At 68.8% G+C, this 54,779-nt stretch carries 56 protein-coding genes (2 of these 56 running past the window's edge); 21 read left to right on the top strand and 35 right to left on the bottom strand.

Annotated features, from left to right (window positions below; genetic code table 11):
* Both EZ242_RS01855 and EZ242_RS01850 read right to left on the bottom strand, forming a co-directional pair.
* A protein-coding gene (locus EZ242_RS01855; protein ID WP_135283401.1) for an FAD binding domain-containing protein crosses the window boundary here: on the bottom strand, positions 1-780 show its 5' portion. It extends 243 nt beyond the left edge of the window; only the first 780 of its 1,023 coding nucleotides appear in the window; it begins with the start codon at positions 778-780; its stop codon lies off the left edge, out of view.
* Positions 777-1,352 (bottom strand): (2Fe-2S)-binding protein, encoded by a 576-nt coding sequence (locus EZ242_RS01850; RefSeq protein ID WP_205960577.1) that lies wholly within the window; start codon positions 1,350-1,352, stop codon positions 777-779. The genes EZ242_RS01855 and EZ242_RS01850 overlap by 4 nt, the downstream gene beginning before the upstream one ends.
* Before the next feature lie 318 nt (positions 1,353-1,670).
* Between EZ242_RS01850 and EZ242_RS01845 the strand changes: the two genes are divergently transcribed.
* The gene (locus tag EZ242_RS01845; protein ID WP_135283399.1) at positions 1,671-2,801 is read left to right on the top strand and encodes a low temperature requirement protein A; all 1,131 of its coding nucleotides are present in this window, start codon (positions 1,671-1,673) and stop codon (positions 2,799-2,801) included.
* 115 nt (positions 2,802-2,916) lie between these two features.
* Here the strand turns inward: EZ242_RS01845 and EZ242_RS01840 are convergent, their stop codons facing one another.
* Both EZ242_RS01840 and EZ242_RS01835 read right to left on the bottom strand, forming a co-directional pair.
* Complete coding sequence (locus tag EZ242_RS01840) at positions 2,917-3,534, bottom strand: NADPH-dependent F420 reductase (protein WP_135283398.1); 618 nt, start codon at positions 3,532-3,534, stop codon at positions 2,917-2,919.
* Between the two features lie 5 nt (positions 3,535-3,539).
* Complete coding sequence (locus EZ242_RS01835; RefSeq protein ID WP_135283397.1) at positions 3,540-4,751, bottom strand: FAD-dependent monooxygenase; 1,212 nt, start codon at positions 4,749-4,751, stop codon at positions 3,540-3,542.
* Between the two features lie 193 nt (positions 4,752-4,944).
* Here EZ242_RS01835 and EZ242_RS01830 point away from each other — a divergent pair, with 193 nt between their 5' ends.
* Complete coding sequence (locus tag EZ242_RS01830) at positions 4,945-5,202, top strand: hypothetical protein (protein WP_135283396.1); 258 nt, start codon at positions 4,945-4,947, stop codon at positions 5,200-5,202.
* A 220-nt stretch (positions 5,203-5,422) separates the two neighbouring features.
* Here the strand turns inward: EZ242_RS01830 and EZ242_RS01825 are convergent, their stop codons facing one another.
* The 3 genes from EZ242_RS01825 to EZ242_RS22615 all read right to left on the bottom strand — a co-directional run bounded on the left by EZ242_RS01825 (position 5,423) and on the right by EZ242_RS22615 (position 7,588).
* Positions 5,423-6,334, bottom strand: a complete 912-nt coding sequence (locus EZ242_RS01825; protein ID WP_240786948.1) for an SDR family NAD(P)-dependent oxidoreductase — start codon at positions 6,332-6,334, stop codon at positions 5,423-5,425.
* A gap of 21 nt (positions 6,335-6,355) precedes the next feature.
* Positions 6,356-7,201: a helix-turn-helix domain-containing protein gene (locus EZ242_RS01820; RefSeq protein WP_135283395.1), complete on the bottom strand. Its 846-nt coding sequence runs from the start codon at positions 7,199-7,201 to the stop codon at positions 6,356-6,358.
* A 126-nt stretch (positions 7,202-7,327) separates the two neighbouring features.
* Entirely contained in the window at positions 7,328-7,588 is a 261-nt protein-coding gene (locus tag EZ242_RS22615) for an energy transducer TonB (RefSeq protein WP_420821225.1), read from the bottom strand.
* On the opposite strand from EZ242_RS22615, the gene EZ242_RS22300 reads away from it, so the two are divergent.
* From EZ242_RS22300 to EZ242_RS01805, 3 genes are all read left to right on the top strand, one after another.
* Complete coding sequence (locus tag EZ242_RS22300; RefSeq protein ID WP_240786947.1) at positions 7,469-7,723, top strand: hypothetical protein; 255 nt, start codon at positions 7,469-7,471, stop codon at positions 7,721-7,723. The two genes, EZ242_RS22615 and EZ242_RS22300, sit on opposite strands and share 120 nt — an antisense overlap.
* Before the next feature lie 189 nt (positions 7,724-7,912).
* On the top strand, positions 7,913-8,347 hold the full coding sequence (locus EZ242_RS01810; RefSeq protein ID WP_135283393.1) for a hypothetical protein: 435 nt from the start codon (positions 7,913-7,915) through the stop codon (positions 8,345-8,347).
* Between the two features lie 343 nt (positions 8,348-8,690).
* Positions 8,691-9,299 (top strand): DNA-3-methyladenine glycosylase I, encoded by a 609-nt coding sequence (locus tag EZ242_RS01805; RefSeq protein WP_135283392.1) that lies wholly within the window; start codon positions 8,691-8,693, stop codon positions 9,297-9,299.
* Here the strand turns inward: EZ242_RS01805 and EZ242_RS01800 are convergent.
* The 4 genes from EZ242_RS01800 to EZ242_RS01785 are packed head-to-tail and all read right to left on the bottom strand — an operon-like array spanning position 9,286 to position 12,722.
* Positions 9,286-9,837 (bottom strand): VOC family protein, encoded by a 552-nt coding sequence (locus EZ242_RS01800; RefSeq protein ID WP_135283391.1) that lies wholly within the window; start codon positions 9,835-9,837, stop codon positions 9,286-9,288. The genes EZ242_RS01805 and EZ242_RS01800 overlap by 14 nt on opposite strands.
* Positions 9,828-10,838 (bottom strand): zinc-dependent alcohol dehydrogenase family protein, encoded by a 1,011-nt coding sequence (locus EZ242_RS01795; RefSeq protein ID WP_135283390.1) that lies wholly within the window; start codon positions 10,836-10,838, stop codon positions 9,828-9,830. Before EZ242_RS01795 ends, EZ242_RS01800 begins: the two co-directional genes overlap by 10 nt.
* A 7-nt stretch (positions 10,839-10,845) precedes the next feature.
* On the bottom strand, positions 10,846-11,820 hold the full coding sequence (locus tag EZ242_RS01790) for a Bug family tripartite tricarboxylate transporter substrate binding protein (RefSeq protein ID WP_135283389.1): 975 nt from the start codon (positions 11,818-11,820) through the stop codon (positions 10,846-10,848).
* A gap of 41 nt (positions 11,821-11,861) precedes the next feature.
* Positions 11,862-12,722 (bottom strand): fumarylacetoacetate hydrolase family protein, encoded by an 861-nt coding sequence (locus EZ242_RS01785; RefSeq protein ID WP_135283388.1) that lies wholly within the window; start codon positions 12,720-12,722, stop codon positions 11,862-11,864.
* Positions 12,723-12,830: 108 nt separating this feature from the next.
* On the opposite strand from EZ242_RS01785, the gene EZ242_RS01780 reads away from it, so the two are divergent.
* From EZ242_RS01780 to EZ242_RS01770, 3 genes are all read left to right on the top strand, one after another.
* Positions 12,831-13,532, top strand: a complete 702-nt coding sequence (locus EZ242_RS01780; protein WP_240786946.1) for a GntR family transcriptional regulator — start codon at positions 12,831-12,833, stop codon at positions 13,530-13,532.
* 16 nt (positions 13,533-13,548) lie between these two features.
* On the top strand, positions 13,549-14,130 hold the full coding sequence (locus EZ242_RS01775; RefSeq protein WP_135283386.1) for an amino acid synthesis family protein: 582 nt from the start codon (positions 13,549-13,551) through the stop codon (positions 14,128-14,130).
* A 184-nt stretch (positions 14,131-14,314) separates the two neighbouring features.
* Positions 14,315-15,208 (top strand): LysR family transcriptional regulator, encoded by an 894-nt coding sequence (locus tag EZ242_RS01770; RefSeq protein ID WP_135283385.1) that lies wholly within the window; start codon positions 14,315-14,317, stop codon positions 15,206-15,208.
* Positions 15,209-15,224: 16 nt separating this feature from the next.
* Here EZ242_RS01770 and EZ242_RS01765 read toward each other — a convergent pair whose 3' ends face one another.
* The 4 genes from EZ242_RS01765 to EZ242_RS01750 form a co-directional block, all read right to left on the bottom strand.
* Entirely contained in the window at positions 15,225-16,457 is a 1,233-nt protein-coding gene (locus tag EZ242_RS01765) for a pyridoxal-phosphate-dependent aminotransferase family protein (RefSeq protein WP_135283384.1), read from the bottom strand.
* Positions 16,451-17,872, bottom strand: a complete 1,422-nt coding sequence (locus EZ242_RS01760) for an FAD-dependent oxidoreductase (protein ID WP_135283383.1) — start codon at positions 17,870-17,872, stop codon at positions 16,451-16,453. The genes EZ242_RS01765 and EZ242_RS01760 overlap by 7 nt, the downstream gene beginning before the upstream one ends.
* A gap of 9 nt (positions 17,873-17,881) precedes the next feature.
* Positions 17,882-18,856: a tripartite tricarboxylate transporter substrate-binding protein gene (locus EZ242_RS01755; RefSeq protein ID WP_135283382.1), complete on the bottom strand. Its 975-nt coding sequence runs from the start codon at positions 18,854-18,856 to the stop codon at positions 17,882-17,884.
* 252 nt (positions 18,857-19,108) lie between these two features.
* Positions 19,109-19,906 (bottom strand): IclR family transcriptional regulator, encoded by a 798-nt coding sequence (locus tag EZ242_RS01750; RefSeq protein WP_135283381.1) that lies wholly within the window; start codon positions 19,904-19,906, stop codon positions 19,109-19,111.
* A 57-nt stretch (positions 19,907-19,963) separates the two neighbouring features.
* Here EZ242_RS01750 and EZ242_RS01745 point away from each other — a divergent pair, with 57 nt between their 5' ends.
* The 3 genes from EZ242_RS01745 to EZ242_RS01735 all read left to right on the top strand — a co-directional run bounded on the left by EZ242_RS01745 (position 19,964) and on the right by EZ242_RS01735 (position 22,458).
* Positions 19,964-20,713, top strand: coding sequence for an SDR family NAD(P)-dependent oxidoreductase (locus tag EZ242_RS01745; RefSeq protein WP_135283380.1), 750 nt, complete (start codon positions 19,964-19,966; stop codon positions 20,711-20,713).
* Positions 20,714-20,770: 57 nt separating this feature from the next.
* A complete protein-coding gene (locus tag EZ242_RS01740; RefSeq protein WP_135283379.1) occupies positions 20,771-21,757 on the top strand; it encodes a tripartite tricarboxylate transporter substrate binding protein in 987 nt (328 codons plus the stop codon).
* A gap of 143 nt (positions 21,758-21,900) precedes the next feature.
* Positions 21,901-22,458: a VOC family protein gene (locus tag EZ242_RS01735; RefSeq protein WP_135283378.1), complete on the top strand. Its 558-nt coding sequence runs from the start codon at positions 21,901-21,903 to the stop codon at positions 22,456-22,458.
* Between the two features lie 3 nt (positions 22,459-22,461).
* On the opposite strand, the gene EZ242_RS01730 is transcribed toward EZ242_RS01735, so the two are convergent.
* On the bottom strand, positions 22,462-24,288 hold the full coding sequence (locus EZ242_RS01730) for a fused MFS/spermidine synthase (protein WP_240786945.1): 1,827 nt from the start codon (positions 24,286-24,288) through the stop codon (positions 22,462-22,464).
* Complete coding sequence (locus EZ242_RS22295; protein WP_240786944.1) at positions 24,237-24,494, bottom strand: hypothetical protein; 258 nt, start codon at positions 24,492-24,494, stop codon at positions 24,237-24,239. Before EZ242_RS22295 ends, EZ242_RS01730 begins: the two co-directional genes overlap by 52 nt.
* 281 nt (positions 24,495-24,775) lie before the next feature.
* Here EZ242_RS22295 and EZ242_RS01725 point away from each other — a divergent pair, with 281 nt between their 5' ends.
* Entirely contained in the window at positions 24,776-25,198 is a 423-nt protein-coding gene (locus EZ242_RS01725) for a CopG family transcriptional regulator (RefSeq protein ID WP_135283377.1), read from the top strand.
* 25 nt (positions 25,199-25,223) lie between these two features.
* Positions 25,224-26,294 (top strand): extracellular catalytic domain type 1 short-chain-length polyhydroxyalkanoate depolymerase, encoded by a 1,071-nt coding sequence (locus tag EZ242_RS01720; protein ID WP_135283376.1) that lies wholly within the window; start codon positions 25,224-25,226, stop codon positions 26,292-26,294.
* A gap of 27 nt (positions 26,295-26,321) precedes the next feature.
* Here the strand turns inward: EZ242_RS01720 and EZ242_RS01715 are convergent, their stop codons facing one another.
* Positions 26,322-26,531, bottom strand: coding sequence for a hypothetical protein (locus tag EZ242_RS01715; RefSeq protein ID WP_135283375.1), 210 nt, complete (start codon positions 26,529-26,531; stop codon positions 26,322-26,324).
* 215 nt (positions 26,532-26,746) lie between these two features.
* Between EZ242_RS01715 and EZ242_RS01710 the strand changes: the two genes are divergently transcribed.
* Together EZ242_RS01710 and EZ242_RS01705 are read left to right on the top strand one after the other, a co-directional pair.
* Complete coding sequence (locus EZ242_RS01710) at positions 26,747-26,953, top strand: hypothetical protein (RefSeq protein WP_135283374.1); 207 nt, start codon at positions 26,747-26,749, stop codon at positions 26,951-26,953.
* Positions 26,954-27,054: 101 nt separating this feature from the next.
* Entirely contained in the window at positions 27,055-27,291 is a 237-nt protein-coding gene (locus EZ242_RS01705; RefSeq protein WP_135283373.1) for a hypothetical protein, read from the top strand.
* A 22-nt stretch (positions 27,292-27,313) separates the two neighbouring features.
* Here the strand turns inward: EZ242_RS01705 and EZ242_RS01700 are convergent, their stop codons facing one another.
* The 3 genes from EZ242_RS01700 to EZ242_RS01690 all read right to left on the bottom strand — a co-directional run bounded on the left by EZ242_RS01700 (position 27,314) and on the right by EZ242_RS01690 (position 32,301).
* Positions 27,314-27,589, bottom strand: coding sequence for a hypothetical protein (locus EZ242_RS01700; protein WP_135283372.1), 276 nt, complete (start codon positions 27,587-27,589; stop codon positions 27,314-27,316).
* A 128-nt stretch (positions 27,590-27,717) separates the two neighbouring features.
* The gene (locus tag EZ242_RS01695; RefSeq protein WP_135283371.1) at positions 27,718-29,955 is read right to left on the bottom strand and encodes an NADP-dependent isocitrate dehydrogenase; all 2,238 of its coding nucleotides are present in this window, start codon (positions 29,953-29,955) and stop codon (positions 27,718-27,720) included.
* A gap of 84 nt (positions 29,956-30,039) precedes the next feature.
* Positions 30,040-32,301: a hybrid sensor histidine kinase/response regulator gene (locus EZ242_RS01690; protein WP_167784605.1), complete on the bottom strand. Its 2,262-nt coding sequence runs from the start codon at positions 32,299-32,301 to the stop codon at positions 30,040-30,042.
* A 213-nt stretch (positions 32,302-32,514) separates the two neighbouring features.
* Here EZ242_RS01690 and EZ242_RS01685 point away from each other — a divergent pair, with 213 nt between their 5' ends.
* Together EZ242_RS01685 and EZ242_RS01680 are read left to right on the top strand one after the other, a co-directional pair.
* Positions 32,515-33,873 carry a tannase/feruloyl esterase family alpha/beta hydrolase gene (locus EZ242_RS01685; RefSeq protein ID WP_135283369.1) on the top strand — a complete coding sequence of 453 codons (1,359 nt, stop codon included), beginning with the start codon at positions 32,515-32,517 and terminating at the stop codon, positions 33,871-33,873.
* A gap of 19 nt (positions 33,874-33,892) precedes the next feature.
* Positions 33,893-34,747, top strand: a complete 855-nt coding sequence (locus EZ242_RS01680; RefSeq protein ID WP_135283368.1) for a DUF1206 domain-containing protein — start codon at positions 33,893-33,895, stop codon at positions 34,745-34,747.
* 16 nt (positions 34,748-34,763) lie between these two features.
* Here EZ242_RS01680 and EZ242_RS01675 read toward each other — a convergent pair whose 3' ends face one another.
* The 5 genes from EZ242_RS01675 to EZ242_RS01655 all read right to left on the bottom strand — a co-directional run bounded on the left by EZ242_RS01675 (position 34,764) and on the right by EZ242_RS01655 (position 39,048).
* The gene (locus EZ242_RS01675; RefSeq protein WP_135283367.1) at positions 34,764-35,744 is read right to left on the bottom strand and encodes a formylglycine-generating enzyme family protein; all 981 of its coding nucleotides are present in this window, start codon (positions 35,742-35,744) and stop codon (positions 34,764-34,766) included.
* A gap of 37 nt (positions 35,745-35,781) precedes the next feature.
* The gene (locus EZ242_RS01670) at positions 35,782-37,035 is read right to left on the bottom strand and encodes a CaiB/BaiF CoA transferase family protein (RefSeq protein ID WP_135283958.1); all 1,254 of its coding nucleotides are present in this window, start codon (positions 37,033-37,035) and stop codon (positions 35,782-35,784) included.
* A 17-nt stretch (positions 37,036-37,052) separates the two neighbouring features.
* Positions 37,053-38,045 carry a Bug family tripartite tricarboxylate transporter substrate binding protein gene (locus EZ242_RS01665; RefSeq protein ID WP_135283366.1) on the bottom strand — a complete coding sequence of 331 codons (993 nt, stop codon included), beginning with the start codon at positions 38,043-38,045 and terminating at the stop codon, positions 37,053-37,055.
* 66 nt (positions 38,046-38,111) lie between these two features.
* Complete coding sequence (locus EZ242_RS01660) at positions 38,112-38,552, bottom strand: MaoC family dehydratase (protein WP_135283365.1); 441 nt, start codon at positions 38,550-38,552, stop codon at positions 38,112-38,114.
* Positions 38,553-38,574: 22 nt separating this feature from the next.
* Positions 38,575-39,048 carry a MaoC family dehydratase gene (locus tag EZ242_RS01655; RefSeq protein WP_135283364.1) on the bottom strand — a complete coding sequence of 158 codons (474 nt, stop codon included), beginning with the start codon at positions 39,046-39,048 and terminating at the stop codon, positions 38,575-38,577.
* 142 nt (positions 39,049-39,190) lie between these two features.
* Here EZ242_RS01655 and EZ242_RS01650 point away from each other — a divergent pair, with 142 nt between their 5' ends.
* A complete protein-coding gene (locus EZ242_RS01650) occupies positions 39,191-39,955 on the top strand; it encodes an IclR family transcriptional regulator domain-containing protein (protein ID WP_135283363.1) in 765 nt (254 codons plus the stop codon).
* Positions 39,956-40,025: 70 nt separating this feature from the next.
* Here EZ242_RS01650 and cphA read toward each other — a convergent pair whose 3' ends face one another.
* Complete coding sequence (gene cphA / locus EZ242_RS01645; RefSeq protein WP_135283362.1) at positions 40,026-42,602, bottom strand: cyanophycin synthetase; 2,577 nt, start codon at positions 42,600-42,602, stop codon at positions 40,026-40,028.
* Between the two features lie 5 nt (positions 42,603-42,607).
* A complete protein-coding gene (locus tag EZ242_RS01640) occupies positions 42,608-44,791 on the bottom strand; it encodes a cyanophycin synthetase (RefSeq protein WP_135283361.1) in 2,184 nt (727 codons plus the stop codon).
* A gap of 74 nt (positions 44,792-44,865) precedes the next feature.
* On the opposite strand from EZ242_RS01640, the gene EZ242_RS01635 reads away from it, so the two are divergent.
* On the top strand, positions 44,866-47,109 hold the full coding sequence (locus EZ242_RS01635) for a cyanophycin metabolism-associated ABC transporter (RefSeq protein ID WP_135283360.1): 2,244 nt from the start codon (positions 44,866-44,868) through the stop codon (positions 47,107-47,109).
* Positions 47,110-47,111: 2 nt separating this feature from the next.
* Positions 47,112-47,570: a cyanophycin metabolism-associated DUF1854 family protein gene (locus EZ242_RS01630; RefSeq protein WP_240786943.1), complete on the top strand. Its 459-nt coding sequence runs from the start codon at positions 47,112-47,114 to the stop codon at positions 47,568-47,570.
* Here the strand turns inward: EZ242_RS01630 and EZ242_RS01625 are convergent.
* From EZ242_RS01625 to EZ242_RS01600, 6 genes are all read right to left on the bottom strand, one after another.
* Entirely contained in the window at positions 47,567-48,526 is a 960-nt protein-coding gene (locus EZ242_RS01625; protein ID WP_135283358.1) for a flavin reductase, read from the bottom strand. The genes EZ242_RS01630 and EZ242_RS01625 overlap by 4 nt on opposite strands.
* A complete protein-coding gene (locus tag EZ242_RS01620; protein WP_135283357.1) occupies positions 48,523-48,891 on the bottom strand; it encodes a VOC family protein in 369 nt (122 codons plus the stop codon). Before EZ242_RS01620 ends, EZ242_RS01625 begins: the two co-directional genes overlap by 4 nt.
* Positions 48,892-48,898: 7 nt before the next feature.
* On the bottom strand, positions 48,899-49,699 hold the full coding sequence (locus EZ242_RS01615; RefSeq protein WP_135283356.1) for an SDR family NAD(P)-dependent oxidoreductase: 801 nt from the start codon (positions 49,697-49,699) through the stop codon (positions 48,899-48,901).
* Positions 49,700-49,727: 28 nt separating this feature from the next.
* Entirely contained in the window at positions 49,728-50,795 is a 1,068-nt protein-coding gene (locus EZ242_RS01610) for an LLM class flavin-dependent oxidoreductase (RefSeq protein WP_135283355.1), read from the bottom strand.
* 408 nt (positions 50,796-51,203) lie between these two features.
* Positions 51,204-52,199, bottom strand: coding sequence for a Bug family tripartite tricarboxylate transporter substrate binding protein (locus EZ242_RS01605; RefSeq protein WP_135283354.1), 996 nt, complete (start codon positions 52,197-52,199; stop codon positions 51,204-51,206).
* A gap of 64 nt (positions 52,200-52,263) precedes the next feature.
* Positions 52,264-53,337 carry an LLM class flavin-dependent oxidoreductase gene (locus EZ242_RS01600; RefSeq protein ID WP_135283353.1) on the bottom strand — a complete coding sequence of 358 codons (1,074 nt, stop codon included), beginning with the start codon at positions 53,335-53,337 and terminating at the stop codon, positions 52,264-52,266.
* Positions 53,338-53,446: 109 nt separating this feature from the next.
* Between EZ242_RS01600 and EZ242_RS01595 the strand changes: the two genes are divergently transcribed.
* Positions 53,447-54,391 (top strand): LysR family transcriptional regulator, encoded by a 945-nt coding sequence (locus EZ242_RS01595; RefSeq protein WP_135283352.1) that lies wholly within the window; start codon positions 53,447-53,449, stop codon positions 54,389-54,391.
* A gap of 121 nt (positions 54,392-54,512) precedes the next feature.
* On the opposite strand, the gene EZ242_RS01590 is transcribed toward EZ242_RS01595, so the two are convergent.
* A protein-coding gene (locus EZ242_RS01590; protein ID WP_135283351.1) for an SMP-30/gluconolactonase/LRE family protein crosses the window boundary here: on the bottom strand, positions 54,513-54,779 show its 3' portion. The gene runs 621 nt beyond the window's last position; 267 of the gene's 888 nt are visible here — the last part of the coding sequence; the start codon falls outside the window, past its right edge — the gene reads right to left on this strand; it ends in the stop codon at positions 54,513-54,515.

The raw sequence follows: 54,779 nt of genomic DNA, 5'->3' as shown, positions 1-54,779 counted from the left end.
GGCCAGCCGCGCGGCGCGGATGATGCCGCCGTCCAGGTCCAGTGCCGCCGCCACCGAAACCAGCGCGAAGGCATAGGACAGCCGCTCGCGCAGCTTGAGGTAGACGCTGTGGGCCCGGAATCCGTCCGCCGGCGGCAGCGTGAGCGCGACGATCAGCTCGTCATGCGCCAGCGTGGTGTCGAGGTCCGGGCGGTCACCGGGCAGGCGGTGGAAATCGGCGAACGGGATCGTGCGTTCGCCGCGCGGGGACACAACCTGCACCGTCGCTTCCAGCGCGGCGAGCGCCACGCACATGTCGGAGGGATGGGTGGCCACGCAATGCGCGCTGGCACCCAGGATGGCATGCTGCCGCGCGAGGCTCCCCATTGCCGAACAGCCGGAACCCGGCTGGCGCTTGTTGCAGGGTGTGGCAATGTCGTAGAAGTAGCAGCAGCGCGTGCGTTGCAGCAGGTTGCCACCGTTGGTGGCCATGTTGCGGATCTGCGCGGTGGCGCCGGCCAGGATGGCCGTGGCCAGCAGGGGGTACCGCTCGCGCACCAGCGGGTGCCAGGCCGTGGCCGCGTTGCGGGCCAGCGCGCCCAGCCGAACGCCACCGTCGGACGTGGGCTCGATCGCGTCGAGCCCGAGCCGGTTGATGTCGAGCAGCCGCGCAGGCCGCAGCACGCTCACCTTCATCAGGTCGATGAGATTGGTGCCACCGGCGATGAAGCTTGTACCCTCGCCGGCCAGCCAGAGCGCCCCGGGAACGTCTTCTACCGTGACAAACGTGAACGGGTTCATGCCGGCTCCTCCCCTGCCCGGGCGCCGCGTGCATTCACCGTCGTCCCCGCGATCCAGGCGCTGCGCGCCACCTCGCTGGCGTGCGGTCCGGGTCCGAGCACCACCTGCGCCACCGCCTGGGCGATCTGCGCATAGGCGCCGCAGCGGCACAGATTGCCCGACATCAGCTCCCGAACGTCATCCAGCGACTTCGCGTGTCCCTCGCTCGCCAATCCGACGGCCGAGCACAGTTGCCCCGGCGTGCAGTAGCCGCACTGGAAGGCATCGTGCTGCATGAAGGCCTCCTGCAGCGGATGCAGCTGGTCGCCGTGGGCGAGGCCCTCCACCGTGGTCACCTCGCGGCCGTCGTGCATGACGGCGAGGCTCAGGCAGGAAAGCACGCGTACGCCGTCGACGAGTACTGTGCAGGCGCCACACTGTCCGTGGTCGCAGCCTTTCTTGGTGCCCGTGAGGTCGAGGTGGTCGCGCAAGAGGTCCAGTAGCGCAGTCCAGCTCTCGACTTCGAGCTCGTGCGGCGTACCGTTGACGCGCAGCCGGATGGCGTGGCGGGAAGGCGGGGCAGGTGGCGGCATGGGCAGCCTCCGGAAAGCAGAGCGGGGGAGCATTCTGCAAGCCGGCACAAGACAGGCGTGTCGGACGGCGCCTCTGGTGCCGGCATGGAAGGTGCGGCCTGCGCAGCGCCCGGTGTGCTGGATCCCACCGCGCTCGGGCATGCGTAGAGGTCTGCTGCCCAGCGCGGGCTGATCCAGGCAGGCCGCTCGATCCGACGAGCATGGCAAGCTTGTTTTTCTTGGTAAGCGCTTGCGGCGAACTTGGGCCCCGCAGGATGGTCAAGGGCATGGGAAGGCCCGACAAGCGCACGACCAACCTTCAGAGGCTACGATCGGCCCGTGAAGGACCTGAGATATTTCGATCGGCACAGGCAAGCAACCTGGCTGGAGAAGTTCTTTGACCTGATTTTCGTCGTCGCCGTGAGCCGCGCCGGCGAGATCCTGAACGACGCGCACGACGGCCACGTCGGGGCGGAGCAGTTCCTGCACTTCGTGCTCGTGTTCCTGCCGCTGTGGTGGATCTGGGCGGGCCACACGATCTACGCCAATCGCTTCGACACCGACAGCCGCCAGCACCGCCTGTCGACCCTGCTGATCATGTTCCTGCTGATCGTGATCTCGGCGCAGATCTCGACCGGCGCGCAGGACCACGACGCGCTGACCGTGGCGTGCTACTGCGGGGCGCGGCTGATCATCGCCCTCATGTATCTCGTTTCCAAGCGCAAGCACCACGACCGGGGGGGCATCACGACGACGGTGAGCGCTGTCTTCGCCGTTGGCGCCGCGATCAGCCTTTCATCCGTCCTTCTGGAGCCGCCTTGGAGCTACCTGGTCTTCTATGGGGGGATCGTGTTCGACATGGCGGCCCTGGTGCTGCTGAACCAGCGGTTGCAGGTCGTGCCGGCGCACACGCCGCACCTGATCGAGAGGATCGGCCTGCTGACCATCATCATGCTGGGCGAATCCGTGATCAGCATCACCGCGGCATTGGCGGGCATCACCTGGGGCCCGTCCAACGTCGTCGCCGCCGTCAGCGGATTCGTCATGGTGTCGGCCATCTGGTGGATCTACTTCGACAGCTTCCACCTGCTGGAACAGCGCAAGCTCACCACCGGGCATTCGATCCTCTACTCGCACTTTTTCGTGTTGATCGGCCTGGCGATCCTCGCCTCGCTGATCCGGCATGCGATCCTGGGCGACCTCGACCGGGACGACTTCCGTCAACTGGCCGCCATCGGCACAGTGCTGTTCTTCCTGGGCAAGCAGTACGGCTACTACATGGAGGTCCCGGAGCTGCGGACGTACCTCGTGACCAATACCGCCGCCGTTTTCGCCCTGACAACACTCGTGCTGATGTTGCCGCTCGAACCCGAGGCCATTCTGGTGGGGATGACGGCCACGATGATCTGCTATGTGCTGCTCAACCTGCGCTACCGCCACCTGGTGGGCGGCGAGGAAGTGCCGACATGAGCCGCTCCAAGCGCAGCACCTCCAGCATGCTGTGGCCAGGACAAACGCCTACCTTCGCCGATACAGGACTGCCCAAAGTGGCCGGAACAGCAACGTACGACCAGTTGAGTTGGCGTCAGGGCAGAAGAGTGAAGCCCGATTCAAAGCGCGTTTTCCCCGATGATGCCAGCACCATCTGCAGAAACCCGATTGCCTCCAGTTGCCTCGAGCGCTGAAGAGGGCCGACATCGACTGCGCGAAGTCCCGCCGCTCTGAGCATATCCGCGAGTGCAATCTTCCCCTCGGCGTCGTCTCCGGCGAACAAGACTGTGGTCGCCGTCGTGCCATTCGTGCGGGCAATGAGCGTGTCCGCGAGATTCGCGTTGAACGCCTTCAGGACGGCGACGTCCCCAGGAAGCTGCTTCGCAAGTTCAAGAGCGGTGGAGGTGCCCACCAGAGCCTCTGGTTGCTCGTACGTGGTGAAATCGATGGTGTTGGCAATGTCGATGACAACCTTGCCGCCGAGCCTGTCCCGATAGTGCTTCAATATGTTTGGGTAGGCGCCATACGGGACTGCGAGGACGACAAGATCCCCGGTCAGATCGTCGCCGAGAGCCGCATACCTGGCATCGGGGTGATCCTTGGTGGGCTTGGCGCTGCGATTGACTATTTGAATATCCGCTCCCGCGAGCGCTGCGATGTTCGCAATGGCCAAACCCATCTTGCCGCTGCCAATGATGCTGATCGATGTCATATGGATCAAAGCCTCTTGAATCGTTCGAGTGCGTTCTCAGCCACCTTGAGCGCGTCGTAGTCGAAAACTGCCGCTCTGCGGAAGTCGCGTCCTGAAGCGATGTCGAGGTCGCGCTTCTTGGTGTTGGTGAATTGCAATTGCGAATCGAACATTGCGCCGGCCCTGCGCGAACCCACCTGCAGGATCGTCGCACGCTGCATGCGAACGGCGGTGTAGCGCCTGAAGGCTTCCGGGATGTCACGGACACTGTTGGCCTGCTTGAGGAAGAAGGCCAGCGTGATGCAGTCCTCGAACGCCTGGTTCACCCCTTGGCCCTGGTGCGGAACCATGGTGTGCGCCGCGTCGCCCAGCAGGGCGATGGGCCCTCGCGACCAATTGGTGAGGGGCTCGATGTCGAACAGACCCCACCAGAAGGTCTCCTTGATCGCCGAGATGAACCGATGGACTCTGGGATCCCAGGCTTGACGGCTGAATTCAGTTTTGATTTCGTCCACGTCTGCAGGCCCGGACCAAGGTCCCTTCAGCGGTCTGTCACTGGGCACGCAAGCGACATAGTTGTACAGCTTGTGTTGCTGCAATGGATAGGTCATCAGGTGCCGGTCATTACCCATCCACGTCTGGCTGATCCTGTTCCAGTCCCTGGGGAGGTCGGACGCATCGATCACACCCCGGTATGCCATGAATCCGGAGTAGGCGAACTGGGTGGGTTGCCCGACGGCCTTGCGCACCACCGAGCGGATCCCATCGGCGCCTATGACGGCATCGAAGTCTTCCTGCTTGCCGTTCTCGAAGTGGACGCGGACACCTGCATCCAGCATTTCGATCGACTTTGCGCGATGGTGGAGCCGGATCGCCTCCGGATCCACCGCTTGCACCAGGATGTCGATCATGTCGGGCCTGTACATGCCAATGTTCTGGTACTGCTTCGCTGTGTCTTCCCAGGCTGCCTCGGTGACCAGGTTGCCCATGGCGTCCAGATAGACGCCGCTTCCATCCGGAATCGCTCCCGCGCGCTGCATCGGCTCGAGCAGCCCCAACTTGTCGAGGACACGAGAGGCATTGGGTGCAATGGTGACCCCCGCGCCCACCTCATCGTGCTTGTGTGATTGCTCGAACACGGTGGCTTGGATCCCCGCGATCTTCTTCAGTGCAATCGCCGCGGAGAGCCCACCTAAGCCTCCACCAATAATGCCAACCCTTGTCGACTTGCCTAGCATTCGGGCTCCTTCACTGATTCATGCAGTCCGGCAATCTCGCCGGCGGGGGCTGTCCAGCGACTCATCGCCGAACACCTGCGCGGGGTCGGCCTTGACCGGCCGCCCAAAAGCCATTCTAGGAGTCGCGCACGCACCGAGAAACCGGCTCTGGACAGACACAGAGTTCCGTTTTCTGGACGATCGTCGTCCTGTCATGAACTGGAACGACTCCAAGGCCCCCGCCTCTCCCATTCAGATGCGGGAGATCGACGCGGACGAACCGGTCGTGTTCCTGCTTGCAAGCGCGGCCCCAGTCGACGGGCGGTCGGACGCAGAACGCGTCAACACCTTCGCAGTCGCACCGACGTCCGACCATGTTCAACGTACCCTCTTCCTGGGCGGATGCCCCTGGCCGGAAGCAGCCGTCACGCTGCAAGCCGGAAAGACTTCAGCCCAACACCCAGGTTCCTGAAAGGATCTTTCGGGTCGCCCTGCGGGTCCTCGCACACGGGCTAGAGGCACGCCGCCAGTTCCGCCAACTTTGCCACTGTGTTCATGTTGCGGGCGGTGCCCTGCTCTGCGGCAGGAATGATGAGCCTTGGTGGTTGCAAACGACGCTCTGCCTGGAACAAGGGTCGCCTACTCGGCCACCGTCTGTGACTCGCGCAATTCAGGCGCTGCAGTTCGCCGCCTCATGAGCCATCGAGCTCGAAGGGCGGGACCGTGCGGCCGTCGATGTCCGTGAAGCCATACTCCACGGCCAAATCCCCCACGCGAAGGACGCGGCCTGTCTTTTCGAGGACCCGCGAATCGGCCGCCAGCGCGGCGATGGCACGGCCTACGTAACGGGTCGATTCGGTACCCGCCAATTCGGGACGCTCTCGCCAGCTCGCCTCATCGGTGTGGTGGCCTGCGAGGACGAACTCGGTGCGCATCCAACCCGGCGACACGGCCACCGAGGCCACGTTGTGCGGCTTGAGTTCCTGCGCCATGCCGAAGGCGAGCCTCGTCATGGAGGCTTTCGCCAGGTCATAGAACAGATTGCCAGCGAGATAGCGATCGCGGTCCCAGAAGGTGGTGGTGACGATGAGTCCCTTCCGCTGGCGCACCAAGATGGGAGCCGCCAGGCGGCTGGCCAGCAGGTGATTGCGCACCCCACGGTCGAACATCGCATCCCAGAGTTCCATCGGCCGCTGCCAGAAGGGCGCTTGGAAGATGCCGTCGAATTTCTCGTGCCCGCCCCACGCGTTATTGACCAGAAGGTCCAGGCGGCCCTGCTCTCGTTCAACCTGCCGGAACAGGGCCAGCACCTGCTCCTCGCTGGTGTGGTCGCACCGGACTGCGATGCCGTGACCGCCGGCACGCGTCACCTCTTCAGCCGTCTCGTCGATGCTACCTGGCACCTGCTTCATCCCCGAGAGGCTCACGATCTCGCCATAGCTTTGCGCCGGCGCGCCGCGCGTGCTGCGTCCGGTAACGTAGACCGTGGCGCCGGCTGCGCCCAGCTCGATGGCGACTCCGCGCCCGGCCCCGCGACTCGCGCCAGTGACCAGGGCCACGCAGTTCCTCAATGCGGCCATGCCTTGCTCCTTTTTCGAATGCATGTGCCCGATGGTGGCCGCGCTCTAGACAGGTGTCTTGGAGAAACCCGAAACGAAACGGTGCAAGAACTGGCCAGGGGTCAGCCCGCAGAGCGCGCGAAACTCGTTGACCAGGTGCGACTGGTCGTAGAACCCGGTCTCCAGGGCAATGTCGGTCCATCGCTTCGGACCTTGCAGGCGCAGCAGCCTCAGGCATTCGTGCACCCGCATGAGCCGGCGCCAAGCGGCCGGCGACAGGCCGAGCTGGGAGCGGAAGATCTGCTGCAGGCGGCGCTCACTGATGCCGACCGCGGCGGCCACGGCGCGCACCGACCGTGCATGACCGCCCGAACGAAGCCAGGCCGCCGCGCCCATGGCTTTGCGGCGCTCCTCGCCGTCGGTATCGCTAGCCATGCCCTGCAAGGCCGCGCACAGGACGCGCGCGCGCTCGTTGTCTCCGCTCCATTCCTGCACGAGGCCGTACAGGCCGCGATGGCCCGCACGTACCAAATCGTCCCAGGCGACCGCCTTCTCGGCGAGTTCGTGGGCCGGTATGCCGAAAAGCATCAGCGCCGCGCCAGGCTGCAGCGTGACGGACAGGCCCGACATGTGTCCGGTCATGGACAACAAAACGGGGCGTGCACTCGGGCCGACAAGCTGCGCCCCGCCGGAGCTGAAATCAAGGATGAGGCGCAGTGCGCCATCAGGCACGACGCGTTCGCTGACCACTGCTCCGGCGGGCAGGCGCTCGTCGTAGGCGATCAGATGCGCCACCAGCCCGCGCAGCGCCGCCGGTACTGCAAGCTCGCGCATGGTGCCGGCCGGTACCGTCGTCTCCGGCGCGTACAGCGGGTCGCCGTCGAGTCGCAGGAAGAGCCGCTCATGGTGCATCGCGGGGAGGATAGCAAGGCGCTCGCTCCCGTGGAAGGAGACGCACGGCCCAAGCGAGCAACCGTGTCCAGGCAGGATGGCTGCTTCTGGCCGAAAGCAGACCTACTCGGACGGCGACGGCCCTGGTTAGTCCTGCAGTATGAACTTGTAAGGCACGAGCACCCAGGAGTCCATCGGGTCGGCTGTGGCGCTCAGCGCCGGGCGGAAGCTCGAACCCTCCGCAGCCGCAACTGCCGACCGGTCCAACTCGGCGATGCCGGAGCTCCTTTGCACGTGGACCTCGCTTGGCTGACCGCTCGCGAGAACACGAATGCGCACATGAACTGTGCCCTCCTGTTCGCGGCGTCGAGCGGCAGCTGGGTATTCAGGAGCCGGGGCGAGGAGCATCTTGGCGGGTTGCGCAAGGTCCGTGGCGCCCGCCGGTCCAACCAGGAGGCACGCAGCGAGCATCGTCACGGCAATGCCCATCCCGACGCATTGAGGCAGAGGCGTTTGCACGACATTCTTCATGCGCTGATGTAGCAAAAAATCGCTGAGTATAGGCAGGCACTCCGAAACTCGATGACTGCTCATGGCCGGAAGCAGCCGTCAATCAGGCATCCCTTGCCGTACTGGCCGGGCCGCTTCGGTTTTCCACACTGTTCTGGAATCTAGTCTGAGGTGATGCTCTCTTCATCACGGAATCGCAGTGATCCGTGGATTGGAGCATGGATGAAAAAGTTACTGCCTCTCGCACTCGTTCTCTTCAGCGCTGCCACGCACGCGGGCGCCTACTCGGACGATCTTGCCAAGTGCCTTGTCAGGTCGACTTCGTCAAACGATCGAAATGATCTTGTGCGCTGGATGTTCGCTGTCTCGTCGGTCCACCCCGCACTTTCCACCAGCACACGCGTTGGCACGGAGGCATTGGAGGAAGCGAACAGAAAAACAGCTGTCTTGCTCAACCGGCTCCTGACGCAGGATTGCCTCCAGCAAGCGCGGCACGCACGAAGATACGAGGGCGACGTGGCGATCTTCAACAGCTTCAAGGCGCTCGGGGAAGTAGCGTCGCTCGAACTGTTCAGGCATCCGGCGGTGAACTCCGCACTCACCAGCTTCACGCGGCACATCGACTCGAAGAAGATCGATGACCTGACGCTCCGATGAGCCCGAAGCACGAAGCAAACCCGATGCATGACCCCTTGGACGCTTGGGACGACGATTCACCGGGCGTTTTGCACCAAGCCGCTGCGGCCTGTAGCCGCGAGGAGCTCGAGGGCATCCTCCGGGCCCGACGCGAACGGGGTCGCGGCATCGACGAACGGTGGACGGGCGGCGCGACAGCTGCAGGCGGCGCTACGGCGGCAGCGCGGCGCCAGCGCTGCGTTGGCAAGTCGCGGATCCGCCGAGGCGGCGCCAGTGGCGCCCGCCGCGCGCGGGGCAGACGGCTGCTTCTGGCCCCAAGGCGGACGCCGGGCAGCATGTCCCGGGGTTGCGGCATCATCCCGGCATGAGCATCACGGTCCCGGGTCCTGACGGACTTCCTCGCTGCGGCTGGTGTGCCGGCGCGTCACCCGACTACCTCGCCTATCACGACCACGAATGGGGTTTTCCCGTGGCGGACGATGCTCGCCTGTTCGAGAAGGTGAGCCTCGAAGGGTTCCAGTCGGGACTGAGCTGGCGGACGATCCTCGACAAGCGAGAGCACTTCCGCGAAGCGTTCAGGCGCTTTGACTTCCGCGCCGTCGCGCGCTTCGATGAAGCGGACGTCGCGCGCCTGCTTGCCGATGCAGGCATCGTGCGCCACCGCGGCAAGATCGAAGCGGTGATCAACAACGCGCGGCGTGCATGCGACATGGTCCAGGAGACGGGCACGCTGGCCGCGTACTTTTGGCGCTTCGAGCCCGCTGCGCATGAACTCGACGCGCATCGCTCCGTGTCGGTCTCCCGGGCGTCCCTTGACCTGTCCAAGGACTTGAAGAGGCGTGGCTGGAAGTTCGTCGGGCCGACCACGATGCATGCCCTGATCCAGGCGATGGGGCTGGTGAACGACCACGCTGACGGGTGCGTGGCCAGAGCGCAGGTGGAGGAGGCGCGCAAGCGGTTCAAGCGCCCTTGATCGGCCGGCTCCGTTCGAAATCGCGTGCCCAGTCGGCCACGGGGCGGAATCCCGGGTCGGCCCGGCACCTCGCTTCCGTCTCGGCCCACAGCGCCTCGTCGGTCTTCTCCAGATCGAGCGGGTATCCATGCGGCTGCGGCACGTACCAGGGCGTATCCAGGTAGACCTCGACGGTGTTGCCCTCGATGTCCGCGAAGTAGATGGACAGGGCGTTCCCATGGTTCATGCCGCGCATCTGCGTGGCGCCTGCATCCAGCGCGCGCGCGCGCACCTGGCGCAGGTGATCGATCTCGGTCACCTTGAAGGACAGCTGCATCACGGTGCTGGGGACGTCGGCCGGGCGTCCACTCGCCAGCACGAGCTGGTGATGCTGGTCGGGTGTTCCACTCAGGAAATGCAGCTTCACCTTGAAGTTGCGGCCTTCGCCCTGGTCCGTCACCCGCAGGCCGAAGACCTCCGTGTAGAAGCGGGTCATCGCATCGATGTCCCGCACATAGACGCCAAAGTGCGAAAGCTGGGGAGTACAGGTCAGTTGCATGGCATGCCGTGTGGATGGAGGATGATCTTGCCGAGCGTGTCCGGTGCGTCCAGGAGGCGGTGAGCCTCGCTGGCCTGCTCCAGCGGCAGCACGGTGCTGGAAGGCGCCTGCACGCGGCCTGCCGCCATGGCCTCGATGCTTGCGGTCATCAAGGCCCGGCGCAGGACAGGGTCGGCGTCGAAGGTGTGCATGGAGAAGACGCGCACGCCGAGGCTCTTGCCGAGGTGGTGGCGCAGGCGCGCGAACACATCGCCGGCGGGAGGGCCGCCGACGATGTTGTAGGAGACGGCGGTGCCCAGCGGCGCGAGACAGTCCAGGCACTGCATGAAGAGCGCCGCACCGATCGGGTCGATGGCCAGGTCGACCCCGTGCCCCTCGGTGGCCGCAAGCACCCGGTCGGCCAGGTCGCCCGACGACGGGTCCAGTGCGTGCCGCGCCCCATTGGCGATGGCGAACTCGCGCTTGGCCTGCGTGCTCGCGGTGGCGATCACGCGCATGCCGCAGGCCGTCGCCAACTGCGTCATCGCGCTGGCGACGCCGCCGGCGGCTCCGGTGAGCAGCACGGACCGGGCCCGCTGGGGCCCGCCGCAGTGGAACAGCAGGGCCTGTGCGAGCTGGAAGTTGGGCAGGCTCACTGCGTCGTCGAAGCCGATGGAATCCGGCAATGCGTACAAGGCCGCTGCCGGCGCGCAGGCGTACTGCGCATAGCAGCCACCGCGCTGCGGCAGCTCGCGGGCGCTGAGCAGCACCCGCTCACCCAGGCGCACCCCGCTCACGCCATCGCCGAGCGCATCGACCACGCCAGCCATTTCGTTTCCCGGTATGGCCGGCAGCGGCGGCATCCATTTGTAGCGCCCGGTGCGGATCAGGGCGTCGGGCCGACCGACGCCGATGGCCATGGCCTTGATCCGCACCTGGCCTGGGCCAGGCTGCGGCAGCGGCAACTCACGCAGCCGGAGGACTTCGGGCCCCCCCGGCTCGTCCAGCAGGACGGCCTGCATCGTGCGTTCAACCCATGCGCGGGATGCCCGCGTCGGCCACCACCTGCTTCCACTTCTGGAGCTCGGCGACCATCATGGCGCGCATCTCCTGCGGCGTGCTTCCGCGCGCTTCGCCGCCCATGTCTTCCAGTCGGCTCTTGACGGCGGGCACCTGCAAGGCCTTGAGCGTTTCGGCATTCAGCCGCGCAATGACGGCCGGGGGCGTTCCGGCAGGCACCATCCAGCCGGCCCAGGAACGCACGTCGTAACCCGCGACACCTTGCTCGGCGACGGTGGGCACGTCCGGCATGGCGCCCCAGCGCTCCGGCCCGGTCACGGCCAGCACTCGAACCTTCCCCGCTTTCGCATGGCCCAGGACGGCCGTCGGCGGCGCGATGACGAGCGGGATGTTATTGCCCAGAAGCGCCGGGATGGAGGCGGCATCGCCGCGGAAAGGCACGTGCATCATCCGCACGCCGGCCATCTTTGCCAGCAGCTCGCCCACGAGGTGGTGCGTCGAGCCCACGCCAGCGGTCCCGTAGCCGATGGTGCCCGGCGCGCCGCGCGCGGCCGACAACACGTCACCCAGGTTGCGAAACTTCGAGTCCGCCGGCACGGCGAGCAGGAAGGGAAAGAAGGTGATGGTGGAGACCGGATCGAAGCTGGCGATGGTGTCGTAGGGCAGCTTGTCGTACAGCGCACCAGCCACCACGTGGCCTCCGGTGGCGAGCAGGATCGTGTTGCCGTCCGGCGCCGCGCGCGCGACAGCCGCCGAGCCGAGCGTTCCGCCCGCCCCGGTCACCGCCTCCACGACGAACGGCTGCCCGAGCGCCTTGGACATCTCCGTGCCGACGAGGCGGGCGATGGTGTCGGCGTTGCCGCCGGCAGGAAAGCCCTGCACGGCCCGGATCGGGCGGTCGGGCCAGGACTGGGCGAATGCAGCCGGCAGGGCACCGGCCAGGAGCGCGCCGAAGCCGCCCGCCATGAAGTCACGTCGATCCATGTCTTGTCTCCTTCTGTTGTGAATTGCCGGGGCTCAGCTTCTCAGCCCTGCGCCTCGATGGGATTGCGCAGGATGCCAATCCGCTCGATCTCGACCTCGACCACATCGCCCGGCTTCATGAAGCGCGGTGGCTTGCGGCTCCAGCCCACGCCCGCGGGCGTGCCGGTGACGATCACGTCCCCGGGCACCAGCGTGAAGATGGTCGAGGCGTAGGCGATCAGCCGGGCGGTGGAGAAGATCATGTGCCCCGTGTGGCTGTCCTGCACCACCTCGCCATTCAGACGCGTGGCCAGCTTCAGCGGCTGTCCGGGCTCGATCTCGTCGGCTGTGACGAGCCAGGGGCCGAAGGCGCCGGTGCCCTCGAAATTCTTGCCCGAGGCGATCTGCTTGGCGTGGAACTGCCACTCGCGCACGCTCGCGTCGTTGTAGATGGAGTAGCCCGCGACGTGCTCGTAGGCACGGTCCTCCGGAATGTCGCGCCCGGCCTTGCCGATGACCACGGCGAGTTCGCCCTCCCAGTCCAGGGATTCGGACACCCGCGGCCGGATGATGGCCTGTCCGTGCGCCACCTGCGAGCGCCACACGCGCAGGAAGATCGGCGGCTCCGCGGAGAGCTCTCGCTGCATCCCGGCCGCCAGCACCTCCTGGTGGTGGTCCATGTAGTTGCGCACCGCGCAGACGATCTTTTCCGGGCGCGGGATGACCGGCAGCAGTTGCACGTCGGCCAGCGCCAGCTGGTCCCGGGCGTCGGCGACGAGCTGGTCGCGCCGGCCGAACTCGGCACTTCCCAGGAAGCTCGCCAGGTCGGCGCAGCCGGTGCGCTCTGCCAGCGCAGTGATGCGATCACCCTGGACCGCGCCCCAGCCCTCGCGGCCGTCGTGTAGGTAGGAAACAAGCTTCATGTGCCTCTCTCGTGGGTTTGAGCGATGACGGTACGTTTTATGCACAAAACGCCAAATAGGCACAAACCCGGGTGCCGCAGTTCGTGGATGCGGCACAATCCGCGGAACGTGAAAGCCCCTGCCCTTCCAGCGTCTCCCGAGCCGGTTTCCGAGCACGTCTATCGCGAGCTGCGCAAGGCCATCGTGCGCTGCGACTTCGAGCCCGGCACCCGCCTGCGGGTGGAGGAGCTCACGCGCCGCCTCGGGGTCAGCAGCAGCCCGGTGCGCGAGGCGTTGAACCGGCTGGCCGAGCAGGGGATCGTCAGCACCCTCGAAAACCGCGGCTTTCGCGTCGCGCGGCTCACGTCCGACGGCGTGGCCGACCTGGTGCGCGTGCGCCTGCTGGTCGAATGCGAGGCGCTGAGCGACTCGATCGCGCACGGTGACGACAGCTGGGAAGCGGGAGTGGTTGCGGCCGCGCATTCGCTGGCGCTGGTGGAGCGACGGCTCGGCGACGGCCCCCGCGCCCTGGACGACGACTGGTCCGCGCGGCACCGCGCCTTCCACCTGAGCCTGTACGCGGCGTGCACCTCCGAGATCCTGCGCGACCTGGTCGACGTACTGTTCGACCGCGCCGAACACTACCGCCGCTGGACGGCCAAGTACCGGCAGGCGCCACGCCGCAAGCATGACGAGCACCAGAAGCTCATGGCCGCGGCCCTCGCGCGCGACACGGAAAAAGCCGTGGAGCTGCTGCGCCGGCACATCGCGCGCACCGGCGACCTGGTGGGTGCCGTGCTGGACGGCGGGCCGCCCGAATGGATTCAGTGACCGAGGAAAACACGCAATGGAGCACCGGATCCGCAAGTCCTTCTTCTGCCAGGAGATCATCCACCACGACGGGGGCAAGCCCGCCGCCCAGCCCTTGCGCCTCGGCGTTGCGGCGGTGGTGATGGAGAACCCCTTCGCGGGGCGCTTCGAATCCGACCTGATGCCGTTCATGAACTCGCTCAAGCCGCTGGCAATGGACCTGGCGCAGCAGCTGCTGGCGAACCTGGGGACGGACAAGTCCGACATCCAGGTGTTCGGCAAGGGCTCCATGGTGGGCACCGACGGCGAACTCGAGCACGCAGCCGCCTGGCACGCGCCCGGCGGCGCGGGCATCAAGGAGGTGCTGGGCGCCAAGGGCTTCGTGAGCGCCGGAAAGATGGTGGCCGCGCTGGGGTCGCAGCTGCAGATCCCGCTCGTCTACGTGAATTCACCGTGGGTGCGCAGCCACTACAACACGACGGCGCTGTGCATCCACGACGCGCCGCGGCCGCGCGAGCTGGTGTTCGCGCTCGCGATGGGAACGGGCGCCCGCATCCATGCGCGCTTGCAGGGCGTCACGCGCGAGCAGGTCGAAGCCGGTCAGGGGCCCTCGTTCTAGGAACGCGGGGGCAGCACCTGCGCAATCGGCGTGACATGGCCCCAGGCCCGACGGCGAGCACGACCAGGATGCGCGCCGGCTCACGGATGACGGGCGGTGTTCGGGCGACGCGGCCCGACGGGTCTGCTGCCATGGGGCCGGGCGGGTCGATGCGGCCGGTCGCCATGCGGGAGCGTGGCCGCCCATGAACCTGCGGCAGATGGAAGTGTTCCGCGCCGTCATGCTCACCGGCGGGGTGGGTGGCGCCGCCGAGCTGCTGCACGTGTCGCAGCCCGCCATCAGCAAGGTCTTGGCCCAGGCGCAGCGACAGCTCGGATTCGCGCTGTTCTCGCGCATCAAGGGGCGGCTGGTTCCCACGCCCGAGGCTCAGGCACTGCGCACGGAGATCGAGGCCCTGTGGCGGGGCGTGGAGCGCGTGCGCGACGTCTCGCGCAGCCTTGCCTCGCCACGCAGCGGAACGCTCAGCGTCGCCGTCTCGGCGAGCCTCGCCGCGTACCTGGTGCCGCGCACGCTGGCCCTGCTTGCCGAGCGCTACCCGGGCCTGCAAAGCCGCATGGAGATCCTGATCGCGCCCATCATGGTGGACGCACTCCTGGACCATTCGGCCGAAGTGGGCGTCGCGCTGCTTCCCAACGAGCACCCTAACCTTGTGCAGGTGCGAAGCTACCAGTGCGGCTTCTCCTGTGTCGTCCCCCCGGAGCACCCACTCGCCGCCAGGCGCAGCGTCTCCCCGCGCGATCTGCTCGGGGAGCGCGTGATCGGCTCACCCCCGGACACGCCGTATGGGCAGGCGCTGCAGCGCGCCTACGGCAAGGCGGCGGCGGCGCTGCAGGTGCATTTCCATGTGCGATCGGCCACGTCGGCGTGCTGGCAGGCACAGGCCGGCGGTGGCATTGCGGTCGTGGACCGCGCCGCCGTGGCCGGACCGACGTTCCAGCAGCTCGCGATCCGGCCGTTCCGCACCCGCGAGCGGCTGCCGGTGGCCGTCGTGCGCAATCGCTACCGGCCGCCGTCGCAGCTGCAGGAGGCCTTCTGCGAGACCTTCGACACGGTGTGGAAGCAGGCGATGCGCGACTGAGCGGCGCGGTCCGGCGCTACGTGCCGGAACACGGTAGCGCGCCGGGCTGCGGGTGCGCCGCAAAATGCGCCATCGCCGCGATCACGCCCGACCCCGCCAGCCGCACGCCCGCGAGCTTCAGGCCCATCTCGCACCCGCAGAGCGCCGCCATCAGCGTCAGGTCGTTGCAGTCGCCCAGGTGGCCGATGCGGAACATGCGCCCCTTGAGCCTCCCCAGCCCCGTGCCGAGCGACAGGTCGAAGCGCTGGTGGATCAGATGGCGAACCTGGTCCGCGTCGACGCCTGGCGGGGTGACCACGCCGGTCAGCACCGGCGACTGGCTCGCCGCTTCCGTGCACTGCAGCTCCAGGCCCCACGCCTCGACAGCCGCCCGCACGCCCTCGGCCCAGCGGCGGTGGCGGGCAAACACGCCCTCCAGGCCCCCGGTGCGCCGGTCGAGCAGCATGTCGCAGGCTTCGGCCAGGCCGTACAGCAGGTTGGTCGTGGGTGTGTACGGGAAGTAGCCCGAAGCGTTGAGTTCGAGCATCTCGTCCCAGGCCCAGAAGGACCTGGGAAGCTGCGCCACCCTGCTGGCTTGCAGCGCCCGCGGCGACAGTGCGTTGAAGCTGATGCCCGGGGGCAGCATCAGCCCCTTCTGTGAACCCGAGATGCTCACGTCGACACCCCAGGCATCGTGCCGGTAGTCGGCCGCCGCGAGCCCCGAGATGGTGTCGACCAGCAACAGGGCCGGGTGCCGGGCAGCATCGAGTGCGCGGCGTACCGCCTCAATGTCGCTGGTGGCGCCCGTGGAGGTTTCGTTGTGCACCACGCAGACCGCCTTGATCGCGTGGCCGGTGTCCGCCTTCAGCCGCTCTTCGATCAGCGTCGCCTGCACGCCCTTGCGCCAGCCCTCGCCGCCCGGCAGTGCGAGCAATTCGGCTTCCAGGCCGAGTCGAGTCGCGAGCTTGTGCCACAGCGAGGCGAAGTGCCCGGTCTCGTACATCAGCACCCGATCGCCGCGGCTCAGCGTGTTCACGAGCGCCGCTTCCCAGGCGCCGGTCCCCGAGGCCGGGTAGATCACCACCGGATGCTCGGTCTGGAACACCTGCTGCATGCCGGCCAGCACCCGCTTGCCGAGGGCGCCGAACTCCGGGCCACGGTGGTCGATGGTGGGCAGGCTGATGGCCCGCAGGATCCGGTCGGGCACCGGCGATGGCCCGGGGATCTGCAGGAAGTGGCGGCCGCTGGGGTGGAAGTCGAGGGTCAGCACGTCGATGTCGCTTCCGCCCGGGTCATTTCGCGGGCGAGTTCGGCCTGCGGCAGGTAGGCGCCCTGCTCGCGCAAGGTTTCGACCAGCTGGCGCGTGTCCAGGTCGTTCGCCGGCTGTCCGGTCGCCAGGGACTGCGCGGCTGCCGTGCCCACGGCCTGCCCCATCATGTAGGCCGCCGACTGCGCCCGGATGGAGCCATGCACCTTGGTGTCGCTGGAATGGCACCGGCCCGCCACCCACAGGTTCTGCGCACCCCGCGGCACGAGGATGCCGTAGGGGATGCCCACGCACTCGCCGCGGCCGAGGTTGTCCTTGCCGTGGAAGTCCTTGAGGAACCGCTCGTACTCCTTTTTGCTGGTGTCGCTGGGATGAACGTCCGTCGGCCGGTTGTAGACGGCCACCTGGTCCGCAAACTGCCGGCGCGCGAGGAAGTCCTCGATCTTCAGCTCGAACTCGCCGACGATGCGGCGAGAGTCGCGCACGCCCATCACCGGTGCCGTGGTCAGAAGCTCCAGCTGCTCGCAGCCGGGGACGTACTGGCGGTAGAACTCGGTGTACTCCAGCGCAAGCTTGCGGCCGAACATCATTCCGTCCGACAGGCTGCGCACCGACAGCGGGTTGAGGTTGAAGACATGGCCCGCGTTCAGCGTCGCACCGTGCGGTCCGACCCGGTTCATCCCCGGAAAGAAGCGGTCCTCCTGCGTGAAGAAGCCGTCCTCGATGGCCTTGGGCACGAGCTCGTTTCGCACGCGCGCCTTCACCGCGTCCATGCCCTGGCCTTGGTAGTCGGGGTGCGTCCAGTCCATCCCGGCCAGGAGTGAGCAGAGCGTGCTGGGTGCCACCGTGTCGGTGTCGCGCAGCACCACCTTGCACTCCGCGCCCGCGAGGGCGGCCAGCGCCGCGTCGCCCGTGGCGTCGATGAAAGCGCGGGCGGGCACATGCCGCAGGCCCTCCACGTTGGCCAGAACGACGCCGTCGATGCGCTTGCCGTCGACGTCGGCTTCCACCACGCGGGTGAAGAAACGCACCTCCACACCGGCTTCCATCGCGAACGCGTCGAGGATCCGCTTGAGGTGCTCGGGACTGAACGGCACCCAGCGATTGAGCTGCCGGTTCAGGTAGTCCGGCGTGACCTGCGGTGCGAAGGCCTTCTGCTCCCACATCGTCGCCAGCAGCTCCTTCATGAAGCCGCCCACGAGCATGCGTTCGCCGTCGGACACCGGCCCGAACGACGCGACGAGCCCGCTGGTTCCCATGCCGCCCAGGCAGCCGGTGGCTTCGGCCAGCAGGACCTTGAGCCCCAGGCGCGCCGCGCAAACGGCCGCGGCGGTTCCGGCGGGGCCGCCGCCCGCGACAACGAGGTCGTACGGTGGATCGGACGGGATGCTGCGGGACAGCTGGTAACTCGTACTCACGAAGATTCCTTACTTCTGCAGGGGCCGGGTGATGGCCGCGAATCGCTTCAGCTCGCCGTGTGCGAAGTCGGTGAACTCCGCCGGTCCTTGCGGCGCGTGCTCGATGCCCATGGCGGCGAGAGCCTTGACCATCTCCGGGGTGCCCAGCACGGCAAGCAGGTCGGTCCCGAGTTGCCGGACGATCGGCGCGGGGATGCCGGCCGGGCCGAAGAAGCCGGCCCAGTTCACTGCCTCGAACCCCGGCAGCGTTTCGGCAATGGCAGGCCACTGGGGATAGAGCGGGCTGCGTTGGGAGCTGGTGACCCCGAGTACCTTCATCTGCCCGGACTTGACGAACTGTTCGGCCGAACTCACCACGGAAAACCCGATCGGCAGGACACCGCCCATGATGTCCGTGTACATCTTGGCCGCCCCGTTGTAGGGCACGTGCTGCAGCTGGATGCCCGCCATGTGGTTCAGCATTTCTCCGGCGAGCTGGGCGGAGGTACCGATGCCGTTCGAGCCGAACGAGATGCTGTCGGGCGGCTGCTTCTTCGCCAACGCGACCAGGCCCTTGATATCGTCGGCGGGAAAATTCGCCGCCGCCACCAGGCCGACCGTGTAGTAGCCGACCCGGGCCAGCGCCTGCAGGTCCTTTACCTGATAAGGAAGGTCGTTGCGCTGCACCGCGTTGATGGTGAGCGAGCTCCCCAGGAGGCCGATCGTGTGCCCGTCCGGCGCGGAGCGCGACACGGCCTGGGTGCCGATGACCACGCCGCCGCCTGGCTTGTGTTCCACCACGACGGCTTGCTTCCAGTGCGCCTCCAACCTGTCGCCGATCATGCGGGCCAGGCGACCCGCGGCGCCGCCCGGCGGCTGCGGAAGGATCAGCTTGACCGGACCCGTGGGGAAGGCCTGGCCCTGTGCGAAGGTGGGCGCGGCGGCAGCGGCCAGGGCCGCCAGCAAGGTGCGCCGGGTGAGGGTGTGGGGCGGGATGGGCAGCATCGGTGTCTCCTTCTTCGATCGGGTCGCGGGCAACCTCTGTCGCCGATGGTGCGAACCCCCACCCGGCACGTCAAATGAAAAGAGTTGGTGATGCGTTAACCCGAGGTTATGTCCCATACCTGCCAAGCAAGCCGCGCCGTCGCGCGCCGGCCACCCTGCAAGCCCGTGATCGCCGGACTAAGGGCGAACGGTGCAGGTGCGGCGCAGGGCCCGGCGACCACGGCGCGCGCCCGCTTTCTGCCGCCCACGCTCCTAGGCCCGGCCACCCCATCGGCTTCGCTGGCGATGGGCGCGCAAACGAGCCTCCACTTCCTCGCAGGCGACTTGCAGCTCCGAGGAGATCCGGCGGATCCGCGTCGCCGTCATGCGCTGGCTCATGGCAGCCACGCTCAGCGCACCGACCGGCTGGCCCAGTGCGTCGCGGAAGGCCCTGCCGACGGCACTGACGCCCAGGTTCACGGTGTCCTGGATCACGCTGGCCCCCAGGGACCGGGTCTTCCTGCAGGCCTGGGCGAGGACGGCGGCCGTGAGGCCACCGAAGGAACGCAGCTTGGGCGCGACCCGCTCGATCACCTCGGCACGTTCCTCGTCCTTCATCATCGCCAGGATGGCGAGCCCGCCGGCGCCCACACCGAGCGGACGCCGGCTCCCGACCTCGAGCACCAGCGTCCTGATCGGAAAGGACCCTTCCGTGCGGTGAACGCACACCGCATCGAAGCCACTGCGCGCGACCAGGTAGATCGTGTCGCCCGTTCCCTGCGCCAGCCCCTGCATGGCCGGCTCGCACAGGTCGCGGATGTCGAACATGATGGAGCCGGCCAGCCCCAGTTCGAAGGTCAGCGGGCCGAGGCGATAGCGATGAGCGTCCGGCTCCTGTTCCACGAGGCGTTCGGCCACCAGCTGCTTGAGGACGCGGTGGACGGAAGGATGCGGCAGAGCAGTGGCAGCGGCAAGCTCGGTCAGGGACAGGCCCCGGGAGCCGGCCGTCGCCAGGAGCTTGAGCAGAACCACGCCGCGTCGGAGGGAGCCGGCTTCGATCGCTGAAGTCATGTTCGACTATCGTACAAGCGTGTCCTGCGCCGGAGCCGGTGTCGTTCAATTGTCGGCATGGAACATCGACCACTCGAAGGCCGAACGGCTGTCGTCACGGGAGGCAGCAGCGGCATCGGCGCAGCCTGCGTGCGCCTGCTCGCTGCCCAGGGCGCGAACGTTGTCGTCGGCTATTACAGCGGCGAAGGGCGGGCTCAGCAGCTGGTCGCCGAACTCGCGGGCACCGGGCACATGGCCATGTGCATTCCGCTCGAGGATTCGCAGGCGCACGCGGACGCCGCCCGCCGGCTCGCCGAGCGCTTCGGGGCGGTCCATGTGCTCGTCAATTCCGCGGGGTACACGCGGCGCATTGCGCATGCCGACTTCGATGCGCTAACGCCCGAGCTGTTCAATTCCCTGCTGGTTGCGAACGCAGGTGGCCCGTACGCCATCACACGCGCCTTGCTGCCGCTGCTGCGCGCCTCGGGTGACGCCGTCGTGGTCAACGTGTCGTCCGTGTCCGCCTTCACCGGTGCGGGCAGCAACATCGCCTACTGCGCCGCGAAGGCGGCGTTGGACACGATGACGCAGGCCATGGCGCGTGCCTGCGGCCCGGCGGTCCGGCTGCTGTGCGTCTCGCCCGCATCGGTGGACACGGAGTTCGTCGAGGGTCGCAGCCGCGCCGAGCTGGAGAAGAAAGCGACCCAGACGCCGCTCGGGCGCGTGGTGACGCCGGACGATGTGGCCTGCGCGGTGCTTGCCTGCGTCACGCACCTGCGCACCGCTACCGGTACCCGCATCGTGATCGACGGTGGCCACACCCTCTGAGCGGCAGCCGATCGGCGCGGACGGCAAGCACCAACCCACACCCACAACGGAGACAGCATGAACCCCTCGCGTCCTGCCACCCTGAGCCGTCGAACGTTCGTCGGCGCCGCCGCCGCTATCGCCGCGCCCTTCTCCTTCGGCCAGACGGGGTGGCCGGACCGGCCCGTGCAACTGGTGCACGGGTTCGGCGCCGGCGGAAATGCCGATGTGATCGCTCGGCTGGTCGCGCAGCAGCTGCATGCGTCCCTCAAGCAACCGGTGGTGGTGGACATCAAGAGCGGCGCCGGAGGCATGATCGCCAGCAGCTTCGTCGCCAAGGCGCCCCCGGACGGCCACACGCTGGTGCTGCTCACCGGCGGGCACACGGCGTCCGCCGCCATGCGCCGGACGCTGCCCTACGATCCGGTGAAGGACTTCGCCTTCATCTCGACGCTCACGTCCTTTCCCTTCGTGGTGGCCGTCCGACCCGACCATCCGGCCAAGTCGCTTGCCGACCTGATCCAGATGGCCAGGTCCGGCACGAAAAAGGTGAGCTTCAGCTCGGTGGGCGTGGGGTCCACGCAGCACCTGGCCGGCGAGCTGCTGGGCGGCACCGCAGGCATCGAGCTGCTGCACGTCCCGTACAGGGGCGGCGGCGCACCGGTGCAAGCCGTGGTGGCGGGCGATGTGGATGTCCTGGTGGACACGCCCACCGTGGCGCTGCCGCACGTGCAGTCCGGGACCCTGCGCGCACTGGCGGTCACGAGCGCCGCTGCCTGGCCCTCGCTGCCGAACGTGCCCCCGGTCGCCGCCACCCTGCCGGACTTCGAGGTCCGCTCCTGGCTGGGCCTGGGCGCGCCGGCTGGCACGCCCGAGGCGATCGTGCGGCGGCTGAATGCCGACGTCCAGGCTTTGCTGAAGAAACCCGAGGTCCGCGCTGCGCTCCTGCGGGCCGGCAGCGAGCCGACCTACAGCAGCTCCGAAGCCATGCGCGAGATGGTCCAGAACGACATCGCCCGCTGGCGCAGCGTCATCGCGCGCCGCGGCATCGAGATCCAGAACTGAGGCGGCGCAGGGTGGCGTCCATGACGGGCATGTACGGCAGCCCGCGCGTGGACTCGTTCGATGCGTTGCCGCGGGACAGCCAGTCGTGCGAGCCGCAGTCCCCATCGGCATGGCGACGCACAAGTTTCGAAAGGTACCGACCCATGTTGATCAAGAGCCTGCACCACGCCGCATTCCGCTGCCAGGATGCGCGGGCGACGGTGGACTTCTACACCCGCATCCTCGGCCTCAAGTTCATTCATGCAATGGGCGAGGACCACGTGCCATCCACCGGCCAGTACAGCCCGCACATCCACATCTTCTTCCAGATGGAAGACGGCAGCTGCATCGCGTTCTTCGAGTGTCCGCGAGACGAGGGAGAGCCCTCGGGCCGGGACCCCCGCACCCCGGGCTGGATCCAGCATTTCGCATTCCGAGTGAAGGACACGCAAACGCTGCTCCAGGCCAAGGCGAACCTGGAAGCCGAGGGCGTCCAGGTGATCGGCCCGACGAACCACGACGACTTCCTGCTGTCGATCTACTTCTTCGATCCGAGCGGACACCGCCTGGAGCTCAGCGTGCACACCTCCACCCCGGAGATGGACGCCACCTTCGAAGCCGAGGCGCCGAAAGTCCTGGAACTCTGGGAGAAGACCCACGACTGGTCGCAGCGCCACCTCCTGTGGGGCTCGCAGGACGGCTACGACCGCACCTCCCGCTGAGGCTTACTTCAGCACCTGCAGCAGGTTGTTGAAATCGTCCGTCCACACCCTCAGGCTGGGCGCGGGCTCGATGGGGCTCGCCGCTTCACGCAGGCCTGGCCGCTGCAGCACCGCCGGATCGCGGGCGACCAGGACCCAGTCGGTCTTGCGCAGGGCGGAGCCGACCGCCTCGTCGTGCACCAGCGCGGCGTGCATGCCCTGGTCCCGCGCCAGCAGCGCCACCAGCGGCGCCAGCGCGAGGAACCTGTTGGTGACGTGGAAGGCGATGACGCCCTGCTCATGGATGTGGCTGCGGTACACCGCCATGGCCTCGCGCGTGAGCAGGTGGATGGGGATCGAGTCGGCCGAGAAGGCGTCGACCGCCAGCACGTCGAATCCATTGGGCCGTTCCTGCTCCAGCAGGAGCCGCGCGTCACCCAGTGCGGTCTCCACCCGCGCCCTGCTCTCCTGCAGGAACGTGAACTCCCGGCGCGCGAAGTCCAGGACCTGGGGGTTGATTTCGTAGAAGCGGTAGAGATCGCCCTCTCGCCCGTAGGCGGCCAGCGTGCCCGCGCCCAGCCCGATCAGGCCGACCTTCATCGGGCGGTCCTGCCTGCTCGCGGCGATGGCGCGGCCCACGCCGGAGGTCTGGCCATAGTAGGCGGTCGGCTCGCTGCGCCGGTGCGCCGCGAGGTACTGCTCGCCGTGCTTGACGGAGCCGTGATAGAGCTGGCGCACGCTGTCCGCCGGCTCGTCGCGGTGCACGTCCAGGGTGAGCAAGGTGCCATAGAAGCTGCGCGCGACCTGGCGCGCGTCCCGGAAGTCCGAGTCCACCTGCGCCCACAGGAAGTAGGCGCACAGCACCGCCAGCAGCCCGGCGCCGCCCGCCCACAGGCGCCGGGGCCGCAGCACGGCCACCGCCAGCAGCGCCACGATGACGAAGCCGATGCCCAGCTCGTAGTACGCCGGCAGCACGCGCGGGGCCAGCAGCGCCACCGCGGCGCCTCCCAGCGCGCCGCCCAGTGAGAGCATGAGATAGAAGCGGGTGAGGTAGCGCGGCGCCGGCTTCATGGTGGCGAGTTCCCCGTGCAGGAACATGCACAGCACGAAGAGGCCGCCCGCGTACAGCGGGATGGCCAGCTTCACGTCCGAGCCCAGCGAAGGCGCCTGCAGGGCGTAGGCGCACAGGCCCAGCAGCACAGCGGCGGGCGCCAGCCAGCGGCCGCGCCGGTACCAGCGCTCGCTTTCGAAGCACAGCACGAAGGTCAGGAGGTACAGCGTCAGGGGCAGCAGCCACAGGAAGGGGATGGCCGCGACGTTCTGGGTCAGGTGGTTGGTGATCGCCACCAGCAGCCAGGAGCCCATGGCCGACAGACCCAGCCACAGGACATGGTCGCCCGCCGAGGGCGCCGCCGCCGTCGGGCCGGGCTGCGGCATCGCCGCCTGCGGCGCGCCCGCGGGCAGGGGCTGCGCGACCCGGTACACGTACACGGCGCAAGCCGCGCACAGCACGATGAAGCCCAGGTACACGGCAGACCAGGACCAGGCCTGGGTCGCCAGCCTCGCATGGGGCTCGATGAGGAAGGGATAGGAGATCAGCGCGATCAGCGAGGCGAGGTTGGAGAGCGAGAAATAGCGGTACACCTGTGCCCCCACCAGGGTGCGCGACACCCAGGCCTGGATGAGGGGGCCGGTGGTCGAGAGCAGGAAGTACGGCAGGCCGACGGTGCTCACCAGCAGCAGCAGGATCCAGAGCGTAGGGTCGGTCCCGCCCACGGGCTTCCAGGAGGCATCGGCGATCACGGGCAGGCTGGCCAGGCTCGCCACCAGCAGGCTGCAGTGCAGGACCACCTGGCCGCGCGGCGGCAGTTCCTGCTGGTCCAGTCCGAGTAGGCGTAGCCCATGAGGAGGGCGGACTGGAAGAACACCATGCACACCGCCCACACGCCGGCCGTGCCGCCGAACCACGGGAGGATGTTCTTGGAGATGATCGGCTGGATCAGGAACAGCAGGAAAGCGCTGGAGAAAATCGTTCCAGCGAACATCGCTTTGGCCATGGCGGATCCAACTCCGTGAAGTGGGGGGCAGCGTCGCGGCGCCCACTGTAAGGCCGCGCTGCCGCATCACAGATGCTTCTCGCGTCGCGTCCGGGCGGCGTCGGCATGAACGCCACACCCGGCCCGGCACTGCAGGCCTCCACGCCGAGCGGCGCGCCCTCCGAACCCCCACCCCAAGGTCATCCGGCGTGCGCCTGCATCGTGAGCGAGGCCCATGCATTGCGAGCAATACCGCGATCCATCGACAACACCATCCACTTGGATGGTGCTAGGATGCCTCCGTGCCCAAAGCAACCACCAAATCCCTGGCCGGCCCCAAGCCGGTCGACGAGAAGATCACCATCAACCTTGGCTGTGTCGATCTTGGTCAGATCGACTTGCTGGTGCAGGAAGGCTTCTATGCCAACCGCAGCGACCTGATCCGCACCGCGATTCGCAGCCAGCTGGCCGCGCATGGCGATGCCGTCCGGCAAGCGGTGGTTCGCAAGACGCTCGTGCTGGGCATCCAGCACTACACCCGGCAGGACCTCGAAGCCGTTCGCGCCGAAGGCAAGACCCTTCAGATCCGCGTTCTCGGACTGGCCACGATCGACCCCGCCGTCACGCCCGAGCTCGCGCTCGCCACCATCGAATCCGTCACCGTCCTGGGCGCGCTACAGGCCAGCCCAGCGGTCAAGGCTGCGCTGAAGCAGCGCATCCGCTAACCCCTCCACCCCTGAAAGATTCCCCATGCCCACCCTGCACAAGCTGCTCCAAGGCGCCCTCAGCCTCACCCAACGCGGTGACCTGCAAGCGGCCACCACCGCCATCCAGGCCGCGCTGGCACGCCACGCCGGCCCGGCGCCCCTGAACGGCGACCAGGTGATCGATGTCCAGGCCTTCGTGACGCCCGGCCGTTTCACGCTGCCCGGCGCCGGACACCGGGGCCCGATCGCCCCACCGGCGCCCGAGAGCACCGACCCGCGATTCACCGCCGGTCGCTATGCCAACAACTCCGGCCATCGCGACTACAAGCTGTTCGTGCCGCCCCAGGCCGGGACCCGGCCCCTGCCGCTGGTCGTGATGCTGCACGGCTGCACCCAGAATCCGGACGACTTCGCAGCCGGCACGGCCATGAACGAACTGGCGCAGCAGGAAGGCTTCTACGTCCTGTATCCCGCCCAGTCCCGAAAGAGCAACCCGCAGGGCTGCTGGAACTGGTTCAAGCACACCCACCAGGCCCGCGGCCGCGGCGAACCGGCGCTGCTGGCCGAGATGACGCGCCAGGTGATGGGGCAGCACACGGTCGACCCGAACCGCGTGTACGTGGCGGGCCTGTCCGCGGGAGGCGCCATGGCGGCCATCCTCGGCGAGACCTACCCCGACCTCTTCGCCGCCATCGGCGTGCACTCCGGATTGCCCGCCAAGGTCGCGAGCGACCTGCCCTCGGCGCTTGCCGCGATGAGGAGCGGCCCCGCGGACGCACGGGCAAGCGCCCTCGGCCGTGTCCCGGCGATCGTCTTCCACGGCGATGCCGACACCACCGTCCACCCCAGCAACGGCGAGCACATCGTGCGCGCGAGCGCCGGCGCCACGCAGGAAGTCAGCCAGGCCCGCGCCCCCGGCGGGCGCGACTACACGCGCAGCGTCCGCCGCGGCGAAAACGGCGCCGTGCTGGCGGAGCACTGGCTGGTGCATGGCGCGCCACATGCGTGGTCGGGCGGCAGCGGCCGCGGCAGCTACACCGACCCCCAGGGGCCCGATGCGTCCGCCGAAATGCTGCGCTTCTTCCTGGAGCACCCACGGGCCACGCCGCTGTGAGGCGCCAGCGCCGCGCAGCGGCCCGGGTCACTGCCCCAGGACCGCGAAGATGCGGTCCCATCCCGGCCAGATGGTCAGGCCGATCGCGACCACCACCACGATGACCACGGCCGATCCGAGCCAGTTGCCCGGGTGCTGCCACGGCTCGATCCCGGCACGGACCTCCTGGGCCCAGGTCCAGCGTTCATCCGGGGCGCGCGGCTCCCCGGATTCCATCGGTGACAGGGGCTTGTCCATGGCCGTTCCTATTGCTCAAAGATTGAGCATGCGCCTTTTCCTGCGGTCCCGCGGGCTCACCCCTTCTTTTTGTCGAAGCCGGTCCGCGAGAGAGGACGCGGTGTAGGAGTGCGCAACCCGCAATTGAGGTGTGATCCTTAGGGGCGTCGCCATCCGGCGGCCGCATGCTCGTGGTCCCCAGGCACGGTGCCCGGGTCCTACGGACATCGAACCCCATGAGCAATCCCTGGTTGAAGAAGAACCCCTTCATGAGCATGTGGCTCTCGGCCGCCAACTCCGCCGCCGGAACCGTGCGCGCCCGTGCGAGCGGTGCGGCCAGGCGACAGGGCGCCGCCGTGCAAGCGCAGGCGACGCGCCAGGTGGTCGACTTCTGGCTCGGCGCGCCGACCCAGAAGCCCGTACGAAAGAAGGCACGCCGCTAGGTGGTTCCGCGATCGCGAGCGCATGATGGGGCCGTCGGAGGCGCCATCGCGCGTTCCGCGGCGCCTCGCGCGCCGTCCACCCACGCAACCGGAGAGGGAACTTGACCTTCACCACGCAAGACGGCATCGAGCGCACGCCCGAGCAGATCGAGGCTGCATTCGCCTGCTGCAGGCAGCTTCAGTTCGCCTACGCCATGGCCAACCAGGGCAACGGCGGCTTGGGCCGTGTGCATTGGCAGGACGTGGACGACGCGCTGGGCTGGGCGTCGGACGCGCTCACGGTGGCCGAGTCCGGCCGCATCGCCAGGAACGCCGCGGATGAAAACGGCGACGACTGAAGCGTCCGGCTCAATCCTCGGTTCAGTCGCAGGCCAGCCAGTCGCGGGTCCGCAGCGCGTGACGGGCGCAGCACGCGCTCAGGTCCGCCTCGGCCTGCGGGTCATCCGCGGTCGCGGTCAGCTTGGCTGAAATCCGCCCGGTGTCGGCGAGCGGGCAGCTGCGCACGATCTGGTAGGCCCGGCCGGGGTAGCCCTGCTTCCAGGACTGGAGGGCGCGCAGTGCGTCGAGACGCGCCGGTCTGCGCTGCAGCGAGGGCGCGTTTCGGTCCAGCTCGCAGGTCGATCTGAGGAAATCCACGGCCGTCCTTTGTCGCCCTCGCCGCAGCGAGTGCAGAAGTGGAAGCGGACATGATGCGCCCTCGTTTGCCCGATGAGGCGTGTTTCGAGCGCAGGCGGGCGCGAACGCCCAATCCCGCGCGCTTCGAATCAACCCTGCACGGTGGCCAGTGCCTGGTTGAGGGTCTGGCTGGGTCGCATGATCGCTGCCACCTTCTCGCGGTCCGGGAAGTAGTAGCCGCCGATATCCACCGGCTGGCCCTGCACCGCGTTGAGCTCGCCGACGATCTTCTGCTCGTTCTCGGCCAGCGTCCTGGCCAGCGGGGCGAAGCGTGCGGCCAGTTCGGCGTCCTGCGTCTGCTCCGCCAGGGCCTGCGCCCAGTACAGCGTGAGATAGAACTGGCTGCCGCGGTTGTCCAGCTGGCCTGTCTTGGGCGAGGGGCTCTTGTTGTTGTCCAGGAGCTTGCCGGTGGCCGCGTCCAGGGCCGTGGCGATGATTTTCGCCTTGGCATTGTTGGTCTTGATGCCCGCGTCCTCCAGGCTCACCGCCAGCGCCAGGAATTCACCCAGCGAGTCCCAGCGCAGGTGGTTTTCCTCCACCAGCTGCTGCACGTGCTTGGGGGCGGAGCCGCCCGCGCCCGTCTCGTACATGCCCCCACCGGCCATCAGCGGCACGATGGAGAGCATCTTGGCGCTGGTGCCCAGCTCCATGATGGGGAACAGGTCGGTGAGGTAGTCGCGCAGGATGTTGCCGGTGACGCTGATCGTGTCCTTGCCGCGGATCACGCGCTCCAGCGTGTAGCGCATGGCGCGCGTCTGGCTCATCACCTGGATGTCCAGGCCCGTGGTGTCGTGCTCCTGGAGGTACTTGGCAACCTTCTTGCGCAGCTCCGCCTCGTGCGGGCGGTAGTTGTCCAGCCAGAACACCGCGGGCATGCCGGAATTGCGGGCGCGCGTGACGGCCAGCTTGACCCAGTCGCGGATGGCGGCATCCTTGACCTGGCACATGCGCCAGATGTCGCCCCGCTCCACGTCCTGCGACAGCAGCACCTCGCCGGTGGCCAGGTCCGTGATGTTGGCCACGCCGTCTTCCGGCACCTCGAAGGTCTTGTCGTGCGAGCCGTATTCCTCGGCCTGCTGCGCCATCAGGCCCACGTTGGGCACCGTGCCCATGGTCTTGGGGTCGAAGGCACCGTGCCACTTGCAGAAGTTGATCATCTCCTGGTAGATGCGGGCGAAGGTGGACTCGGGGATCACGGCCTTGACTTCCGCCAGGCGGCCGTCGGCGCCGTACATCTTGCCGCCCTGGCGGATCATGGCCGGCATGGAGGCGTCCACGATGACGTCGTTGGGCGAGTGGAAGTTGGTGATGCCCTTGGCCGAATCGACCATGGCGAGCGCCGGCCTGTTCTCCAGGCAGGCGTGCAGGTCGCGCTTGATCTCGTCCTGCTGGGACTGCGGCAGCGTGGCGATCTTGTCGTAGAGGTTCGCCATGCCGTTGTTCACGTTCACGCCCAGCTCCTCGAAGAGCTTGCTGTGCTTGGCGAAGGCGTCCTTGTAGAAGGTGCGCACGCAGTGGCCGAACACGATGGGGTGCGACACCTTCATCATCGTGGCCTTCACGTGCAGCGAGAACATGACGCCGGAGTCCTTGGCGTCCTGGATCTGCTTTTCGTAGAAGGCGAGCAGCGCCTTCTTGCTCATGAACATCGAGTCGATGATCTCGCCCTCCAGCAGCGAGACCTTGGGCTTGAGCACCAGGGTCTTGCCCGACTTCGTGACCAGCTCCATCTTGACGTCGCGCGCCTTGTCCAGCGTGAGCGACTTCTCGCTGGCGTAGAAGTCGCCGCCGACCATGTGCGACACGTGCGTGCGCGAGGCCGGGCTCCACGGGGCCATGCTGTGCGGGTTCTTGCGGGCGTATTCCTTGACCGCCTTGGGGGCGCGGCGGTCGGAGTTGCCCTCGCGCAGCACGGGGTTCACCGCCGAGCCGAGGACCTTGGCGTAGCGCTGGCGGATGGCCTTGTCCTCGTCGGTCTGCGGGTTCTCCGGGTACTCGGGAACCATGAAGCCCTTGGAACGCAGCTCGCGGATCGCGGCGACCAGCTGGTTCTGCGAGGCGCTGATGTTGGGCAGCTTGATGATGTTCGCATCCGGCTGCAGGGTCTTCCGGCCCAGCTCCGCCAGGGTGTTGGGCACCTTCTGGTCGTCCTTCAGGAATTCGGGGAACTCACCGAGGATGCGGTTGGCCACGGAGATGTCGCTCTCGACCACATCGATGTCCGCCGCCTTCGCGAAAGCGCGGACGATGGGCAGGAAGGAATGCGTCGCCAGGTAGGGCGCTTCGTCGGTGAGCGTATAGACGATCTGGGTGCGGTCGGCAGGCAAGGGAATCTCTCTCAGGGAACAACAATGAGGGATGACGCGGAGCGCGTCGCTTCGCGGGCACGATGTTATGCCATCGGCGGCAGGCTACCGGGGCGCCACCGATTCGGGCGGCGGCTCGGGGCGCCCGGCGGTGGCGCCCTGCTCGCGCTCCTGGAACACCTCCTCCAGCACCGCCACCAGGTCGGACGGCAGCAGCGGCTTGACCAGGTGCCGGTCGAACCCGGCTTCGCGCGTGCGTTCGAGATCCGCCGCCTGGCCCCAGCCGGACAGCGCCACCAGGACGATGCGCTGGTCCTGCGCGCCGGCGCGGATGGCGCGGCAGGCGCCCCAGCCATCCAGGCGCGGCATGCCCAGGTCCAGCACCACCGCGTCGGGCGCCAGGGCCTGCGCCTGCGCGACGCCTTCGACGCCGTCGTAGGCGGTGAAGACCTCGTAGCCCATCACGCGCAGCACCTGCGCCAGCAGGTCGGCGGCGTCGCGGTTGTCGTCCACGACGAGCACGCGGCGCGGCTGCAGCGTCGCCGCGCCGCCCTGCTGGCTCGGCCCTGGCACCGGGGCGGCGGCAGCCAGGGGAAGGCGAACGCTGAACTCGCTGCCCAGGCCCAGCCCGCGGCTGCGGACCTCCACCGTGCCGCCGTGCAACTCGGTCAGGCGCTGCACCAGCGACAGACCGATGCCCAGGCCGCCGCTGGAGCGCTCCGATTCCGCGCCGCCCTGCCAGAACATGTCGAAGACGCGCTGCAGCTGCTCCGGGGCGATGCCCACGCCCTCGTCGCGCACGTGCAGCAGCGCCACCGGCGGCTGCACCTCCAGCCGCACGGCAACGGGCCGGCCTTCGGCGGAGTAGCGCGCGGCATTGGTCAGCAGGTTCAGCAGCACCTGCACCAGCCGCACCTCGTCTCCCAGCACGCGCACGGGCTGCGGCGGCACATCGACACTCAGCGGGTGCCGGCCCGCGCCCAGGGCTTCGGTGGCGTTCTCCACCGCGGCGCGCACCACGTCCTGCAGCGCCAGCGGCGCGAGCCTCAGCTCCAGCTTGCCGCGGCTGATGCGGCTGGCATCCATCAGGTCATCGACCATGCGCGCCAGGTGGCCCGCCTGGCGGCCGATGATCTCGGCGCAACGCAACTGGGTCGGGTTGTCGCCCATGCTGCGCAGCAGCTCGGCGCCGCTTCGGATCGGCGCCAGCGGGTTGCGCAGTTCGTGTGCCAGCGTCGCCAGGAATTCGTCCTTGCGCCGGTCGGCCTCCAGCAGGCGGCGCTCGGCCTCGACCTGCTGCGAGACGTCGCGAAACAGGATGGCCACCTGCAGCTCGTCGCGTTCCCCGATGGGCGAGGCGAACACGTCGAACCAGCGCCCCATGGCGCGCGAGCCGTGCGTGAAGCGGCGCGCCACGCCGGTGAGCGCGACGTCGCCATAGGTCTCGATCCACCAGCGCTCGAGCCCGGGCACCAGTTCCAGCGCGGTGCGCCCCAGCGGCTCGTGCAGGCCCGTCTGCCGCTCGAAGGTCGCGTTGGTCTCGATGAAGCGGTAGTCGGCGGGCTGGCCGTCCACCATGAGCACCTGCACCACGCAGAAGCCCTCGTCGATGGCGCCGAGCAGGCGCACATAGCGCTCCCGCGACTTGCGCAGGGCCTGCTCGGCGACGTAGCGGTCGTGGATGTCGGTCACGGAGCCGGCAAAACCCAGGAACTCGCCGGCCGGCCCCCAGCGCGGATTGCCCGCGTCGATCACCCAGCGCCATTGGCCGTTCCCATGCTTGAGCCGATGCTCCAGGCTGAACGCCTCCCGGCGCGCATTCGCCGCCTGGAACCGCGCGCCGGCCTGGGCGCGGTCATCCGGGTGCACCATCTCCAGCCAGCCGTAGCCGAGCCCGGCCGTCTCGCTCTGTCCGGTGAAGCTGGTCCAGCCCCGCGACAGAAAGCTGCAGAAGCCGTCCGCCTCGGTCACCCACAGCATCGCGGGGGCGGCATCGGCGAAGCCCCGCACGCGCTGCTGGGCCTGCACGCGGTCCGTGATGTCGAGCGTGATGCCGTCGAACTGGCGCGGCTCGCCCTTGTCCCCGCGCAGCACGCGCCCCATGGCATGGATCCACTTCAGGGCGCCGCCCGGCCCGACCGTGCGGTACACCTGGTCGAAGGGCAGGTTCGAGGCGATGGCCTCGTCCACCGCCCGACTCACGCGCTCGCGGTCTTCGGCGTGGAGGCGCTCGTAGAAGAGGTCGATGGTCGGCGTGGCCTCGGGGCGGCAGGTGGAAGTGCGCCTTGGTGTTCTCGTTCCACTCCAGCTGGCCCAGGGGCAGCGGGTTGAGCCACACGCCCACGCCGGATGTGCTGACAGCTGCACGCAGCCTGTCGAGGTAATGCGGGGGAAGGCTCGTCATGCGCGAACGATTCTAAGGAGCAAGGGGACGGCGGGGCGGGAGCCCGCGTCCTTCCCCACCATGCGGCGACGCGCCCCCCCATCTGCAGGCCTCGTCCTGCAAGCACCCGATCCCCCGCGCGCTTACAAGTCGAAGCAGCCGAGCTCCGGCTGCGACGAGAGAACCAAGGGAGACTCATGAGGAAACTGCTCGCCACCCTCCTTCTGCTGGGCTCGGGCCTGGGCGCCGCCCAGGCGCAGCTTCCACCGCTCGCCGGCACCTGCACCAACATCGGCGCGATCACCGTGCCCGGGGCCGAGAAACAGGACGCCATCTGCCTGGCCGACCTGAGCACCCGCTACCTCGTGGCCGTCAACCGGACCGACGCGAGCGACTGGGGCGCCCTGCACTCGCAGCAGACGCGCAACCCCTCCGGCGCCGTCCCCGGCATCCAGATCGACGGCTACTTTCCCGACACGAGCACCAGCAACGGCTACTTCGGCTGGTTCCACGATGCGCAGTTCGTGATCCGGCTGCCCGACCACTGGAACGGCAAGCTCGTGATCACCGGCGCGCCCGGCGTGCGGCGGCAGTATGCCAACGACTACCTGCTGTCCGACTGGTTCGTCGCGCGCGGCTACGCCTACGCCTCGACGGACAAAGGCAACACCGGCACGAACTTCCAGAACGACGGCGTGGCACCCGGCGACGCCATCGCGGAATGGCACCGGCGCGTGACGGAGCTGACCCTGGCCGCCAAGGACGTCGTCCGCCAGCGCTATGGCAGGCCGCCCGCCTACACCTACATGACCGGCCTGTCCAACGGCGGCTACCTGACCCGCTACGCCCTGGAGAACCACCCCGAGCTGTACGACGGCGGCGTGGACTGGGAGGGCGTGCTCTGGCGGCCCGAGGGGCCGAACCTCTTCACCTCCCTGCCCGCGGCGCTGCGCAACTACCTCGCCTACAAGGCCGGGAACGGCGACGCCTACGAGGCCATCATCGCGGCCGGATTCGCGCCCGGCTCGGAGTTCCTCTGGGACCACCACTACGGCGTGTACTGGGACCTGACCCAGCGCACCTACCGCGAAGAGATGGACCCAAGCTACGACGGCGCGCTGAACGCCGGCATCCCCTTCTGCGCCTCCGGCGTGCCCTACTGCGACGCCGACTACGACTACGCGGGCCGGCCGCAGGAAGTGAAGGACGCGGTCGCGAAGATCGCTCTGACCGGCCGCATCGGCAAGCCCATGATCACGCTGCACGGCACGCTGGACGCCTTGCTGCCCATCGCCACCAACTCCGACCCTTACGCGCAGCTGGTGAAGAAGGCCGGGCGCGGCCAGTGGCACCGCTACTACGTGGTGGAAGCCGGCAACCACGTGGACCAGCTCTACGACGTGTTCCCGGGCAGGCTGCGCCCCATCAGCCCCTGCTACCGCGCGGCCTTCATGGCGCTGGAGCAGTGGGTGGAAAGCAAGGGCCAGCGCCAGCCGCCGCCGGACAAGCTGATCCCGCGCTATGGCCCGGACCTCGCCAACGCCTGTCCACTCTGAGCTTTCTGCGAGCACCGACATGACCCAGTTCTCGACCGGCGCCGTCCAGTCCTCCGCCCAGCGTGCGGCGCACGAAGCCGCCCCCTGGGTGCGCGGGCTGGCGCGCGCGGGATTCGCGGCCAAGGGCCTGGTGTACGTCGTCATCGGCGCGCTCGCGCTGCAGGCGGCCCTGGGTCGCGGCGGAGAAACGACCGATTCCGGCGGCGCCCTGCGGACCATCCTGCAACAGCCCTACGGCTGGGTCCTGCTGGCCGTCATCGCCATCGGCCTGGTGGGGTATGCGAGCTGGCGCTTCGTGCAGGCCGCCATGGACCCGCAAGGCGTCGGCCACGACGCCAAGGGGATCGCCAAGCGCGTGGGCTACGCCATCAGCGGCATCATCCATGCGGCCCTGGCGCTGGAAGCCGCCCGCCTGGCCTTCGGCTTCGGGCCCGGTGGCGGCGGCGGCGACACCGGGGCGCAGGACTGGACGGCGATGGTGCTGGCGCAACCCATGGGCCGCTGGATCATCGCCGCCGTGGGCGCGGCCGTCGTGGTGGTCGGCCTCATCCAGCTGGTCCAGGCCTACCGCACCGACCTGCCCGAGCGCCTCGACCTGAGCCGGCTCGGCCCCACCGCGCGCGAGTGGGTCGTCCGCTTCGGGCGCATGGGCATGGCGGCCCGCGGCATCGTCTTCGGCCTCATCGGCATCTTCCTGGTGCGCGCCGCGATGAACTACGACCCCGGCCAGGCCCGCGGCATCGGCGGCGCGCTGCAAAGCCTGCACGAGCAACCCTACGGTCCCTGGCTGCTGGGACTGGTCGCCATCGGCCTGATCGCGTACGGCCTCTTCGAGGGGGTGCAGGCGCGCTACCGGCGGATCGAGGCGGCTTGAGCGGGCGCGGCCGATTTCACTTCACCTCCCGCAGCAGCCGGAACCCCACCAGCACGTAGCGCGTCTGCGCGGTGTTCCAGTTGCGGTACGCGCAGCGCGTGTACAGCGCCCAGCTGTGCCAGGAGCCTCCGCGCCTGACGTGCAGGTGCCCCTGCTGCGGCCCTTTCGGATCGACCTCGCCGCCCTCCCAGGTGTCGGCGTAGTAGTCGGACACCCACTCCCACACGTTGCCGTTCATGTCATGCAGCCCCCAGCCATTGGGTGCGAAGGAGCCGACCGGCGCCGTGAACACGTGCCCGTCGTCGCCCGGCTGGGCAAAGGCCTGCCAGTGCGGCCACAGCCGCGCCGACGAGGCGTCGAACAGGTTGGCGAACCCGCTCAGGCGTGCCGGATCGCTGGTGGCGCCGAATCGATGGCCGGTGCCGCCCAGGCAGGCGTACTCCCACTCGGCCTCGGTGGGCAGGCGGTAGCTCACGCCCTCCTTCCGGCTCAGCCAGCGGGCCATGGCCACGGCATCGTTGAAGGTGACGTTGGTCACCGGGTGCCGCTCGGTCTGCGCGAAGCCGGGGGCACGCCAGGAATAGGCGGGGCTGCGGCCTTCGAAGGCGTCGCCCGACGCGCTGGTCTTCGGGTCGTAGCCTGCCCGCCAGCCGTAGCCGCCGGTGCCGTCGGCGATCGACTCCGGGACATGGCCCGACGATTCCAGGAATCGCCTGAACTGGCCGACGGTGACCTCGTGCCGGGCGAGGTAGAAGCCCGTGCTGAGCGTCACCTTCCTCGGCGGCACCTCGTCGCCGAGTTCCTCGAAGCGCGCGGCGTCATAGGCCGGAAAGGCCCGCTTGAGTTCCTCGATGGACTCGGTGCGCCCCATCGTGAACGAGCCCGGCGGGATGAACGCGAACTCGATGCCGAGGCTGTCGGTCACCGCCGGTGGCGGCACCTGGGCCTGGGCCGTGGAGATCGCGAATGCGCAGAGCAGGAGCGCGCGGTGATGCATCCCAGGAGTATCGGCGCTTGGGCGGTCGCGTCGGAACTCAGACGACCCGCATCTCCCGCAGCTGCGCGATCTCCTGCTCGCTCATTCCCAGCAGGCCATGGAGCACCTCGCCGGTCGAGTCCGAGAGCCGGGGCGGCGCGCGCTCGTACACCGCCGGCGTCGCGGTCAGCCGCAGGGGACTGGCGATCGTGGCCACCTGGCCGCCGCCTGCGCGCGGGACATCGACCCGCAGCTGGCGGTGGCGCACCTGCGCGTCCTGGAACACCTGCTCGTAGTCGTTGATCGGCCCGCAGGGCACCCCCTGCGCTTCGAGTCGCGCGATCCAATCGTCGCGCCGCCGGGTGAGCATGGTGCGGGCCAGCTCCGGAACGAGTTCGCTGCGGCCGGTGATGCGGCCGGTGACCTTGGTCCACCGCGCATCGGCCGCGAGGTCCGGGCGTTCGATGGCCACGCAGTACTGCTGCCACTGGGTGTCGTTGCCCACGGCCACGACGATCTCCCCGTCGGCGACCGCGAAGACCTGGTAGGGCACCAGGCTGGCATGGGCGTTGCCGTAGCGCCGCGGCGCCTGGCCGGTGGCGAAGTACCCGGTGACCTGGTTGCCACCGAGGGCGACGATGCAGTCGAGCAGCGCCATGTCGATGTACTGGCCCTGGCCGGAAACGACCCGCCACTGCAGCGCGGAGAGGATGGCGATGGAGGCGTACATGCCGGTCATCACATCGGCGATGGCGATGCCCGCCTTCTGGGGGCCTCCGCCCGGCAAGTCGTCGCGCTCGCCCGTGATGCTCATGAGGCCCCCCATGGCCTGGAAGACGAAGTCGTAGCCCGGCTTGTGGGCGCTGGGGCCGTCCTGCCCGTAGCCGGTGATGGAGCAGTACACCAGACGCGGATTGATCTGCGACAGCGACGCGTAGTCCAGCCCGTAGCGCTTCAGGTCGCCGATCTTGTAGTTCTCGATCAGCACGTCGCTTGCCGCGGCCAGCCGGCGCGCTATCGCCTGGCCCTCGGGACGGGCGATGTCCAGCGTGATCGACTTCTTGCCGCGATTGGCCGCGGCGAAGTAGGTGGAGTCGGCGCTGCCGCCGTGGCCGTCGCCCTCGGGTATCCAGGGCGGGCCCCAGCCGCGGGTGTCGTCGCCGCTGCCGGGGCGTTCCACCTTGATGACCTCGGCACCCATGTCGGCCAGGTTCTGGCTGCACCACGGACCGGCGAGCACGCGGGACAGGTCGAGCACCCGAAGGTGCGACAGGGCGCCCGGCCCGTTGGGGCGCGCCGATGCGGCGCCCATCGCATCGCCGGCTTCGCTCACTCGACCTTCACCCCGGCTTCCTGGATCACCTTGGCCCACTTGGTGAGCTCGGCGTCCACGAAGCTGGCGAACTGCGCCTGGTCCATGCTGCCCGAGTCGGCGCCGAGTTTCGCGAACTGGCTGCGGATGGCCGGGCTCTGGAGCGCCCGCACCACGTCGGCCGAAATCTTGTCGCGCAGCTGCGGCTGCATGCCGCCGGGCGCGTAGAGGCCGAACCAGGCCGTGGCCTCGAAGCCCTTGAGCCCCGACTCGTCGATCGTCGGCACGTCCGGCAGTGCATCGGAGCGCTTGGCCGAGGTCACGCCGATCGCCCGCAACTTGCCCGCCTGGATGTGTTGAAGCACGCCCGGAATGGAATCGAACATCACGGGAATCTGTCCCCCCAGCAGGTCGTTGAGGGCGGGCGCGGCGCCCTTGTACGGCACGTGCACCATGTTCACGCCCGCCATCGACTTGAACAGTTCGCCCGACAGGTGGTTGGCGCCGCCGGTGCCGGTCGAGCCGAAGCTCACCTTGCCCGGGTTGGCCTTGGTGTAGGCGATGAACTCCTTCGTCGTCTTGGCCGGGAAGGAGGGATGGACCACCAGCACGTTGGGTACCGCCGCGACCAGGGCGAGCGGGGTGAAGTCCTTGCGGGTGTCGTACTTGATGCTCTTGTACAGGGCCGGGTTGATCACGTGGTGCGTGGCCGTGAGCATGAGCGTGGTGCCATCGGGCGGCATGCGCGAGAGCTGCTCCGAGAAGATGGTGCCGCTCGCCCCCGGCCGGTTCTCCACGACCACCGGCTGGCCCCAGCGGCCCTGCAGCTCGGTGGCGAGTTGCCGCGCGAGGATGTCGGTCGTGCCGCCCGGCGGAAACGGCACCACGATCTTCACGGGCTGCGTGGGGAAGGCCTGGGCCTGCGCGACCTGTGGAGCGACCGCGAATACCAGGCCGGACAAGGCGAGCGCGGTGGCGCCGATCCGGAAGCTCCTTGCGAAAATCTGCATGCGTGTCTCCTGTGGTGGGTTGGGGCGCCGGGGCAAGCCGATGCCGCTGGAAAGGACGCGGGCCGCTCAGGCCGCGAAGGGGAACTCGACCATCGCCTCGCCGGTGGCGACGACTTCCTCGCGCTGGTTTCTCACCTCGACGTCCAGCATCACCCAGCGGCCGCCCTCGGTGTCACGGCGGCCGGTGACGACGGCCGTGGGCGTGATGGTGTCGCCGGGCTTGACGGGTTGCTTCCAGCGCGTCTCCAGGCGCCGCTGCATGCCGCCGAGCGGGTAGACCCAGTCGGTGAGCATCTTCGTGATCACGCCGAAGTTGTTCATGCCGTGCATGATGATTCCGTCGAAGCGGGTCTTGCCGAAGCTGCCTTGCATGTACTCGTCGTCCAGGTGCAGCGGGTTGAAGTCGAGCGAGGCTTCGCAGAACGCGCGGATGGACTCGCGCGTCGGCGTGAAGGCTGTTCCGGTGACGCGGTGGCCGGGATCGAATTGGGGGGCGGTGTGGGTCATGGTGTGCGCGGGTGTTCGTGGCTCACATCGGGCGAATGGTCCAGCCGCGGCCTGAGCAGATGACCTGGTCGTGCTGGTTGAAGAACACGTTGTCGTGCACGACGAAGAGGCGGTCCTTGCGGATGAACTTGTCCAGGGCCCTCGCTTCGAGCCGGATGGTGTCGCCGGGTCGGGCGGGCAGGTTGTAGCTCCACGACTGCCCGGCATTCACGGTTCCGGGGCTGCGCATCCAGTCGTCCGCGGGCGTGCAGGCGAACATCAGGAGGATGTGGATGGCCGGCGGCGCGATCAGGCCCTTGTACGGGGAGGCCTTGGCGTAGTCCTCGTCGAAGTACAGCGGGTGCAGGTCGCCGACGACGCGGCAGTACTTCTGGATGGCCTCCAGGGTGAGGGTGTAGGGCAGCGTCTTGCGCGGCTCCCCGGGGACGATCTGCTCCCAGGTCTTGCGCAGGGCGTTGTCCTTCCAGAAGTCTGTTTCGAAGGTGGTCTCGGTCATGGGTGGTGTGGTCGTGGACGGCTGGCGGGCGATGACAGGTCATCCAGGCAGCTTCGGTAGAATGTCCGCCTAGCGGTCATCTTCATCCGCTCTATGAACATTATTGGACGGGCCGTTTTGGACTGTCAACCGAGGGAATTCCATGGCGACACCGGAGAGCGAGAGCTTCGTGCGCACCTTTGCGCGCGGCCTGAAAGTGATCGAGGCACTGGGCCTGGCCACGGGCGGTCAGACGCTGGCGCAGGTCGCCGAAGCCGTGGACCTTCCGCGCACGGCGGTGCGGCGCTTCCTCCTGACGCTGTGCGACATGGGATTCGTTCGCACGGACGGCAAGCGCTACTGGCTCACGCCCCGGGTGCTGCGGCTGGGCCTGTCGTACCTGAACTCCCTGCCCTACTGGCGTGACGCGCAGCCGGCGCTGGAGGAGCTGTGTGCACGCATCCACCAGTCCTGCGCCCTGTCGGTCCTGGACGGGGAGGACCTGGTCTATGTGCAGCGCCAGCACGCCAAGCGCATCCTGCCGATGAGCCCCTCGCTGGGCAGCCGCCTTCCCGCGCACGCCGTCTCCATGGGCCGGGTGCTCCTGGCCGGCCTGACCGACGAAGAGCTCGACGCCTACCTTCGAAACGCCACCTTGACGCGCCTGACCAGTGCGACCTTGACGGACGTGGGGGCGCTGCGGCGCGAGATCCTGCTGGCTCGCCAGCAGGGCCATGCCTGGGTCGACGGCGAACTCGACGAATCGATCTGCGGCCTGGCCGTGCCCGTGCGCGACCGGCACGGCGCAACGATCGCCGGCTTGAACGTCAGCCTTCCCTCGGGCCAGTTCACGCGCGAGGAGGCCATGGCGCAGTTCCTCGGCGAACTGCGCAACACGGCGGCGCGCTTGAGAGCGAACGCCGGCTGAGGCCGGCCTGCGGCAGCGGGCGGGCCGGCGTCGTTCGCGCGCCGACGCGGCGCGCCCGCGCGCGCGGCGTTCAGCCCTCGGCCATGCGCCGCGCCAGGTGCGCCAGCGCCTCTTCCACCTGGTCCACCAGCACCAGGCACAGGTCCCCCGGCTGCAGGCGCGCGAGCGCCGTGTCGACGGCGAGGAACTCGCCGCGGATTTCCTCGACGCGCGTGGCGCGGCTTGCGCCCTGCAGGCCGTCGCGCAGCAGCGCCATCACCTGGCCGTCGGCGCGCCCGCGCTGGGCGGCATCCTGGTACAGCAGCACGTCGTCGAAGGCGGCGCCCAGGATGGCGGTCTGCTCGCGGATGTCCTGGTCGCGGCGGTCACCCGCGGCGCTGATGACCACCGAACGGCGCCTGGCCGGCATGGCCTCCACGGCGCAGACCAGCACGCGCATGGCATCCGGGTTGTGGCCGTAGTCGGCGATGACCGTGGCGCCGCGCCAGTCCATGACGTTGAAGCGGCCGGGCACCGTGTGCGCATCGCTGACGAAGGTCGCGAGGCCACTGCGGATGGCGTCCCAGGCCAGGCCCGCGCCCCAGGCGCCGCCGATGGCGGCCATCACGTTCTCCACCTGGAAGCCGATGGTGCCGTTGCGGGTGATGGGGATGTCGGCCAGGCGGACGTGCCGGCGCCAGTTGCCCTCGCAGGCGACCACGCTGCCGCCCTCCAGCGCCGGATCCACATAGACGACCCGCCCGCCCTGCGCGCGGTGCGCCGTCATGACCGCGTGCTGGCGCTCGGTGGCGAAGTAGATCACCTTGCCCGGGCAGACGGCCGCCATGGCCGCGACCAGCGGGTCGGCGGCGTTGAGCACCGCATAGCCTTCCCGGGGCGTCACGTTCTGCACGATCACGCGCTTGAGGACGGCCAGCTCCTCCACGGTGTGGATGTGGTTCAGCCCCAGGTGGTCGCCGGAGCCGACGTTGGTGACCACCGCCACGCGGCAGTGGTCGAAGCCCAGGCCTTCGCGCAGGATGCCGCCGCGCGCGGTCTCGAACACGGCCGCCTCCACGTCGGGGTGCATCAGCACGCTGCGCGCGCTCTTCGGGCCGCTGCAGTCGCCGGAGTCGATCTGCCGGCCATCGACATAGACCCCGTCGGTGTTGGTCATGCCCACCTTCAGGCCGCTGCCGGCGAAGAGGTGCGCGATGAGGCGCACCGTGGTGGTCTTGCCGTTGACGCCGGTGACCGCGACCACCGGGACGCGCCCGTCGTGCCCAGGTTCGAACATGTGGGCGACGATGGCCTCGCCCACGTTGCGCGGCTTGCCGTAGGAGGGCGACAGGTGCATGCGCAGGCCGGGCGCGGCGTTGACTTCCACGATGCCCCCGCCCTGCTCCTCCAGCGGGGCCAGCACGCTTTCGCAGACCATGTCCACGCCGCAGACGTGCAGGCCCACCATCTGCGCCGCGGCGATGGCGCGCTCGGCCACCTCCGGGTGCACGTCGTCGGTCACGTCGGTGGCCGTGCCGCCGGTGGAGAGGTTCGCGTTGTGGCGCATCGGCACGCGCTGGCCGCGCGCCGGCACGCTGTCGATGCGCAGGCCCTGCTCGGCCAACAAGGCGATGGCGATGTCGTCGATGCGGATCTTGGTCAGCGAGGTGGCGTGCCCGTCGCCGCGGCGCGGGTCGGCATTGACCTTGGCGACCAGCTCGGCCACCGTGCACTCGCCGTCACCCACCACCACGGGCGGCTCGCGCCGCGCCGCGGCCACCAGCTGGTCGCCGACGACCAGCAGGCGGTGGTCGCTGCCGCGCAGGTACTTCTCCACCATCACCTCGCCGATCTCCACCGCGGCCTTGTAGGCCAGGGCCATGCCCTCGCGCGTGTTGACGTTCACGGTGATGCCCTTGCCCTGGTTGCCGTCACGCGGCTTGACCACCACGGGCAGGCCCACTTCCAGCGCCGCGGCCCAGGCGTCGGCCTCGTCGGCCACTGGCCGCCCCGCCGGCACGGGTACGCCCACCGAGCGCAGCAGCCGCTTGGACAGCTCCTTGTCCTGGGCGATGGACTCCGACACGGCGCTGGTCTGGTCCACTTCCGCGGCCCAGATGCGCCGCTGGTGCTTGCCCCAGCCGAACTGCACCAGGCTGCCTTCGGTCAGGCGCTGGAACGGGACGCCCCGGGCGACCGCGGCCTGCACGATGGAGCCCGTGCTGGGGCCCAGGCGCAGGTCCTCGTCGATCTCGCGCAGCCGGGCCAGCGCGCTGTCCACGTCGAAGCCGGCCTGCGGGTCCAGCGTGGCCGCGACCAGCTGCCGGGCGAGCTCGAAGGCGAGGCGGCCGACCGCCTCCTCGCTGTACTCGACGACCACCTGGAAAACGCCCGCGTCCGCCGTGGCCTGTGTGCGGCTGAAGGTCACTGGGCAGCCGGCTTCCTCCTGCAGCGCCAGCGCCGCGGCCTCCAGCACATGCGCCAGCGACATCGGCCCGGGACCGCGCAGCGCGCCGATCGCCGGGAACAGCTTGCGCAGCCGGGACTCGAACTCGGGGCGGTCGGTGACCGCGATGTCGTCTGGGGCGCAGGCCACGATGGCCTCGATGGACGTGTGGCGGCTCCACAGGTTGGGGCCGCGCAGCGCGCGGATGCGGGAGATTTCCATGCTTCTCAGGGGGCGGCGTTGTGGGCGTCGAAGGTCTCGATGCCGGCGATGATCAGGTCGGGGGGAATATCGAGCGCCCAGCCGGCGGCGACCGCGGCCAGGAGGATGTCGTCGGCCATGTCGCCGCGCACGGCGGGTGACAGCGGCGCCAGCCGCGTCTCGGCGCTGCCGGTCGCCAGCACCGGGCGGCCGCCCTGCAGGAAGACCACGCGGCCGCCACGGGCGCCCTTGGCGCGGTGGGCCTGCAACGCGGGCGTGCGGGCGTCGGCCGCATACAGGATGACCTCGCCGTCGCACAGCTCCCCGAGGGCGGCAACGCGCTCGTCGCCGGCGTTCAGCACCCCGACGCCGTCGTCCAGCACCACGTCGATCTGCGTGCGCAGCACCTTGGGCATCTGCTCGGGGGTCTGCACGTCGAACTCGGCGAGCGCCTCGAAACCGTCCATGTCGGTGACCACGCCGACGGTGCAACGGTCGTAGGCCAGGCCGTCGCGCAGCACGCAGCCGGCGTCGTTCTCGAACACCGCGGCCTCCACGTTGCGATTGACCAGCAGGCGATGCGCGAGGTCCCAGCGGCGCGCGTCGCCTGCGGCCAGCCTGCGGCGATCCAGGTAGAGGCCGTCGGCGCAGGCCAGGCCCACGCGCAGGCCGCGCAGCTGCGCGAGCCAGGCGACCAGCCGGGCGATCCGGGTGGTGCCGCGCGTGCCGGCGATGCCGACGATGGGAACGCGGCCCGCGTGGGGGTCCTCGCCGTCCCTGGGAAAGAGCGCCTCGACGATGGCCCGGCCCACGGGGCGCGGCTTGCCCACCGCGGGCTTCAGGTGCATCAGCAGGCCCGGGCCGGCGTTGACTTCGACGATGGCGCCGCCCTGCTCGTGCAGCGGCCGGCCGATGTCCTGCGCCACCAGGTCGATGCCGGCGATGTCCAGGCCGACGATGCGCGCGGCCAGCGCCGCCATGTGTTCCACCTCCGGGTGGACCCGGTCGGTGCAGTCGATGGCCAGGTTGCCGTTGCGCTGGATCAGCACCTTGCGCCCGGCCTCGGGCACGGCCTCGGGCGTGAGGCCCTGGCGGGTCACCTCGCCCAGCATGACGTCGTCCTCCTCGAACACCAGCCGGTTCAGGGGGTGGTCCTCGCTCTCGCCGCGGCGCGGGTCGCTATTGAGCTGCGCGTCCACGAGCTGGCGCACGGTCGAACGCCCGTCCCCCGTGACCCAGGCGGTCTCGCCGCGCGCCGCGGCCACCACCTCGCCGTTCACCACCAGCAGCCGGTGCTCGTCACCGGGGATATAGCGCTCGACCAGAACCTCGCTGCCCTGCTGCTCGGCGACCGGGAAGGCGGCCTCGACCTCCTCCTGCGTGCGCAGGTCCAGCATCACGCCGCGGCCGTGGTTGCCGTCGGTCGGCTTGACGGCCACCGGCAGGCCGATGTCCTGCGCGGCTTCCCAGGCCTCGGCCGGCGTGGCGACCACGCGGCCTTCCGGCACCGGCACGCCGCAGCCGGCGACGAGGCGCTTGGTCAGGTCCTTGTCTCCGGCGATGCCCTGGGCGATGGCGCTGGTCCGGTCGGTCTGCGCCGTCCAGATCCGGCGCTGGCGCGCACCGTAGCCCAGCTGCACCAGGTTGCCCTCGTTCAGGCGGATGTGCGGGATCTGCCGGTCTGTCGCGGCCGCGACAATCGCCGCCGTGCTGGGCCCCAGGTAGCAGCGGTCCACCTGTTCCGTGATGTCGGCGACGGCGCCGGCCAGGTCGAAGGGCTCGTCGTTGATGGCCGCCATCAGCAGCCGGTGGCCGTGCGCCAGCGCCCGGCGCGCCACCTGCTCGTCGCGGGCGCGGAACACCATGCGATAGACGCCCCGCTGGGAGGTGCTGCGGGTCTGGCCGAAGGCGGTGGGCATGCCGGCCAGGTTCAGCAGTTCGATGACCACGTGTTCCAGCACGTGGCCGGCCCAGGTGCCTTCCTCCAGGCGCTGCAGGAAGCCGCCACGCTCGCCGACGCCGCAGTGGTGCTCGACCAGGGCCGGCAGCCATTGCGTCAGGCGTTCGTTGCAGCCGGGCAGCCGGTTCGACGGCCAGTCTTCCAGTTCTCCAAGGTCCAGCCAGGTCTCGAGCACCGGGCGGTAGGTCCACAGGTTGGGCCCGCGCAGGTAGTTCACGCGGAGCAGTCGGATGTCGTTTTTCTTGCTCATGGGCACATGCCGGCTTGGGCGAAAATCTGCGTCTCGATCAGGGCACGGGCCCAGTGCTTATTCACCACCGCCGCATGCAATCAACTATTCCGGCCGCCGCAGCGCCGGGCCCGGACGGGCGCCACGCGCTCCAGAGCCGGCTCAACAAGAACGAGAACGTCCTGGCCACCCTGGAGGTTGACATCGACGCGGCGATGCAGTTCCAGCCCGGTTCGCTGGCCCTGACCGAGCGGCGCCTGCTCGCCTGGGACAAGGGGCGCTGGACCGAGTGGCCCCTGGCCGCGGGCATGGTCCTGCGCCACGCCGACCACGGCGGCATCGGCACGCTGGAACTGCTGGACAGCCGGGAACGGCTGGCCCTGTGGCGCTTCACCCTGGCCCAGCACGCAGCGGTGCTGTCCTTCGTCGCACGCTTCGAGCGCCTGCAGGCTGGCACGCCGGCGCCGGCGCCGGCCGCGAACGACGAAGGCGAGGACGAGGACGAAGCCGACGACGACGGCCGCCCCACCTCCACCTGGGTGCTGCTGCGCCTGGGCCGCTTCGCCCGCCCCTACCGCAGGCAGCTCGCCATCGGCTTCGGACTGACGCTTGCCTCGACCGCGGCCACGCTGGTGCCGCCCTACCTCACCATCCCGCTGATGGACCAGGTGCTGATCCCGTTCCAGAACGGCCAGCGCATCGACCCCGGCTTCGTGATGCTGCTGCTGGCCGGCCTGCTCGCATCGGCCCTGCTGGCCTGGAGCCTGGGCTGGGCGCGCACCTGGCTGCTGGCCCTGGTGTCCGAGCGCATCGCGGCCGACCTGCGCACCACGGCCTTCGAGCACCTGCTCAACCTGTCCCTGGACTATTTCGGCAGCAAGCGCACCGGCGACCTGGTGGCGCGCATCGGCTCCGAGACCGACCGTATCTCGGTCTTCCTCTCGCTGCACGCCCTGGACTTCGCCACCGACGTCCTGATGTTCGCCATGACGGCGGCGATCCTGTTCTCCATCGATCCCTCGCTCGCGCTGGTGACCCTGCTGCCCCTGCCCTTCATCGCCTGGATGATCCATGCCGTGCGCGACCGCCTGCGCACCGGCTTCGAGAAGATCGACCGCGTCTGGGGCGACGTGACCAGCGTGCTGGCCGACACCATTCCCGGCATCCGCGTGGTCAAGGCCTTCGCGCAGGAGCGGCGCGAGGCCCAGCGCTTCCGCGAGGCGAACCAGGCCAACCTGAACGTCAACGACAGGCTCAACAAGACCTGGAGCCTGTTCTCGCCCACGGTCTCGCTGCTGACCGACCTGGGCCTGCTGGTGGTCTGGGCCTTCGGCATCTGGCTGGTGAGCCGCCAGGAGATCACCGTGGGCGTGCTCACGGCCTTCATCGCCTACATCGGGCGCTTCTACACGCGGCTGGATTCGATGAGCCGCATCGTCTCGGTCACGCAGAAGGCGGCGGCCGGCGCCAAGCGCATCTTCGACATCCTGGACCACGTCTCCAACGTGCCCGAGCCGGCGCAGCCGGTGAAGATCACCCAGTTGCAGGGCGCCATCGACCTGCAGGGCCTGGGCTTTCGCTACGGCAACCGCAGCGTCATCCGCGGCCTGGACCTGTCCATCCGGCCGGGCGAGATGATCGGCCTGGTGGGCCACAGCGGCTCGGGCAAGAGCACGCTGGTCAACCTGATCTGCCGCTTCTACGACGTGAGCGAGGGTGCGATCAAGGTGGACGGCACCGACATCCGCCGCTTCGCCGTGGCCGACTTCCGGCGCCACATCGGCCTGGTGCTGCAGGAGCCCTTCCTCTTCTTCGGCACCGTCGCGGAGAACATCGCCTACGGGCGCCCGGATGCCACCCGGGCCGAGATCGTGGCCGCGGCGCGCGCCGCCCATGCGCACGAGTTCATCCTGCGCCTGCCGCTGGGCTACGACTCCATGGTGGGTGAACGCGGCCAGGGCCTCTCGGGCGGCGAGCGCCAGCGCATCTCCATCGCCCGTGCGCTGCTGATCGACCCGCGCATCCTGATCCTGGACGAAGCCACCTCCAGCGTGGACACGGAAACCGAGAAGGAGATCCAGAAGGCGCTGGACAACCTGGTGCAGGGCCGCACCACCATCGCCATCGCGCACCGCCTGTCCACCTTGCGCAGGGCCGACCGGCTGGTGGTCATGGACCGCGGCCGCGTCGTGGAGGTCGGCCCGCACGACGATCTCATGGCCCGGCAGGGCTTTTATTGGCGGCTCTACGAAGCGCAGGCGCGCCGGGTCGAGGAAGACGGTGGCGAGGACGTGCAGCGGCCCGCGCCGGCGCACGCGGCCCATCCCGCGGGGCAATGACCATGTTCCGGATCGAACGCAATGCCTTCGGCCGCCTGGTGCTCACGCAGCCCGACGGCAGCGTGCACGAGGGCGTGGTGCCGGTGCGCGCCTTTCCGCTGGCCGCCCCCGCGGAGGGCGTGTCGCTGGTGAACACCGAGGGGCGCGAGCTCGCCTGGCTGCCGCGGCTGGACGAGCTGCCCGCCCCCGACCGCGCCCTGATCGAGGAGGAACTCGCGGACCGCGAGTTCGTGCCGACGGTGCTGCGCATCGAGGCCGTCTCCAGCTTCTCGACGCCCAGCACCTGGGAGGTCGTGACCGACCGCGGGCCCACGCGCTTCGTGCTCAAGGGCGAGGAGGACATCCGGCGCCTGGGCGGCGGCGCCCTGCTGATCGCGAGCGCCGAGGGAATCAACTTCCGGATCGCGGACCGGTGGGCGCTGGACCGCAAGTCGCGGGGCGTGCTGGAGCGCTTCCTCTAGGCCGACGCTGCCGCGGCCGCGGCCACGTCCCGGCGCAAGGCGGTGATCAGCTCGTTCAGCGCCGTGGCGGCGCCTTCGGCATCGCGCGCCCGCAGCGACTGCACCACCTTGCGCCGCAGCGGCAGCACCTCGGGGCGCGGGTGCATCGGGATCACGTGCTTCATGCGTTCGCGCGAGACCACGGTCATGGTCTGCGCCATGAGCTGCAGCGCCTCGTTGTGGCCGGCCACGGAGATGGCCGAGAAGAAACGCGAGGTGGCCTCGATCCGGTGCGGCAGCGCGTCACTGTTCTGGTGCCGCTCGATGTCGGCGGCGGCGGCCTCGATCTCGTCGATCTCGGCCTCGCTGGCGCGGGCGCAGGCCAGGCGCAGCAGCGTGCCGTACAGGGTGCGGTAGGCCTCGTCGATGTCCGCCGTGTCGAGCTTGCCTTCGAGCACCAGCTTGCGCAGCGACTCGGCCAGCATCATGTAGGCCCCCTTGTAGAACACCAGGGCCTGGTCGGCGGAGCCGTCGGCCATGTGCCGGACCTCGCCGATGAAGATGTCGTGGTCGCCGGCCTCGTGGCGCGCGAACACCCGGCATTCGAAGCTGGCCAGGCAGTCGTCGATCAGCGGCATGCCCAGCGCGCCGGGCCGCCAGCCCACGCCCTCGAACTTGTCCGCGATCTTGCTGGACGCGAAGCGGCTCGACAGTCCGTCCTGGCTTTGCGAGAGGATGTTGATCGCGAACGAATCGGCCTCGACGAAGGTGGGCAGCAGGCTGCTGGCCTTGCGCAGGCTGAACAGCACCAGCGGCGGCTCCAGCGAGACCGAGCTGAACGAGTTGCAGGTCAGGCCCACCGGCCGGCCCTCGGCGGTGCGGGTGGTGATCACCGCCACGCCGGTGGGAAAGCAGCCCAGGAGCTGGCGGAACAGCCGGGGTTCGACGGCATCGATGCGGGGTGCCGGCGCGCTCATGGCTGGGGTCCTTCCTGCCGCTTGAAGAGTTGCACGACGTTGCCCTCGGGGTCGCGCAGCGACATCACCGCGCCGTGGGCGCCCATGTCCCGGGTGCCGAGGACCTCGCCACCCGCGGCGGCCACGCGCTCGGCCGCCTGCGCGAAGTCGCCCACCTCGAACACCATGACCACGCCCGAGGTCGCGGGCAGCGCCTCCTCACGGCAGGCCAGGGCCACGCTGGTGTTGCCCACGCCGTACTGGATCCAGCGGTCCTTGTCGCGGAACTTCAGCTGCAGCCCGAGGGCGGATTCATAGAAGGCGTGCAGCCGGGCCGGCTCCTCGGCCACGACGTACACATTCTGCAGGCGCTTGGGTGGTTCCATGGTGTGCTCACGGGGTGGGCCCGGACGGAGCCGGGTCGTACAGATTGGACAGCGAGGCCTTGAGGAAGCCGCCATCGACCACGAGGTCCTGGCCGTTGACGTAGGCCGAGGCATCGCTGGCCAGGAAGGCCACTGCGCCAGCGATGTCGGCAGGGGTGCCGAGCCGGCGCGCCGGGATGCGGGCGGTGCGCCTGTGCACGACGGATTCGTCGTGGTAGTGCTTTTCCGACAGCGGCGTGCGGATCATGCCGGGGCTGATCGAGTTCGCGCGGACGCCCCGGGGGCCCCACTCCACCGCCATCTGCTGCGTCAGCCCCAGCAGGGCGGCCTTGGCGCTGCCATAGGCGCCCACGCGCGAAGGCGCATGCGCGGCGATGGACGCGATGTTGACGATGCTGCCGCCCTGCCGCTCGAACATGCCGGGCACCAGCGCCTGCGCGCACAGCAGCGCGCCACGCACGTTCACGGCGAAGACACGGTCCCACAGTTCGACCGGCAAGGACTCCAGGCTCGCAGGAGAAGCCGAGATTGCGGCGTTGTTCACCAGCACGTCGCAGCCGCCGAAGGCCTCGCGCGCGAGGCCCGCCATCGCGGCCACCGATGCCGGGTCGGCGATGTCGCAGCGCACGGTCAGCACCCGCCCGGCCTGCGCGGGCGCGGCCGGGTGGCTGATGTCGGCCTTGACCACGAACGCGCCCATGGCATGCAACAGCTCGCCGATCCCGAGGCCCAGGCCGCCGGCAGCGCCGGTGACCACGGCCACGCGGCCCTCCAGGGCGCCGGCGTCGAAGGCGTTGGAAGCGTTCATGAACGTGTCCGGGGCGCTCGCGCCACCATCAGGCGGCGACGGTGTTCAGCGCATCCACTTCCTTGCGGATGGCCGGGATGATCCGCTCGCCCCAGAGTTCGATCTGCCGCAGCATGGTCTTCTGGTCGAAGTCGCCCAGCTGCGTCTGCAGCGCGATGTGCTTGGGCCGCAGGATGCTGATCTCCTCCAGCATCTTGTCGATCACCTGGTTGACCGAGCCCACGGGCAGGTTCTTGCGCAGCTCGGCCATCGACGGGTCGGTGGGCGACGGCACTTCCTTGACCATGTAGCCGTCGTCCGTCTGCGCGCGGCGGAACTTCAGGCTCTCGGAGATGCGGCGCTGGAAGCGCGCACAGTCCAGGTAGGCGTCGATCTCGGAGGCGCTGTCGGACGCGAAGGCGCAGCGCAGGAATCCGAACTTGACGTCCTCGTCCAGGTCGGCGCCGTTGTCCGTGGCCACCGTCTCCAGCCGGCCGCGCAGCGCGGTGACGGCCTCGGTGCCATTGAGCAGCGCCGTCACGAACAGGTTGTGGCCTTCGCGCACGCCCCGGCCCAGCGTGGCCGGGTTGCCGGAGGTGATCCACAGCGGCGGCATCGGGTCCTGCAGGCAGCGCACGGCGATGGAGCTGGGCGGCAGGTGAAGGTGCTTGCCGTGGTACTCCACGATCTTCTGGGTCAATCCCTGGGGGATGATGTCCAGGAACTCGTTGTAGATCTCGCCGGACTCCTCGATCTTCACGCCGAAGCGCTCGAACTCGAACTGCTGGTAGCCCGAGCCGATCCCCAGCTCCAGTCGGCCGTTGGACACCGTATCGACGAAGCCGACCTCGGCCAGGAAGCGAGCCGGGTGGTACAGCGGCAGGATGCAGACCGCCGTGCCCAGCCGGATGCGGCGGGTCTTGCCGGCCGCGTGCGCCACCATCATCAGCGGCGACGGCGACAGGGAGTAGTTGTTGAAGTGGTGCTCGGCGTACCAGGCCGTATTGAAGCCGGCCTGCTCGGCCACCACGGTCTGCTCGATCGAGTTCTGGATCACCTGTTGCGAGCTCTGGTGGTAGCCGCGCTGCTGGGCCAGGATGAAGACGCCGAATTCCATGTGTCGCTCCGCTGGGTTGAAGTGAGGTTCGATGCAGGAAATTCTCTGGGCGGTGGCAGCGATCCGGAAGATGGTTGGAGCGCAGTTCACTCCTGCAAAAACTGATGGACCGGGTGGGACGCCCTGGCGAGGCTTCGTTCGGGGCGGGGTTGGCCAATGCCCTTCGACAAGCTCAGGGCGAACGGGGGTGGGGGCTCTGGGCGAACGCAGAGGTGGGTCCAGGGCGAACGCAGGGGTAGGTTCTGGGCGGACGGGGGTGAGATCGCGGGCGAACCAACCCACCCGTTCGGGCTGAGCCTGTCGAAGCCCTCGCCAGGCGCCTGCAAACGACCACCGGGGCGCAGGGCCCCGGTCCGTGATGCCCTGCGCAGGGCCTCTCCCATCCGACCCGCCCCGCCGGCGCGCCGCTCACTTCTCCTTGAGGTTCACGTTCTTCGCCAGCCCCTGCCAGATGGCCGCGTCCTTCTTGATCGACTCCGCGTACTGGGCCGCCGTGCGCGCCGGCGGCACGATCATGTTCTGCCCCTCGATGCGCTGGCGCACGGCATCCGTGCGCTGCAGGCGGTTGATCTCGTCGGCGAGGCGGTCGATGACCGGCTGCGGCGTGCCGGCCGGGGCGAACACGCCGTACCAGCCGTCGGCCTCGAACTTGTAGCCCTGCTCGCTCAGCGTGGGCAGGTCCTGCGTGGCGGGCCAGCGCTGCGAGCCGGTCTGCCCCAGGGCCACGAGGCGGCCACCGCGGATGTGCGGCAGCGGCGACTGGATGTCGGTGAAGCCCACGCTGAGGTTGCCCCCGATCAGGTCCGTGACCTCGCTCACCAGTGTCTTGTAGGGCACGTGCGTCATGTCCAGCCCGTAATGCGCCTTGATGCCTTCCATGGCCAGGTGCCCGGAGGAACCGGTGCCCCAGGAGCCATAGGCCAGCTTGCCGGGGTTGGCCTTGGCATAGGCCACCATGTCGGCCAGGTTCTTGAAGCCGGTGCTCGGGTTCGCGACCAGCAGGATGCCCGCCGCGCCGACCTGGGCGATGGGCGTCAGGTCTTTCTCCGTGTCGTAGGGCATCTTGGGATGGATGACCGGATTGATCAGGATGGCCGACGAGGGCGCGAACAGCAGCGTATAGCCGTCGCCCGCCGCCTTGGCCACGCTTTCGCAGGCGATCAGCCCGTTGGCGCCCGGCTTGGGCTCCACGACGATGGGCTGCTTGAGCACCTTGGACAGCGGCTCGGCGATGAGGCGCGCGAACACGTCGCCGCCCGCTCCGGGAGAGCCGGCAACCACCAGGCGGATGGGACGGTCGGGCCAATTGCCGGCAGCGCCGGCGCTGGCCAGGGCGCCGGCTCCGGCGCCGAGCATGAGGCCGCCGAACACGACCGTGCGGCGGCTGATGGGGGTGGAATGCATAGTGTCTCCTCGGGTGGTGGAAAGCTGGGGGCGGCATGGACCGCCGCCCGTCAGGAGGTGCGACTCAGGCCGGCTGCGCGGGCGCCGCATGGCGCCCGACTTCCTTCTGGATGGCGGGGATGATCCGCTCGCCCCAGAGCTCGATCTGCCGCAGCATGGTCTTCTGGTCGAAGTCGCCCAGCTGCGTCTGCAGCGCGATGTGCTTGGGCCGCAGGATGCTGATCTCCTCCAGCATCTTGTCGATCACCTGGTTGACCGAGCCCACGGGCAGGTTGCGGCGCAACTGCTCGAAGGTCGGGTCGGTCTCGGTCGGCACTTCCTTGACCATGTAGCCGTCCTCGGACTGCGAGCGGCGGAACTTCAGGCTCTCCGAGATGCGGCGCTGGAAGCGCGCGCAATCGAGGTAGGCGTCGATCTCCGCGGGCTTGTCCGAGGCATAGGCGCAGCGCAGGAAGCCGAACTTCACGTCCCGGTCCAGGTCCTTGCCGTTGTCGCTTGCAACCGTCTGCAGGCGCTCGCGCAGCTTGTGCACGCCCTCGTTGCCATTGAGCAGCGCGGTGACGAACAGGTTGTGCCCCTCGCGCACGCCACGCCCGAGCGTGACGGGATTGCCGGAGGTGATCCACACGGGCGGCATGGGCTCCTGCACGCAGCGCACGGCGATCGAGCTGGGTGGAATCCGGTGGAAGCGGCCGTTGTAATCGAAGATCTTCTGCGTCAGGCCCTTGGCCAGGATGTCCAGGAACTCGTTGTAGATCGCGCCGGAGTTGGCGATGTCCACGCCGAAGCGCACGAACTCGAACTCCTGGTAGCCCGAGCCCACGCCCAGGTCCAGGCGGCCATTGGAGACGGTGTCCGCGAAACCCACCTCGGCCAGGAAGCGGGCCGGTTGGTACAGCGGCAGGATGCACACCGCAGTCCCCAGCCGGATGCGTTGGGTCTGGCCGGCCATGTGCGCCACCATCATCAGGGGCGAAGGCGACAGCGAATAGTTGTTGAAATGATGTTCGGCGTACCAGGCGCTATTGAATCCGGCCTGTTCCGCGACGATGGTCTGCTCGATCGAATTGCTGATGACCTGCTGCGAAGTCTGGTGGTAGCCGCGCTGCTGGGCCAGGATGAATACGCCGAACTCCATGTACAGTCTCCGCAGGAATCGGACCTGCAATGGCGGCAAATTCTAGGGACGCATCCCGGATCCACTACCTCGGAAACTGCAGTTCTGAACAACGAATAACGGAGGACTCATGGATAGGCTGCGCGCCATGGAGCTGTTCCTGTCGATCTCCCAGACCCGCAACTTCTCGGAAACGGCACGGCGCTTCGGCATCTCGGCGACCGGCGTGTCCCGCATGATCACGCAGATCGAGGACGAGCTGAAGATCAAGCTGCTGCTGCGTTCCACCCGCCAGGTGGTGCTGACCGAATCGGGGCAGGAGTACGCCCGGCAGCTCGAAGGCATCCTGAGCCGCATCAACGACCTGCAGGGCAACATCACCGCCATCAGCTCCGCGCCCCAGGGCCTGCTGCGCGTGCACTCGCGCATGATGTTCGGCCTGGGCGTGCTGCCCCACCTCATCGCGGGCTTCCGCCGCCTCTACCCGCAGATCCACATCGAGCTCACGCTCGCCGAAGCACCGGTGGACCTGCGGCGCCAGCAGTTCGACATCGACTTCCGCATCTCGCCGCCGGTGGAAGCCGGCGTCAAGCGGCGCATCCTGTTCAGGAGCGAGCGCTACCTGGTCGCCTCCCCGGCCTACCTGGCCGGCAAGCCGCCGCTCACGGCACCCGAAAGCATCCTGGAACACGAGTGCCTGGCCTACCACTTGCCCGGCGACCAGACCAGCTGGATGTTCAAGGAGCGCGAGCAGGTGCGCGAGATCGCCTTCAAGCCGCGCCACGTCACCAACAACGGCGTCGCCCTGCTGGAGCTGGCGCGCCTGGGCGAGGGCCTGGCCCTGCTGGAGGACTACACCGTGCACGAGGACATCCGCCAGGGGCGGCTCGTGCGCGTGCTGAGCGACGTGCAGGTCAGCAACAGCAGCTTCGACGCCGGCATGTACGCCACCATCCTGGACACGGCCATCATCCCGGCCAAGATCCGCCTGTTCCTGGACTTCGTGACCGAGCACGTGGCGGGACCCGAGCAGCGGTTCAAGGCGCATGGAAAGGCGGCGGGGCGCGGGGGGTGAAGCTCCTTCCCCCCTTGGGGGAAGGTTGGGATGGGGGCCGCGCGAAGTGGCGTCGTCGGCGCCCCAGCCCCCACCCCAGCCCTCCCCCAAATGGGGGAGGGAGTTGTTTCGGAATTCCCTCTCAGCCCGCTGCCGGCATCCGGCACTCCGGCCGCGCCACGCCGCTGAACCCCAGCCCCGTGATCTTCAGCACCGCACCATCCAGCGGACCCGACGCCTTGAGCCGCCCGCTGTCGCTGATGCTGGTCACGAACAGATCGCCCATCTCCGCCCCCCCGAAGCACAGCGCCGTGGGATGCGCGAGCGGCAGCGCGATGCGGTGGGTGAGCCGCCCTGCCCCGTCGAAGCGCCCCAGCGCACCTTGGCGCACCAGCGCGGTCCACAGGCC

The organism is Ramlibacter rhizophilus (assembly GCF_004681965.1).
Taxonomy (GTDB): Bacteria; Pseudomonadota; Gammaproteobacteria; order Burkholderiales; family Burkholderiaceae_C; genus Ramlibacter; species Ramlibacter rhizophilus.
This window is presented reverse-complemented; position numbering and strand designations above follow the sequence as displayed.

Bases quoted from the DNA above. Each gene is read 5' to 3' on its own strand.
- EZ242_RS01790 (WP_135283389.1), bottom strand. From the start codon at position 11,820: ATGGATCGACGTGACTTCATGGCGGGCGGCTTCGGCGCGCTCCTGGCC.
- EZ242_RS01750 (WP_135283381.1), bottom strand. From the start codon at position 19,906: ATGACTTCAGCGATCGAAGCCGGCTCCCTCCGACGCGGCGTGGTTCTG.
- EZ242_RS01830 (WP_135283396.1), top strand. From the start codon at position 4,945: ATGAACTGGAACGACTCCAAGGCCCCCGCCTCTCCCATTCAGATGCGG.
- EZ242_RS01795 (WP_135283390.1), bottom strand. From the start codon at position 10,838: ATGCAGGCCGTCCTGCTGGACGAGCCGGGGGGGCCCGAAGTCCTCCGG.
- cphA (WP_135283362.1), bottom strand. From the start codon at position 42,602: ATGGAAATCTCCCGCATCCGCGCGCTGCGCGGCCCCAACCTGTGGAGC.
- EZ242_RS01630 (WP_240786943.1), top strand. From the start codon at position 47,112: ATGTTCCGGATCGAACGCAATGCCTTCGGCCGCCTGGTGCTCACGCAG.
- EZ242_RS01600 (WP_135283353.1), bottom strand. From the start codon at position 53,337: ATGGAGTTCGGCGTATTCATCCTGGCCCAGCAGCGCGGCTACCACCAG.
- EZ242_RS22615 (WP_420821225.1), bottom strand. From the start codon at position 7,588: ATGCTCCTCGCCCCGGCTCCTGAATACCCAGCTGCCGCTCGACGCCGC.
- EZ242_RS01640 (WP_135283361.1), bottom strand. From the start codon at position 44,791: ATGAGCAAGAAAAACGACATCCGACTGCTCCGCGTGAACTACCTGCGC.
- EZ242_RS01805 (WP_135283392.1), top strand. From the start codon at position 8,691: ATGAGCATCACGGTCCCGGGTCCTGACGGACTTCCTCGCTGCGGCTGG.
- EZ242_RS01625 (WP_135283358.1), bottom strand. From the start codon at position 48,526: ATGAGCGCGCCGGCACCCCGCATCGATGCCGTCGAACCCCGGCTGTTC.
- EZ242_RS01680 (WP_135283368.1), top strand. From the start codon at position 33,893: ATGACCCAGTTCTCGACCGGCGCCGTCCAGTCCTCCGCCCAGCGTGCG.
- EZ242_RS01740 (WP_135283379.1), top strand. From the start codon at position 20,771: ATGAACCCCTCGCGTCCTGCCACCCTGAGCCGTCGAACGTTCGTCGGC.
- EZ242_RS01610 (WP_135283355.1), bottom strand. From the start codon at position 50,795: ATGGAATTCGGCGTCTTCATCCTGGCCCAGCAGCGCGGCTACCACCAG.
- EZ242_RS01755 (WP_135283382.1), bottom strand. From the start codon at position 18,856: ATGCTGCCCATCCCGCCCCACACCCTCACCCGGCGCACCTTGCTGGCG.
- EZ242_RS01850 (WP_205960577.1), bottom strand. From the start codon at position 1,352: ATGCCGCCACCTGCCCCGCCTTCCCGCCACGCCATCCGGCTGCGCGTC.
- EZ242_RS01720 (WP_135283376.1), top strand. From the start codon at position 25,224: ATGCCCACCCTGCACAAGCTGCTCCAAGGCGCCCTCAGCCTCACCCAA.
- EZ242_RS01715 (WP_135283375.1), bottom strand. From the start codon at position 26,531: ATGGACAAGCCCCTGTCACCGATGGAATCCGGGGAGCCGCGCGCCCCG.
- EZ242_RS22295 (WP_240786944.1), bottom strand. From the start codon at position 24,494: ATGGCCAAAGCGATGTTCGCTGGAACGATTTTCTCCAGCGCTTTCCTG.
- EZ242_RS01770 (WP_135283385.1), top strand. From the start codon at position 14,315: ATGAACCTGCGGCAGATGGAAGTGTTCCGCGCCGTCATGCTCACCGGC.
- EZ242_RS01840 (WP_135283398.1), bottom strand. From the start codon at position 3,534: ATGACATCGATCAGCATCATTGGCAGCGGCAAGATGGGTTTGGCCATT.
- EZ242_RS01775 (WP_135283386.1), top strand. From the start codon at position 13,549: ATGGAGCACCGGATCCGCAAGTCCTTCTTCTGCCAGGAGATCATCCAC.
- EZ242_RS01735 (WP_135283378.1), top strand. From the start codon at position 21,901: ATGTTGATCAAGAGCCTGCACCACGCCGCATTCCGCTGCCAGGATGCG.
- EZ242_RS01785 (WP_135283388.1), bottom strand. From the start codon at position 12,722: ATGAAGCTTGTTTCCTACCTACACGACGGCCGCGAGGGCTGGGGCGCG.
- EZ242_RS01825 (WP_240786948.1), bottom strand. From the start codon at position 6,334: ATGCATTCGAAAAAGGAGCAAGGCATGGCCGCATTGAGGAACTGCGTG.
- EZ242_RS01745 (WP_135283380.1), top strand. From the start codon at position 19,964: ATGGAACATCGACCACTCGAAGGCCGAACGGCTGTCGTCACGGGAGGC.
- EZ242_RS01710 (WP_135283374.1), top strand. From the start codon at position 26,747: ATGAGCAATCCCTGGTTGAAGAAGAACCCCTTCATGAGCATGTGGCTC.
- EZ242_RS01800 (WP_135283391.1), bottom strand. From the start codon at position 9,837: ATGCAACTGACCTGTACTCCCCAGCTTTCGCACTTTGGCGTCTATGTG.
- EZ242_RS01650 (WP_135283363.1), top strand. From the start codon at position 39,191: ATGGCGACACCGGAGAGCGAGAGCTTCGTGCGCACCTTTGCGCGCGGC.
- EZ242_RS01685 (WP_135283369.1), top strand. From the start codon at position 32,515: ATGAGGAAACTGCTCGCCACCCTCCTTCTGCTGGGCTCGGGCCTGGGC.
- EZ242_RS01670 (WP_135283958.1), bottom strand. From the start codon at position 37,035: ATGGGCGCCGCATCGGCGCGCCCCAACGGGCCGGGCGCCCTGTCGCAC.
- EZ242_RS01665 (WP_135283366.1), bottom strand. From the start codon at position 38,045: ATGCAGATTTTCGCAAGGAGCTTCCGGATCGGCGCCACCGCGCTCGCC.
- EZ242_RS01660 (WP_135283365.1), bottom strand. From the start codon at position 38,552: ATGACCCACACCGCCCCCCAATTCGATCCCGGCCACCGCGTCACCGGA.
- EZ242_RS01655 (WP_135283364.1), bottom strand. From the start codon at position 39,048: ATGACCGAGACCACCTTCGAAACAGACTTCTGGAAGGACAACGCCCTG.
- EZ242_RS01615 (WP_135283356.1), bottom strand. From the start codon at position 49,699: ATGAACGCTTCCAACGCCTTCGACGCCGGCGCCCTGGAGGGCCGCGTG.
- EZ242_RS01835 (WP_135283397.1), bottom strand. From the start codon at position 4,751: ATGCTAGGCAAGTCGACAAGGGTTGGCATTATTGGTGGAGGCTTAGGT.
- EZ242_RS01605 (WP_135283354.1), bottom strand. From the start codon at position 52,199: ATGCATTCCACCCCCATCAGCCGCCGCACGGTCGTGTTCGGCGGCCTC.
- EZ242_RS01820 (WP_135283395.1), bottom strand. From the start codon at position 7,201: ATGCACCATGAGCGGCTCTTCCTGCGACTCGACGGCGACCCGCTGTAC.
- EZ242_RS01595 (WP_135283352.1), top strand. From the start codon at position 53,447: ATGGATAGGCTGCGCGCCATGGAGCTGTTCCTGTCGATCTCCCAGACC.
- EZ242_RS01675 (WP_135283367.1), bottom strand. From the start codon at position 35,744: ATGCATCACCGCGCGCTCCTGCTCTGCGCATTCGCGATCTCCACGGCC.
- EZ242_RS01635 (WP_135283360.1), top strand. From the start codon at position 44,866: ATGCAATCAACTATTCCGGCCGCCGCAGCGCCGGGCCCGGACGGGCGC.
- EZ242_RS01620 (WP_135283357.1), bottom strand. From the start codon at position 48,891: ATGGAACCACCCAAGCGCCTGCAGAATGTGTACGTCGTGGCCGAGGAG.
- EZ242_RS01810 (WP_135283393.1), top strand. From the start codon at position 7,913: ATGAAAAAGTTACTGCCTCTCGCACTCGTTCTCTTCAGCGCTGCCACG.